Consider the following 57506-nt stretch of genomic DNA (forward strand, 5'->3'; position numbering starts at 1 on the left):
CATAGGAAGAATTTGACTTTCATTCATTCCTTTTTTGACGACCATATTGACTTTGATCGGCAGCCCGGCATCTCTGGCAGCTTCAATTCCCTTTAAAACCGGCTTTATTTTGACGCCTCTTCCATTGGTTTCTTGAAAGACTTCATCTTCAATGGCATCGAGACTGATATTGACACGGTCCAAACCTGCTTCTTTTAATTTCTTTGCTTGTTTGACTAAGAAAACAGCATTCGTGGTTACTGCAATATCTTGGATGCCGTCCACTTCCCGGATGCGGCGGATTAAATCATCCAGTTTTTTTCTCATCAAAGGTTCGCCGCCAGTCAATCTGATTTTCTCTACGCCAAACTTTGCAAAGATCTTAACAAGACGGATAATTTCGTCGAAACTTAACAATTGGTCTTCTGGTAAAAAAGCATAGTCAGGTCCAAAGATTTCTGCAGGCATGCAATACGTACAACGAAAATTGCATTGGTCGATGACGGAAATACGCAAATCCTTGATTGGTCGGCCTAATTGATCCGCAACATATGGTTCTATACGATCACTCCTTTTCAAATTGATCCTGGCCCTGGAAGCCGTCTAATAAAATCGCTTCTACCTGATCTCCTTTTTGGTATCCGCGTGTGCCACCTTTAAGGACGATCAATACATTAGTGTGAGCCAGCGAACTAACCACCGCAGATTTATCAATGCCTGCTGGATAGACGAACACTCGCCCTTTGTTAAAGTCGAGATATCCCCTGACGAACCTCGTGAACGGATTCGGCTTTTTGAAATCTTCGCCGAGTGTCGCCTCTATCCGGCGGTGATGTGGTTCAGGGTTCCCCATAAAGTTCTGAAGGATCGGATGGACAAATAATTCAAACCCGACATAACAGGCTGAAGGATTACCACTTAATCCGTAAAGAAGCTGTCCGTCTTTTTCAGCGACTGTTGTTACACTCCCCGGCCTCATTCCTACCTTATTAAATAAAACTTCCGCTCCAAGCTTTTCATATATATCCGGCATTAAATCATAATCACCGACAGATACGCCACCTGTCGTAATCAAAAAATCATAATCCGTAAGGGAGCGGGAAACAGCATCAAAGCAAGTATCAAAATCGTCATCCAGTTTACCTAAGTAAAACCCTTGCCCTCCTGCCCGTTCGATTTGGGACAAAATCATATAGGCGTTCGAGTTGCGAATTTTCCCTGGCTCTAGCGGTTCATCCACTTCTAAAAGCTCGGTGCCTGTAGCAAACACACCGATTGCAGGTCGCTGATAAACCTGAATTTCAGCATAACCGAACGTCGCAAGGAGTGCTTTGACTCCTGGATTAATACGAGTGCCAGCCCCAACCAGGGAATCCCCTTCTTTAGTTTCTGATCCTTCTTTAATGATGTTCTGATCTTCTTCGAGCGTACGCTTCAAAGTTATGTACGCTTGGTCATTCTCTTCAAAGGACTGGGTGATTTCAAACATAGCCACACAGTCAGCCTTTTCTGGAATCTCAGCTCCTGTCATAATGCGGACAGCTTCGCCTGCTTGTAAAGGCCCACTCGCCTGCTCACCAGCACCAATCGTTTCAATAACGCGAAATGTACCCACATTTTCTTTTGATAGCCCGTTTGTATCTTCCGACCTTAAAGCAAATCCATCATAAGGTGATTTGTCGAAAGGAGGGACTGGATGAGTGGCTCGTAAATCTTCTGCTAAAATCCTACCATCTGCTTCGCTCAACTTTACCGTTTCCGTTCGTCCATTTTTCCGATGTGCTATCACTTTGTGGACGGCTTCAGAAACGAGGAGTGGTTTCCTATGGAGACTCATCGGGACCTTCCTTTCTACTTACCTATTAATTCATCTTCCTTGAACATACCTGAATCTTCATATTTTTTCAAAGGTGGTCATAATGTGATTGTGATTCATTTCCTTCATATAAGGCTATTATTCTGATAGTTCCCGGAGGTTTAATAAATGAATCAAATTTTATATTACTATGAGTAAGAGTGCAGCCTGCCCTCTATTAAACACCAGATAGCAAAATGCTTCTACATGAAGAGGAATGAATCATATGCCGTATGTCGAAGCGTTTATTTACTCTAAAAAATATTCAAGAAAGGTTACTGGATAATAGATGAAAAATACATACAGGGCAACAAGGATTATAAGTGCTGTATTAATTAAGAGAATACTTTTATAATTGCTTAACTTAAATTGAATCCAGTAACTTACCCCCCATAGAATATAAATGACACTCAAAGCAACATGTTCAGCTGTATAAGGATCGGGTTGATGCACAAAATGAAGTCCGAATATCATAAGTGCGCCTACAAATAATAATAGAAGGAGTACTGTTATATTAATTGCATGAATTATAGTTTGTCTGATAAAGAGTCTCCCTCCTGTTTAAAATAAATTTGCTGGTTCACGCTCACAAATTTCCTATGAATAACTCTTGAGAAGCTATCAACCGGCATATAGAGTTTCCCCGAACACCCAGGATCGATAGCTGCTATAGAATGTTCAAACGATAAACTTAGTGAACCAGGCAATGTATTCAGCACCTGGTATAAACAGGAGTTGAGCCATTAAAGTTCCAAAAAATCTGGAAGTTACCATCATAAGTGAGACATACTTGAGTTTACGGTAGTCCCCCCGTTTATTGATCACATCATCAGCCATTACTGAGATTTTAGGATCTACAAACACTACCAGTAATATAGTGGCAATACCATTAATCAACCCTGAAGCCATAATAGCTGTGGAAGCGCGATCCGGTGTTAACAGCGCTGCATACAAAGCCGATAAAACCCCGATGGTGTAAATAGAAGTGACCACCATATTTATTAAAAATAACCTCTTCGGTATGTAAGCTAATGAAAACCCGGTTAGATAGGCTTTACTCGGAAAATGCATTTGATTCAAACCTCGTTTGATATATTCGAGGGAAAATACCATTTTAAATAAGGAAGGTATGGAGCCACCTTGTTTAGAGAGGTGAATGATGGACCGTGAAAATAACGCTACAAAAGTCGGCAAAAGGATCATACCTATTAATGTGCCTACTGTAGACGCCCCTATTATGACTCTGTATTGATCCTCGACAAAACTCAAAGTATTCGTGGTCGGTGCAGTATCTACCAAGCTTCCTGTAAAGGGCTGCTGCATCATATTGGCCATTCTTGAAACAATAACCATCAAATTAAACAAGGATAAGGCAGAGGCTATTAAACCTACTCTCGCCCCGGAGAGTCGCACAGCATAGGCGAGCGTTTCTATTGTATGTATTACTAAAATGAATAAAGAAATATAAATGACTTTTTCCGTAAGAAATTCCAAGTTATAACCTCTTTTCTATTTCTAGTGACAAGAGGATTTTAACATAATCTGGATTTTGTTTGTGATGGTAAATACTATATACGGTTGATTGATTTTTGCTCCCCATATCGAATATACCAATAAAAGAAGCGATTATCTTTGGATGGATAATCGCCAGCTGAAGTAAACATATCTATAACCTTTCCTTTTCTATTGTTTTTCTAAATGTATAATCTGCTGCCTGCACAGGGTTAACAGGAGATTGATGAACATAAAATCGTTGAGTACCGTTTACTTTTGCGCAATCTGCAACAGGTTGCCGCAAGTATCATCGAAAACAGCCATGGTGATTTCTCCCATTTTTGTCGGCTCCATAGTAAACTCCACGCCTTTTTCTGATAAACGTTCGTACTCCTGCTTAATATCCTCGACACCAAACATGGTTGCAGGGATACCCTCAGCATATATCTTCTGTTGATACTCTTTCGCAGCCGGGTGGTCATTCGGTTCAAGTAAAAGCTCGGTGCCCTCCTGATCTTCAGGTGAAACTAGTGTTATCCATCTGAATTTTCCGACGGGAATATCATCCTTTTTTATAAAACCCAGCTTGTCTGTATAAAACTCCAGTGCCTTATCCTGATCTTCTACGAAAATACTGGTAACAACGATTTTCATAATGTTTTGCCTCCTTTTATTTTTTGCTGCCCGGTGGGCACTTACCATCTGCATGCACGCAACACACATTCGATACTATTATTCTATCCATCCTTTCAATAAGTTTTTAAGTGGCTCGTTGGTAAATATCAGCACTCTATATTTTCCCTTTCGCTTTGATTTAAGGAGACCGGCACCTTCCAATGCGGCCAAATGTTTTGCGATCGCCTGACGGGAAATAGAGAGGTCGTGCTTCATAATGAGACGTGCCGTAAGTTCATACAACGTCAGCTCATTACGTTCAGTTAGTTCGTCTAGAATGAGCCTTCTTGTTGAGTCGCTAAGAGCTTTGAATATTTTGTCTTTGTCCCAATTCATATTTTAACTATAAGCAACTTTTAGGTTGCTGTCAATAACATGTAACTTTTAAATTGCACATTGAACAAAAACCAACTTATATATTTTCTCATTGCAGAACAACAAGGAGGAAGCCTTTCAAGTCAGCTATTGTGAAGGAAACCTTTTAAATAGAGAAAAAGCCACCGAAGAGATAAAAAAATCGGTGACTTATGTCTGAAGATTATCCAAAATAATCGACCAAAGCTTCTTTTAAATTTGCAGCATGATTAAACGAAGTGTGGACTAGAGAATAGGCATCTGGCCGAATAATCATGACATCCCCCTTAGATAAACCTATTCGATCTTTTACTTCCCCTTTAATATCGAAGTAAATCGCTTCATCATTATCAATCTTTCCTTGTACATCATTTTGAATAATAAAAACAGGTGTCAAGAAATATCCTACCTTTTGATAAAAGGTTTGAAGTGCTTTCATGACCTTCTTCTTCACTTTTGGCAAACCACTTTCATCGGTATAAACGAGTAATAAACATTCACCGGATCTTAGTAAGTCATACAAGTCACTTTCCTCTTTTCGGAACGTGTGAAGACATATATTCGGAATCCTTTCTCCGGTTGTACTTTTTTTAGCTTCGGTCCTTTTCCTCATTTGTTTCGAGAACGAAGTAAATGTATAATCCACTTCTATTTGTGATAAGCGGGAAGCGATTTTTTTCTGAATCGTATGATTGTTTAAGAACACCTGCAATGCTTTATTTCTTCCCTTTATAGCATATTTATTTTGGATACTCATCACCTGGATTAAACGGTCTGTAGCTTTAATGACATCTTGTGCTACCGGTTTTCTTTCTTCCTGATAAGTATCGAGCAGATTTGGAGATAGATGATATTTTAAAACATAAGCTAGTTTCCAGGATAGATTTACAGCATCCTGGATCCCTACATTCATTCCTTGTCCGCCTAACGGATTATGAATGTGAGCAGCATCACCTGCAAAGAATACCCGCTTATCCTTATAAGAAGGAACCTGCCGATGGGAAGCTGTAAAACTGGACAGCCAAAAAGGATTCTCCAACTGTAAGGACTCCGGATACAACTTTGTAACCGACGCTTGAATCGCGTCGAGAGTAACCTCTTCAGGGAAATTGCTGCCCTGTTTGTCAAAATCAATGGCAATGACTCTTGTGTAATTATTCTGGAAAGGAGCAAAGAAAAGCAAGCCATGTTGTGTAGAAATGAGTGATAATTTATTCTTTAACGAAGGCTCATTGATTTCCACGTCCCCAAGCATCACATTAATGTTCTCTGATTCTCCCTCGAATGGCATCTGAGCTAACTTCCTTGTCGTACTATGAGCCCCATCGCACCCAATTACATATCTAGCGCAAATATCGTACTCTTCCCCTCCTTTCATCACAGTAGCACGGGCGGAATCTTCATGATGTTGTATATCAATCAGTTTAGTACTCCACTGTACAGTCTCAGCAGGAAGATTATTTTCTAAGAGCTTTTCCGTCTCACTTTGAGGCAGGATACTCAAAAAAGGAAAATCCGTTTTCTTTCTCAAGATTGAAAAATCGATAGTAAACAAGGATTCATTGTTATAATAAAAGTTCAATTGTTTACTAATAAAGCTTTCATTGATCCATTTATCCTCAACCCCTAATAAATCCAGCATTTCGATCGTACGCGCATGAACAACTAAAGCTTTAGAATATATGGATCGCCGGTCTTTCTGATCAATGATTCGGTACCGTATACCATACTTATTCAATTGATTCGCCATCATTAGTCCCGTAGGTCCAGCACCGACAATTAGCACATCAGTATCTAGTTCATGCATAAACATCCTCCTAAAAAGCATGGGTGAGTGGGGTCAGTCACGAATTGTAAGAAATCTGCCAAGCAAAGCCTCTTCAAGGAGAGTGGCCACTTGCGGGAGTATTAGAAAATGATAGATAGCTATTCACCTAAACCCTTATCACAATTCGCTTTCTTCTTTACTTGAAAAGGCTGTGTAAAGAATATAACCTATGACTGCCACTACACCTATTAACTTATAAGTGCGATAGGTTACATCACCGGCTATGAATTCGTATATTACATACCCTATAAAACCTAATCCGATGATTGTCATTAGAATCACTTTCGCTTTGTGACTCATGGGCTCCCTCCTAGGCTTTTTGAACGAATACCCTGGAAAGGAACAAATAAACATATATTGACAATCAGGAAAAGAGGGAGAGCAATCAATAATCTTCATTAGTCAATAAGCTTATAATGATATTGAATTACAAATTTTGCATATATAAACCGAATGTCCATATCAAATCATATACTAACCACAAAACATAAGGTAATAGAATTCTAAAAGAAAATACATCCATTTTTTTGAGGGTGAATGCTAATAAACCAACAATCATGATAAAAGGGATTAAACTGATAAAACCTAAAAAAGTACTTTTCAGACCAAAAAATAAGTAGTTCCATAATTCATTCCCCACCAGCATACTCAGCGTAAGAATCAGCGCAATCTTTCGTAACATTGATCCAGCAATATTGCTGATTTGCCTGTATAAAATGACTAATACCATCATGTAATAAAGAATTCCTACAATAATAAAAAACCATAGTGGTACTAAATACCAAGGCTTGTCCAGTTCTGCATACCAAACAGTTAAACCGTCCCCTACAAAAGCATTTCCCAGAATAGCAAGAGTGACCACAATAGATATACTTAACAGGAATGACTTAATAGAACTCCCTCCCTCTTTCAATTCGTTTAATCAAGCATTCTTCCTTTATTCCGATACTTTGTCCAACAAAGATTAACCTCCCCATAAGTAATAAGCAAAAGATTAATTGTTCTCTCAAGGTCTGCTTAACCAAAATATATCGAAGAAAAGTTTGTCTCCTTATGATATTTCTGAAGTTAGAATAGATTCTATCATGGCTGAATAAAACCTTCATATGTAATTCTCCAAGGTTATACAAAAGGGAACTGTCCAATTACGGAAGTTCCCACTATTACACTAAAGCCCACTATAAAATAACAATGAACTGATTTACTCAATGTCATGGATGAGTTATTTTAATAAACACCAAAAAGATTCCTCGTTTATGAGGACCCTTTTTAACACTTATCGTATCTACATTTATATCTTATCCTATCCTGACTTCGCTCTCTATGCGAGTCGTGTGATAACAAGGTGTGCTGAAACAGGCTCTGTTCCTCCAGCAAGAGGAGTAATGGTTAGTGCAGTGGCGTTGTCAGCAGGATTTCGGACAGTGAGTATTGAATTGACACTGGTCGTAGTAACAAGAGCCATTCCAACTATCTGAGAAGTACCAGTTGCTCGCCCGACTACTGTATAAGCTTGTTCGTCGCCATTGATAGTCAAGACCAATTGCCCCGGTTCGGTGACACTTACTTGAAATAACACCTGATAAGTGCCAATTTCAGCCAAGTTAAAGGTATCAGCACTCGTACGGGCGATTAATCCCCCGGCACTGATTGGCCCATCTTGCGGAAAATCTACATCTCCACCGGCAGCTACCGTCGCAGCATTATCTCCCGGCATCAAAGCAAAAAAGTCTGCAAAAGCTAATACTCCTCCCGTCGGTCCAGCCGGCCCTTCGGGTCCTGTTGCTCCCGTTTCTCCTTGAGGGCCAGCAGGTCCTGTTGCTCCCGTCTCTCCTTGAGGGCCAGCAGGTCCTGTTGCTCCCGTCTCTCCTTGGGGGCCAGCAGGTCCTGTTGCTCCTGTCTCTCCTTGGGGGCCAGCAGGTCCCTGGGGTCCTGTGTCTCCTTCTGGTCCAGGGAGACCTCTAGGACCTCGTGGACCAGGGGGGCAGTCGCAGTCTGGATTCACACTTCTAGGTAGAGGAGGACAGCATCGATTGAGTGAATTTCTATTTCCCAATTTTTTCAACTCCTTTTCTTATATTTAAAGTATGATATTAATCAAGTTGTTGCATAGGCAGATAAGCAAAAGATAATGATTGATGAATTCCCCTAGACCTTAATACTTCAGAGCACCCTTAATATATTGATTTAAGCAGATTTGAATAAATTAATGGCCATAGTCTATAAGTAATCGAAGGATTGAACCGATTGAGACTCCAGAAAGAAGACGGGTTTCTCCATTTAACATACTTCCAAAACCTTAACTGTCTAAAAGTAAATTACAAATAAAAAATCCTGCAACTAATTCATTCAAAATACTCTTTAACAAAGCGGGAGAAATTAAAGTCGAGACTGCCATAATGGCAGCCTCTCTTTACGCTGATCCTGATTGAATTGCGGTTGGACCTCACAGGATTGCCACCTGCTTTCACTTAATTTTCGAATCCTTCTTTTCATGCTTTTTCTCATTTAGTTTGGTGATTGTTTTATTTCCTTGCGCCATCACTTTCACACCTTTCATCCATAGGGCGTCAAATGAGGGGATATTTATTGCCTGAAATGGAAAGAAAACCTCCCCACTTTTTGCAGGAAGGTTTTCTGGAATTAAATATACATATGTTTAGATTTCATTTCGTTAATCTTATTTTCAATTGAACGTTTTCGCATAATGGATCGATCAATCAATAATGCGTCCAAACGTTGAATCGAAATCACAAATATAAGGAAATTGATTCTCATTTTCCAATCCTCCTCTGTCCTGAGGCTAAGCCGTATCCTTCTCGTCATTCAACCAGTTCATAAAAGCAATTCTCAACATACCTACCATAATAATCTCCTCCTTAGTTTAGATATAACGGTTAAATGCAGACTTACGGTCAAGCCATTGATCTTGTGCTGTGAGTCGATAACCCGGCAACTCTTGAAACTTTTGACGTTTTTTTCTTATGACTGTAATCTTAAAAATTAAAAATTGAATTGTCATTATAAACCTCCCCTTTAGTATAATTTTATATCAAAAGGGTAATTTTACCCTAAGATAGCACAACAAAAAACCGCAGGTGATCTGCAGCTTTTTTTAGAGAAATTCCTCCCATAAAAAAAGCCACAGGAATACAATATGCATCACCTGCGGCTGTTATGATTACTTTTTTTGAAAATAGTCGTAGTTCTCAGATTTGTTTCTGACCGCAGGCCGATCTTATTGAGTTGATTGGATTTTGTACCATGTAGTTTTCCATTGGATTCGACCTCGCTTTCATAGAAATTTACTTACACTGGAAATTATATAGAATCTTTTTCCAAAAGTAAAGCCTTTATTCAAAAAAAGCTTGACAAACTTGTAAAACCCCTGAATATCAGTTACCCAGACAGCTTTTCTTTTTGTTCCAACACTTGTTCAATTCGCTGATCCAGAGCATGGAGAAGCTGGACCGCTTCACTTTTGTCCATTTTTTTATAATGGTGCATTCCCAAGGGCTGTTCATCTTTTTCATCCGCTCTTGTGACGACATCTTGTAAGGTAGTGCGTTTGTCATCAAGTCCAAATGGCAGGTAACTGTCGGTATGAAGCAGCACCGCTAGCGATACTTCTTTCGCGGCGAGGCGGTCTTCTCCCAAACGGACCAGGAGTTTATGGGCACGTTCTGCCCCTTTGATAGCATGAATATCATGTTTCCTGTATTCCTCATAATCCCATTTCCCATCACGATACCATTCATAATGTCCCATATCATGAAGGAGAGCCGATTTAGTTGCCAAATCAGGATCGACCCCTTCTTCCAACGCCATTTCAAAAGCATAGCCTGTCACGGTGACCGCGTGATTGATGCCGGATCGTTGTAAATATTTTTGGGTGACACGATGTTTGAATACATCGACAAGTGTCACTCTTTTCATACGATCACCTCCGATTTTTTAAGATAATACCACGTTCTCCCCGAGGGGACAAGGTTACCAAAAGTTTACCCTTATTCCTTTGAAAGGAAACGCTCCTCCCAGGGAAGGTTCTATGCATTTCATTGCAAACAAAGGAACTGCGCGTGGAATATCTCTATTCTATGAATATCAAGGTGATATAGTGATATATCGCGAGCAGCCATATAAAGGAAGTGGACAACGATTGAGGATTTCACATAAAAGAGACTTCTATTACCATCCATTCAAGAAAGTGATGAAGATAAACTGAAGAAGACCAGATGTTTAGTGGTTGTTGACCGGGGGTAGAGATATATTAACAAAACATTACGGAGGTGACGACAGTGAAGGAGCTGTCTTCTTACCAAGTACAATTACAAAAACCACTAAAAACAAATCAGATTATGAAATTGTATAAATCAGTAACGAAAAACAATTGCGACCTATACTTAAACCAAAAGCACTTGATTGCTGATGCCGGTCATCTTCCTAAACTGCTATCGTTCTTTCTTTTTATGGATATAGACACCCCATTCGTCATCATCATTGACGGGGAGCATGTCGATGAGGTCTATGATGAAATTGAAGCAGAATGGATGGACAGCATTGTAGAAAGCAGCTGCCGAAGAAAGTATTGTGATTCCATGGTCAACAGCGACACTTCTATATCCGTATAATTTCATTCGGAAATTACAGATTTGTTGGGTTCATACTTTTCGAAAAATAAGGATTCCTGCTATTATTGATAATCATTAGGAAACCCGCTCCTTTTATAAGGAAGCGGGTTTCTTTTGACTGTAAGTTTGATTATTTTTTTCATAGTTCATGCGGAACTGGACAAAACCGATAATGATGATCAGCGAAAAAGCAAGAAAGACATTACTGTAAACAGCTGTCGTTCCTTCAAAGCCGAACCAGTTGAATGGCTGACCAGGGTTGAAAATATCAAGCGATTTTCCGATAATCGCCCCGCTCAATGCACCCGAAACAAAATTCAAGAGATTGAACACGCCCATACCAACGCCCGTTTCATTCTTATGAAGAATGTTTGCCAAAATATCAGCTGAAGATGCCTGGACAAGCGGAAAGCTCATATATGCGACGATAATTGCGGCACTCACCACATATGGGTGGGCACCGACAAGGGTTGATAAAAGCAGAAATCCTACGGCAAGCAATGTAAGCGCAAGATAAAGAACGAAAGTGTTGCCTTTCGTATCCACTAATTTCCCACCTTTTTGTCCCATTAACGCTGCACTCAAAGCTCCAGGGAACAGTACGAGGCCAATCGTCATCGTACCCATTTCATAGGCATCACGGAACATGATCGGCAGCATGAACATCATTCCGAAAAGACAAACGATGCTGAGAAAGCTCGTAATGATTGTCGTACGGTACTTGATATTCTTGAATAGGTGCGCCGGTATGAATGGTTCCTCAATCGTCTTCATCCGCCAAATATTCAAAAGGAAAAATGCAACGGACACGATAAACAACCAGGAAACCCCAAGTGTAATCCCCAATAATAAAGAAGAAATGAATCCGGCAATCAAAGCGGCTCCGACAAAATCAATATACCCTTTCTTCACAGCTTCCTGTGGTAAATTCCTTCTTAGGAATGGCAATGTGACAATGATCAAAGCCGAAGTCAAAAATAAATAACGCCAATCTAAAAAACCAGCGATGAACCCGCCGGCAATCGGGCCGATACCTGAAGCGAAAGCCATAACCGATGAGACAATTCCGAGGACTCTCCCCCGTTCATTAGGGAAATATTTTATTGGTGCTAAAAATACGAGGGCAGGAATCATCGCCCCACCGACAGCCTGAATGACTCTCGCAAGTAATACCATTCCATAATTTTGCGCAAAAAATCCGAACAGTGAACCCAAGCAAAAAATAGTCAATCCAAATGTAATCAATGTCCTGTATGGATAATAATCAGCTAATTTCCCATAAGTAAGCGCCCCGACAGCATAAACCATGATGTACCCTGTCATGACCCAGCTCACCTCAGAGGGAAGCAGCTGATACGTTTTTGCTATATCTGGCACAGCGATATTGAACATCGTTCCATTCATTACGGACATCATCATGACCGCACAAAGAGAGATCAATAACCCTTTAGGATTCTTAACCGCTTGTTCTTTGTTCATGATCTCCCTCCTTTTATTTCGTTACACGAAATGAATCTTACAGTACTTCTCTCAATAAAGCAATGAAATGAAAGCATAAAGGAAAAATTTAAATACACCGAGAATTCAGATATAATGAAAGGAGAAACTTTATAAGGAGTGAGTGTTCATGTATGATGTAGCTATTATCGGAGCTGGGCCAGCGGGTGCAAGCGCAGGTCTATTCACAGCCAAAGCCGGAAAGAAAACGATTCTATTTGATAGCGGCAAAAGCATCACCGCTAAAGCATGGGTCGAAAACCATTACGGAGTAGACGCAATCGAAGGACCGAAACTTCTTGAAAATGGTCAAAAACAAGCAGAAAAGTTCGGGGCATCCATAGTTAAAGAAGAGGTTGCAACAATCAAAGAAAACGGTGCCCTTTATACGATTGAAACTCAGGAAGGCAGTTATGAAGCGGACCATATCATATTTGCTACAGGCATGTCCGTCAAAACAGCTGAGTCACTCGGCTTAGAAATCATCGAAGGCACCGAACCCCGTGTTGCCAAAACCATCAAAGTCGATGCTCACGGCCATGCGTCCTTACCAAAAGTCTGGGCAGCAGGGACAGTCGCTGGCGTCAGTGTACACACGATCATCACATCTGGAGATGGTGCCAATGTAGCCATCAATGTGATCAGTGAGCTGAACGGCTCAAGATATGTCGATCATGATGTCTTAGGAAAATGACGAAGATACTGTAAATCTTCCTCTGCGACTATCAGGATCCACAAAAATCCCCGCTCCATTAAGGAGAACGGGGATTTTCTCTGCCTTCCAGCCAATGATTAACTATTCGATTGTGGGTAATCTCCAACTTCTGCGCCTAGCCCCTCGAGGTCATAAGCAACTTTTTGCTGTGGCAAATAGCGCCACCTCAAAGATTCGCTTATGCTTGTCGGGACTGACCAAGGCGCATACGCTTTTGTTTTCACGATTTTTTATTTGGAGGATGGAAGCGCCCTACACCTAATTCTCTTCCCTCTTTGTAGATGGCTTTTATGAAGCTTATGACCATTAACAACATGATGATTGAAAAAGGCAACGCTGCGATAATCATCGTATTTTGCAATGCTTGCAGTCCACCTGTATAAAGAAGAGCTAAAGCAGTGGCGGAAAGCAGGACGCCCCACGTCAGTTTAATGGAGGTCCCAGGAGTTTCTGAACCTCCTGTCGTCATCATTCCTAACACGAATGTACCAGAGTCAGCTGAAGTGATGAAAAAAGTTGCAATCAACATCATTGCGACTATAGAAGCAATCCAGCCAAGCGGGATGTTTGAAAAGACGCCGAAAAGCGATTCTTCTGTCGCTAAAGATGAAATTGTATCCACTGCATGGTGTTCGAGGGAAATGGCTGTCCCGCCGAACGTTGAAAACCACAGAAAACCGATGACAGAAGGGACGATCAATACGGTAAAAACGAATTCACGAATGCTCCTCCCTCTTGAGACTCTGGCAATAAATACTCCCACGAACGGGGACCACGCGATCCACCAAGCCCAATAGAAAATGGTCCAATCATTGATCCATGCTCGTGTCTCCTGGTCTAAAGGTGCAATCCGAAAGCTCATGATCGGAAGGTTTTGCACATAGGAGCCAATTGAGTTTGTGAACAAATTCAGGATGAACATCGTCGGCCCCATGATGAATACGAGTAAAAATAACAAGCCGGCTAATACCATATTGGCATTACTGAGGATTTTAATCCCTTTACCTAACCCTGTCCACGCCGAAATCATAAAGAGTACCGTTACAACTGCTACGATAATGAACTGAACCAGGATTCCCGTCGGAATATCGAATAAATAAGACAAGCCCCCATTAATTTGTACAGCTCCGAAGCCAAGTGTCGTTGCCACCCCGATAACAGTAGCAATAACTGCCAATATGTCGATTACTTTCCCCACAGTTCCCTCCGCCGCTTTAGCCCCTATAATCGGTCGCAATGTCGCGCTGATCAAACCTGCGTGGCCGTGCCGAAAATTAAAATAAGCTAAAACCAATGCCACAATTCCATAAATCGCCCAGGCATGGATTCCCCAGTGAAAATAGGTGAAGCGCATCGCGTCTTTAATCGCCTGGTCTGTCCCGATTTCTCCCGTAGGTGAACTGATCGCGTAGTGGCTGATGGGTTCAGCCGTTCCCCAAAAAACAATCCCTATCCCCATCCCAGCACTGAAAAGCATCGCAATCCACGTCGGACGGGAAAATTCGGGCTCTTCCCCTTTTTTCCCAAGCTTAATTCTACCTAAAGGTGTTATCAAGAAGGTTAAACAAACTATCGTGAATAATGTAACGACTATCAAATAATACCAACCTAATTTTTGTGCAATGAAATCCTTCACATTCGTGGTCACACTTTCTAAGCCATCTGGCCAAACCACTCCAATAACGACGAGAACAAGCATGATTCCGGCAGAGATTTTAAAAACCATTGTGAAATTTTTCAACAGGGCGTTCCCCTTCCTATTCGAAGACTCACCTTTATTATCTTAGTAACCGCATTTCTTATTCTTTTGAAGGGAAACCCGTTTTGCTCCTTGGGATGTTGAAAAAGTTGCTTTCCTCCGTCATACCTGTCACACTTGTTAAGTTAACAATGCTAGAAAGTGCAGGTGAATAGATTATGATTGAAGTACGCACGTCTACACTTGAAAATGAAGAATTGAATAGAGGCATGTTCGCTACACGCGATATCGCCAAAAATGAACTTATTCATCAAGCGCCCGTGATACCTTATCCAAACAGCGAACATGTTCACATTGAAAAGACACGTTTAGCAGATTACGCGTTCGAATATGGAGAAAACCATACCGCGTTCGTATTAGGCTATGGCATGATGTTCAACCATTCTTACGAGCCAAATGCTAATTATGTCATCAACTTTGAACACCATACGTTTGATTTTTACGCTTTTACCGATATAAAAGCAGGCGAGGAAGTTTTCATCAACTATAACGGTTTCGTTGATGAACAGGAACTCCTTTGGTTCGACCAAGAAGATGAAAAAGAATGATCGAATTAAAAAACGCCCGGAGAATAATTCTCCGGGCGTTTTTGCTTGGTCATTCAAATGGCGGTCTTTCTAATCAGGACCTTTCTGTTGAATAAGGATCCATTGGATAGATTATCACGAGAAGATCCGACTTTATTCCTGCCCTGATTTTTCCAAACGAAGCTCCCAGGCACCAGCCTTCTTCAAATCTACCCAAATGACCGCTCCCTGCGGATGTTGATAAGGAACAGGTTCATCAAATATTATTGGATTTTCCATCACCCACGCATGCGTATTCTTATAAGGAAGTTCCAGGCAAAATGATGCTTTTGGCTCTGTTGGTAATCAAACAGACTTAACTTTTTACAGTCTACAATGTCGATCGTGCCAAACACCATGCCTGAACCACTTTTGATCAAGCCGACGCGTCCTCGTTTTTTCGTGTTCACCCCTCTGATTTCCCATCTCTTTTTCCCGGTTAATAACAAATCGATCCATGGTGATTTCACAAGCAAACCATTCATTCAAATGAGCTCCCTTTTATGTAAGTTGAACTACTACTTTAACATAGGGAGGAAATAAGAAGAATCCCTCACAGCATAAAACCGGGCATAAGAAATCATCCCGGTTTTAATCCTCACTTTAATTTCCATTCATCTCTTTAAAACAAGTATTCCTGCATCTTAAGAGACATTCTCCGGCATTTATAGTGACTTCATAAACTGTCCTGACCGTTCATTTTTTTGAATAATGCGTTTTACAAAAGGCTGGTTCAGGCGTTATCGTGGGCGGCGTTCCGCAACTTCAATAGAAATTTCAAAGATGTTCATTTCTGTTCATCTCCTTTGTTTTCTTGTTACTTAAAGTATAGTCCGCCACACGATTTTTCTTAACGGCCGGTGGAGTGATTTTCCATCCTTCTTCGGACCGAAAAAAGACGGAGGAGGAATCACCATCCCTTCTCCGTCTTCAGCCTCAAAATCACTCGAACCAGCCTTTACTCCTGAACCAGACGAACATACCGACAGCTACTGCAAGCATGATTCCCCAAACGACGAAATAACCATATTGGGTCTCGAGCTCCGGCATGTTGACAAAATTCATTCCATAAACACCAACGATGAATGTGAGCGGCATGAATATGACAGAAATGACAGTTAGAATCTGCATCGTCCGGTTCGTCTGATGGGAGTTGAGTGATAGGTAACTGTCCCTGATATCCTGAGTCATCTCTCTGTTCGATGCAATCATATCAGCGACTTTGATCAAGTGATCATGGATATCTGCGAAATATTCCCTTCGTTCAAACACACCATCTAAATGGTGGGTGTTCAGGATTCTGTATAGCAAATCCCTCATAGGATGAACCGTTTGCCTCAATGTCAGTAACTCACTCCTCCGGTCGAACAGTGCCTCCAGCAGGTTTTCCATCGAGAGTTTCTTCGTATTGTCTTCGATTTCATTAATATGGTCTTCAATGTTATATATGATCGGAAAATAGTTGTCGACCACTTTATCAAGGATTTGATGAAAGACGTAGTATTCATCAACGGTGGAAAAGTCTTTCGTCCGCTTCACGATGCCCTTCGCTTGCTCTAGAGCTTCGTTTTTTTCCTTATGATAAGTAACGATCGCACATTTCCCGAGAAAAATATCGACCTCTTCCCTTTCGAGATTTTTACGGTTGACCGAATGAATGACAAAAAAGGTGTGATCATCATAATAGTCGAGCTTCGGTCTCTGCAGGCCGTGCAAACAGTCCTCCACTGCCAGCGGGTGAAAATTGAAATGGGATTCGAGTAATTCGACTTCTCCCTCTGTCGGTGCCTCGAAATCCACCCAGTACCAGTCCCACTCCTCTTCAGAGAGTTGTTTCATGGAAAGAGCTTCTTGGAACCCTTTATCTTTTGAAAAAGCCATAATTTCTATCATCCAGTTCACCTGCCATTTATGTAGGTTCTTTCTTTTTTATTCCCAAATCATTGTTTTTCAAACAACCCCTCCTCGTTGTGATACGATAGAAGAAATTGCTGAACGGAGGAAAGCACTGATGCAGAAAACGACTAAACCCCTGCGCCTGAAGGGAAACCTTATTCTTCTCAGAAGCATTGAAGAGGAGGACATTCCGAGTTTATACCAATTGATTTATGGTGATGGTGACCCAGAATGGAAAAAATGGGACGCCCCTTATTATCCTCTCGAACCACATACGTTAGACAGTTACAGAAGTCATGAACGAGCAAGAAAAGATCGCCTCAGAGACAGCGAACCTGATTCGCGCTTGATAATCGAAGTCGACGGGAAGATCATCGGGACGGTTACTTATTATTGGGAGCACAAACCTTCTCTCTGGCTTGAAGTCGGCATCGGCATTTATGATCCGGATTATTGGAACGGGGGATATGGATCAGAAGCACTGACCCTTTGGATCGACCACCTTTTTCTAGTTCTCCCCCTTGCCCGTGTAGGGTTAACCACATGGTCAAGAAATGAACGGATGATGAGAGTGGGAGAAAAACTCGGCATGAAAATCGAAGGACGTATGAGGAAATGCCGCATTTATGAAGGTGAATACTATGATGCTATCCGGATGGGAGTTCTTCGTGAGGAATGGAGCAAGCGTTCATGAATCTCTACAAGATCTCCACTTCCTTCTTCATTCTGACAACCATTCTTTTTGCGTACCTATGGTATGATTCCGAAGGCCCCCAGCCTTTGGATGAATTTGCTGTTGCAGCAGTCACCTCATCGATCAAGGAATTACCCTACACCATGGAAGGTGTCCAACTCTCGTTTCAAAATTATCATGAAGAAGAGTCGACAGAAAAAGAACAATTTTACACAAGAACTTTATTAGCCAGAAGCTTACAAAATCTGAATGACAATCAAAGGTTGATTTCAGCAGCGGAACAATCGAAAGTTTTGGAGAAAGGCTGGTTCAGAGAGTACTCCGATGCCCTTTTCACAATGCGCTCGATCCTTACCACCCACTCGTTTGAAAATAAAAATTCTAAAGAAGTAAAAAGGATCAATCAAGAGCTTGAAACACTGCAATCTTCTATAGAAGAGACCGTAACCGAAGAGTCATTTTCCACTAAGAATAGAAAAGACTTACAGTCCATAACAGAAATGATTGAAAAATTTAATCAGACCTTCTCTTAAAAATTCCAAAAAGAGGCTGGATAAAAGAATTTTCCCACTAGAGGACCCGAACGAATCGTTCGGGTTCTCTTTTATGAAGCAACAAATGCCTACGCTCCATTTGATCCATTCTACTCTATTGTTCTTTTTTCCAGGGGGCCGTTACGTTTTGTCCCAACCTTTTCTTGATGGATGGATATATTACCGTTTCTCAGCTCAGCGTTGCAGGGAGTTTTGGCGCCGAAAAGTTTAATACGGGATTCTGAAACAAGTTTTGGAGTATGGAAATCCCCTGCGATGTATCTTCCTCTATGTCTATCGAAATAAGGTCGTTCTGCATAGGCTAGCATGTACTATTTACGTGTTTAGTACATCCTCATTTCCATCCGTGTCGTAATAGCCTAATACTGCATCCACATAGTATATATCCCCATAACACGCCTCAAACTCCTCCGCTTCTGGCCGGATACAACTATAATCACCTGTATGCTTCAGCTCTTCATACTTTTTTGCCGAAAACTCAATCGCTAACTCCTGGGTGTATTCTCCTCCATTGGCCATCACGTAATCGATGAAACCCGCGCCAAAGTTATACGATTGGAGAGCTAATTTCACATCCTGATCGGCCTTTTCCAATGTATGCGCAAAATAACCCACCCCTTGTTCAATTGAACGAGAAGGGTCATTGATGCATCCGACAAAACCACATAATGATTCAGATGCCTGCATAGGATCGTCACCTCTCCCACCGGATTCCTGCATCATTAAGGCCAGCAGAATACCAGTGTAGTCACCGATGCCTTCTTCTTCCGCATACTTTTCCACTTCATCCTCATATTGCAGTACTTGCTGCGAAAGGTTTCGCTCACGATCATTTGTAATGCTACTCGTCATCCCCTCTCCCAAATTGCTATCGGAAAGTAAATGGAGAACGCCGACGATAAGTAGAATAGGAAGAACGATCTTGATAAGGGCCTTGGTCCCAGCTTTTTTTAATTTAGTTTTGGTCTTTTTTCCAGACATGGGTCTTCCCCTTTACTATGAATAAAAAAATGCATTTCAATTATGGATATCACTAGTTTAATAGATTCTGTCGAAATGGCGCGAGATAACTTAATAGTAACTGAAATGAGGGGAAGAACAAAATGATTTGCTGAAATTCCAACCGAAAAAGGGAACCTCCCCGGCTTACTATTCGGGGGATGGATTGGATTTGGAATAGTTGTGTTCAAAAGCCGTCAACATTAAATAAGCGGGTAGCGGGGTAGTTGGGAAGGACTGAAACAGCTGTGAACCGTAAGCAACTTGAGACATTAATAGTAATCATTCCTGCTTCTATTCTTTAAGCTTACCAGGAAAAAATAGAACGGGGCTGGGACAAAACACTAACTGCCACAGGAAAAGACGAACAATAGGGTGGAATGGATCAAATGGAGCGAAGTATGTTGCCGGAGCGGCGTATGCATTTATGGCTTCATAAAGAAAACCCGAACGAATTAGATTCGTTCGGGTTTTCTAGCGGTAAAATTCTTTTGTCCCAGCCTCGTTCTATTTTCCCCACCATTTCAGTTTTAAGTAGTAATGAGGTTTTTTACGCAAAGTGACTGTTCAACGGAGGAACAATTTGTTTCTTACGCGAAACTACTCCGGCAAGAACCGCCTGGTTATCGTCTAAATCAATATTAAATGCTTCTGCAACAGCTGCAGACTGTTCACCGACAGCTACCACTGTGGAGTCGCTTTCCAATATATCTGTAACAACAAGCAAGAAGAGATCCAATTCTTTCTCTCCGACGACTTTGTTCATCGCTTGTTCCAGCTCACCTTTACGGGAAAGGACATCATTCGTGTCCACTGTATTGACCTGGGCGATTTCAACTTTCTGATCACCCATCGAAAATTCTTTTGCATCAAGAGAAATCAGTTGCTCTGCTGTTTTATCACTGATGTCTGCCCCAGCTTTCAACATTTGCAAGCCATAATCTTGAGCATCTACCCCGGCGATGGATGCCAGTTCTTCAGCTGCTTTACGATCCTCATCCGTGCATGTCGGCGATTTGAACAATAAAGAGTCGGAAATAATGGCAGAAAGCATCAAACCAGCCATCGGCTTGGATATTTCCTGTCCTTTTTCCTTATAAAGCTTACACAAGATTGTCGCTGTACAACCCACTGGCTCTGCACGATAATAAAGGGGACTTTTAGTTTCGAAATTCGCAATACGGTGGTGATCGATTACCTCAAGCACTTGTACTTCATCGATATCATCCACACTTTGTTGCCGCTCATTGTGATCGACTAATATGACCTGTTCCACTTCTGTTGCTACGCGCTCGACTAAACGAGGAGCATCAACATTGAACTGATCCAGTGCAAATTGTGTTTCCCCACTTACTTCACCAAGGCGTACGGGCTCTACATCTTCACCGATCGCTTTCTTCAAATCTGCATAAACAAGGGCAGAACAAATCGTATCTGTATCCGGGTTTTTATGACCGAAAATCAATGTTTTACTCACGAAAATCTTCCTTTCTTATAGAGGGTATGTATTAAAGCGTGTCCGTTTTGATTATAAAATAGAATAGCTCTTGAGTCCATCGCAAGACAATAAAACCCTCTAAAATACTAGGAATTATTTTTTGTAAAAACTTATGATCAGTCCATAGCCGAGCACCACCTGCAAAACCGGAGCGACCGCTATGTTTGTAACCAGAAACATAGGGAGAAATGTATTAATAGGTAGAAAGAATGGAACCAATAACAGATACAGGGCTGGAAGAATCATTAGTATCCAGACGCTTTTTCTCAATCGGACTTTCCCTTCCCCTCTCAAGAAATGGAAAAATTGTTGCAGCGCCAGCACCATTCCTACAGGGACATAAGCCAGTTGCCCAAAAACAAAATAAGGATAAGGGCTGAAAGTTGCAACCGCATGCTCTTGAAACTTCACATTAACATAAGAGATGACCAGCAAATAAAGAAAAATACTTACTGACTGTATGAAAACCAAACGTTGCCTAAACATTTCCCTCTCCTTTCCTGTACATACCATATCCTATGTAAGCAGGAACTTTTTTTGCGACGTTCCACAAATCCCTAGAATCTTATCGTTAATTTTGGTGAGACGTTACATACCACAAACCACATAGGCAGCATCATTTATGGAATTGCATACTACGACAGGATTTTACATAGTTCCTGTGAAAAATAGGTTTATCCGAAAAAAATAAGGGAATCTAATAAAAAGGTATTTGAGATTTCGCTACATTATGTGTTAGAATTCCTAACATAAGAAAAAGTGAGCTCCATATCCTGAATCCATTCGGATACAAAACTCACAAATAATATTTAAAGAGAGGGTAATGTATGACTTACACAAAAGAACAGATCAAGCAGGAAGTAAAAGAGAACAACGTAGAATTCCTTTTATTGGAGTTCACAGATATGCTAGGGGATACAAAAAATGTCGAATTGCCGGTTGAAGAATTGGAAATGGTTTTGAATGAAGAAGCGATGTTCGACAGTTCTTCTATTTCCGGTTTCTCCGATATCCAAGAAAGTGATATGTATCTGGTACCAGATTTGGATACATTCTTGCTTCTTCCTTCATTGGTCGATGAAGATCGCAGCGCGCGCTTCATTTGTGATATCTACAAGCCAGATGGCACTCCATTCGAAGGAGACCCTCGTTACATCCTGAAACGTGCTATGAAAGAAGCGGAAGATATGGGCTATACAGTAAATGTCGGTCCAGAACCAGAATTCTTCCTATTCAAATTGGACAAAGACGGCTACCCGATCCGCCAAATGAATGACCGCGGTGGTTACTTCGATGCTTCACCGAAAGATAAAGGGGATAAAGTCCGTCGTGACATCGTCCGTACACTGAAGAAATTCGGTTTTGAAATGGAAGCTTCCCACCACGAAGTTGCTATGGGGCAGCACGAAATCAACTTCCGCTTTGATAACATGTTGAAAACAGCTGACAATATTCAAACATTCAAAAATGTTGTTAAAGATATCGCGACGAATCATGAATATCACGCTACTTTCATGCCGAAACCGATTTCCGGCGAGAACGGTTCAGGCATGCACTGCCACCTTTCTTTATTCCAGAATGGCGATAGCGCCTTCTACGATGAAGATGCAGAAGATGGCGTATCTAAGACAATGAAACAATTTATTGCAGGAATTCTGCATCACGCACGTGGTATCGCTGCTATTACGAACCCGAACGTAAACTCTTATAAGCGTCTTGTACCTGGGTATGAAGCACCTGTCAGCATCGCCTGGTCCCACTCTAACCGTAGTTGCATGATGCGTGTACCGACAACCCGCGGGAAAGGGACTCGTTTCGAAGTCCGTAATCCGGATCCTACTGCAAACCCTTATTTGACACTTTCAGTATTGATCCAGGCTGGTCTTGAAGGAATCCGTAAAGAAATGGATGCTGGTGAAGCAGAAGCACGTAACCTTTACGAAGTGGATGACGATAGTGTACCGACACTGCCGACAAACTTAAAAGAAGCACTATCATCTCTGAAGAAAGACGAACTGCTCCTTAATGCACTTGGTGATCACACATCCCAAGCGTACATCCAGGACAAAGAAGCTGAATGGACAGAGTATTCCCTACAAGTCAGCAAATGGGAAATCGACAAGTATATGAACAAGTAAGGTGAAAGACCTTACTCCATAAAAAAGCAGCGTTTTCCTATATGGAAAACGCTGCTTTTTACGTGAGATATTTTATGGTGATATCCTAAATCACTATTCCCGTCCTGTTTCTAAAGGAGCGCTCGCAACTCATTAGTCATTTCATGAACCAGTTCAGGTCTGCCATGAAATTGTGCAGGTGTGTTTTGAAATAGTTCAATCTTCCATTCATCATCCTGTTCAACCATAACGAGAGTATGATGTGTGTTCATTTCAGATTTGATATCCTCTTCCTCCGGCGGAATCATCCCAGCGATCGCCCTTAAGATAACTGTCTCTTCAGTAAGAAAGCGGATATCTTTCACTTTACTTATGAACGGAGCCGTTGGGTGGTCCTTGAAAATGGGATGTAAATGAGAAAAAATTTCCTCCCGGCCGATAGACTGACTTCCGTCAAATCCGATACTTTCCCCATTTTCCGTAAAAAGTTCGGCCATTTTTTCAGCATCGCGGTTGTTCCAAGCTGCTATCAGATCATTATATACCTCTTCTACAGCTTTTTCTTTTTTAGTCTGCATATGATTCACTCCTACACATTAATTTTATTCTCGCCTATCAATTTACCATTGAAACTCTTTCACAAACTGACTCGGTGTTGCGCCATACATCTTCTTAAAGGAACGGTTGAATGTACTGATCGATTGAAAACCTACCTTGAATGCCACTTCCGTAATTTCCATGTCTTTACCCTTCAGAAGACAAGCCGCCTTTCTTAAGCGGACATGATGCAGGAACTCCCTAGGGGTCATCCCCACCGCATTAGTAAAAGAGCGATGAAGATGATATTTACTTATGTTTAGATGGGCAGCTAAATGATCTAAAGTCACATCATCTTGATACCTTTCCAGAATATAGTCCTTGATTGCTTTTATAGATGATTCCGAACTAAATGGCCGCTTTTTTCCACTTTTCTCCCAATGCTCTGAATGCGAACCTCTCATTTGATCTAATAAGACAGAAGCCAGCTCTCCCTCTCTAGCTAAGGCCGCTTCCATTCCTTCATCCGAAGCGATTTGAAACAGGGATATCGCTTTATTTAAAAGCAGCTGTGAATTGGACTGGACAGGTGAAAAATCAATAGAATCGAGCTCAAATCCTGTATAGGTCCTATAGGCTTCTGAAATGATTTCTTCATTGAAGCTGATCAACATGACCTTCTTCCGGGCATGCGCAGCTTCATGCTGGTGGCTGTCACCAGGTGGGACTAGCAAAGACTCCTCAAACTCCAGTTTCCGCTTTTTTGAATTATGATAGGTCATTAAATCACCAGATAAGGGGACGCTGATCTGAAAGTAATCATGCGTATGTGATTCATCAGCTTCCCCTTCTTGCAGATCGAACATTAAAACCCCGGCCCCTTCCATTTCCAGACGCATTTCCATGAGGTTTCCCCCTTTCGCAAGATTCGCCTTCAATTGAGCAAGATTTGAAAAGTATTTAACCCCAGACCTCAGCTAAACTGTTTCTATCCCTTTACAGATTCGGAGATGAAGAAACCTATGAAATCATACCTGCGCCAAATCCCACAGCCCGTTTGGATCCAGACGATCGGTCATGCGTTGACTTCGTTTATTTCCATCATTCTTTTACCTTTTTTAACGCTTTATATGTATAATCATTTTGGCGAAAACATCATGCTTACAACATTAGTGATTGGTGTACAACCTTTCACAGAAATCATCTTCACATTTTTATTTGGCGGATGGATCGATCGTTTCGGGCGAAGACCAGTGATGCTTAGCTCTTTATTATTTCAATTCATCGCTCTCACAGGCCTTGCATTTGCTGATCACCTATGGTTGTTTGTCTTTTTTATTTTTTTGAATGGTGTCGGGCGTTTCGTTTATACACCTGCAGCACGAGCGCAAATATCAGATATTGTCCCCGAAAAGAATCAGGCCGAGACATTCGCTCTATTGAACACTGCCTCAAGCATCGGTGCACTTGGTGGCCCGGTCACAGGGGCTTTACTTTTTCAATACGATCAAAAAATCCTTTTTTTGTCGATGGGGCTCCTGGTTTTGATGTACTTCCTTATAGGACTGAAGTACATTCCTGAAACGTACCCAAGCACCCCCGTGTCCTCTACTTGCTATAAACTGGATCGGCGGGACTATAAAATGATCGGATGGCTTGTCATTGGAATGCTGCCGCTCAGCTTCTTCCACGCACAAATGGAAACAAACTGGCCCGTGTTTCTGAAAGAAAATCTAGTCCACTATTTATTCATATTTTCGCTGCTTGAAACTATAGGTACCGTTGTTTTCATTCTGTTTGAAGTCGTTTTAGTCCAACGCACCCGTCACTTTTCACAAATACGGGTCATCCAAACCGGTTACCTTTTGTATGGGGCAGCATCACTTGGGTTTGGATTTTCTGACCATTTGTCTGGGTTTATTGTATCACAGCTCATCTTTTGTATGGGGGCTATTCTTACACTCAACCATATGCAGACGATCATCAGCACCCTTGCCCCTTCTGCCCACAAAGGAAGATACTTCGCGCTTTTCGGGTTGCACTGGGATATCTCTCGCACAGGAGGACCATTTTTAGGCAGTATCGTATTATCTGCATTCGGCGGCGAGACTTTATTTTTTATCACTTTCGCCCTAATCATATCTGGGGGACTGATGCAAAAGCGATTGCTCAAGAGTTTGCTACAAACAGAATCGCATCCTTTCAAATCTGTATTATGATACGGGTTGAGCAAAAATAAAATCGACCCCGACCTACTTAAATCGAGGCTGCTGAAAAAACCTCTTCAATCTAGAGGAGCAGTTAACGTTTGTTGTTGCTTCTCACGAATCGCTTGTCAGTGGATGCTTGCCGCGGGCACGCTCATCGTGGAATCAACGAGGTCCATCTAAAAAGAGTGATTTTCTTTGATTTATAAAAGAACATCACCCTGAGTGTAGAAGGGCCGGCGGTGATCTTCACCGTCAATACCAAACGAATACTAAAGCTCGTGGAAAATGTCTCGTCATAATAAAGAAGCCGAGTTGAACGGTAAAACCGTCCTACTCGGCTTATTTCTTTGATGGATAACTCAGAAAGTTGCAGTTCTTCAGTAGCCTCCTTAAATCTCGTGAGGCCATTTGTTCAATATCCACCTATTTTCCACCTGCTCACTAACTCACCATCCTCTCCCCTCATACCGAGCTGACCACAAGGACTGTGCCCAATAGAATGATCAAACCAAAAACGTAGCGTTCAAACTTATGGCTAGGGATGCGACGATGGATAAAAAAACCGAGCAGAGTTGCTATGATGATAGCAGGCAGTGAAAGGCCGAATAATAGAAATAAATCCTTTGTCCATAGACCTCCAATGGCCTGGCCGCTCACAACAAGAAGACCGGAAATCAAGAAATGGGCTTGAAGCATGCCACGGAAGCGAGCAGGCTCCCATCGACGCATGGTTCCATATACTACCACTGGCACTCCATTGAAGTTATAAGCGCTCCCCAGCATTCCGGCAGCGAAGCCAAAGGGGATCGCCCAAAAAGGTTCATTCAACAACTGACGCTGGTTTTTTTCAGTAAGCATCGGCTTGGCTATGGAATAACAGCCATAGACGATAAGAAACAGCCCAAGTCCTATAGAGATGAACAGCCCGGAGGCGAACTTAACTAAGAGAAGCCCTGCAGGGATGCCAATAAGTGTCATAATAGCTAATCGGATAAGGATAGCTCGATCGACGTACTGCCAGCTTGTTGAAATAGTAAAAACAGCTACCGTTAATCCTGCCAAACCGATTAGCGAAATAGCCGTATGTAGTTCAATCGGAAGTAAAGCGAGTAATGGCATGCTGATGACAGCTTCCCCAAACCCGAACGTAGCCCGCATCAGTGCTCCGACAAACACTGCAGCAATTACTAGGATAATAAGTGTTGTAGTCATATAATCTGAACAGCTCCAAATAATCAGTATCGTTCTCGTTCTAAAAAATCCATACCGAAGTCTGAGACCCACATAGGGTTGGTTGTTCTTTCAAATTCTCTGACCACTTCTAACTTCGAATGATTTCTATAAATTTTTATAGACCTTCCTTTTTCATTGTACCCCAAAAAAATGACACTTCCGTTCCAAACGCTTGTATCTTCTTATGTTTTTAAAATCCTGGATTATTGGTATTTCGTATACCCCTCACTAGTTTTCACTCAAAAACTATGCCACTTTCAAACACTGAAGACAGTTTTCACCTGCAAAGAAAGTCGTTTAACTTCAACCTCAAGTGGAATGGTCAAAAAAAGCAGGAAAGAAAGGTGGCAGGACTTATGTTTGACACTGAAAAATATTTTAATAGAAGCTACGTGCACTCCAGAAATGAATTCCGCAAACATTTATCTACCATCAAAGAAAAGTGGCCGTCTGCAGAATTATACACTCAATCGATCGGCAAAGAAGAAGACACTACCATTGATGTCATTTATTCTGAGGCGAACTCTTCTAATAAGCAAGTCCTCTTTTTCACCACAGGGGAACATGGAATTGAAGGATATGCCGGAGCAGCGGTAGTTCATTTATTTGTTGAAGAATATCTGAATCAAGTCGATCCACAATCGACAGGCATTTGTTTCGTCCATGCGATCAACCCGTGGGGGATGAAGAATTTTCGCCGTGTCACTGAAAATAATGTGGATTTGAACCGCAATTATTTTTTAGAACAAGGCACCGTACCTGAAACCGTAAACCAGTACTACGCAAAAGAGAGCGAAATTTTCCAGCCTAATGGGGTAGTGAAAGATATAAAAAAAGAAAAAACAGCTTTATATGAACAGCTAAGCAAAGGGATGATGAATGAAGGACACAGCGGTATCAAAACAGCGAAAGGCATGGGGCAATTCGAATTTGAACGGGGCGTTTATTACGGTGGTACTGATGAAGAAGAATCCACAAAGTACATGAAGGAATGGCAGCTTAAATTACTGACCACCTATTCCCGTGTCATTCATATGGACTGGCATACCGCACTTGGACCGACAAATGAAGTCACCATGGTCATGTCAGAACATGACGAACGGGAAGAGGAAGAACTGAAAGCACAATACGGAATGAAGAACATCAAAAAATTCACCCCGAAAAATGTAAAAGGAGATTCTACTAATTATTTTCATAAATTAAAGAAGGAAGTAAGCCCGGATACAAAACTCTTCTCCGCCCTGTTCGAATTCGGCACTTTTGGGGCGGATAAAAAAGCAGAGCTGCGTGAACTCACTACCATCATTCTAGAAAACCAACTGTACTGGGAAGGAGCTGTGCATGAGGAAGATCGACAATGGATTCTCGAGGAATTCAATAACATGTTTTATCCTGAGGAGGAAGCATGGAGAGAAGCGGTATTAAAAGAAGCGCGTCTGGCCATTGCTTCTGTCCTTAAAGAAGAGGGCCTCCTCTTACCAGCTTAGTCAGTGAATCAATGGAAATAATCTAAGATCAAATGTAAACAGGTGAAATCCGACCAAACAAGAAAACGCTCAGATGATCTGAGCGTTTTCTTGTATATGGAATTTTCCGCTAAAACATGCAAGGGATCTTCCACACACTTAAAATGTGGTTATCTGTGTTGGTCTACAAGAATAGGGTTCCCATCTGGATCCTCAATTGTAAAATGGGCTGGTCCTTCCCCCTATTAACTTTTGAGAGTCTCCCCTCCAGGTTACTGTGCAGAATTCATCCACCCCTCCTATTGAAAGCTAGGCAATTTCCAATCAAACCATCTTCCATGCCCTTCTGTATCTCCAATCGTTCTTTCTTCTTTTATCCCATTGATAAATGAAACCATATGCAATTTCCGATCGCTTATATTATTGTAAATATGGAAAACATCTCTTTTACTGCCGATCCTGCTCACTTTTTGCAGCAACTCTGTTTTTACTGCTTCCGGCATCTGGTTGGCCACATGGGTATGGAAGATACATAGCACATCATCTTCAGAGGGATTGCCGGCTAAATCTGAAAGCATTGCCACCCCGTCCCCCTCAATCAAACTTGGAGGATCGAGTCTCAACTGTTCCACCGCTTTGTCGAAGGTGAGCAGCCTTTCTGTATGTTCCGGCCAAATAAGTGCTTTCAACCAAAGAGACTCCTCCTCATCGGTTAAGTCGCAAATCTGTAAATCCACCCCTATCCGGTCTTTAACCAAAGGCGGAGCCGGAAGGAAATCAGGCACACTTCCTTCCCGAACCTTTGAGGTCAAATGAACAACTGAGTTTTCATTCCCATAATTTTTTCCGGTTCCATATGAGTAAGAGTATTGATCCCACAACAATTGCAACCCTGCGCTTGAACCAATTTCGATTAAAGAAAGCGGCTTTTCAGTCTTTTGATGGATATGACAAAAGACTGGATAGAGATATGCACACCTCCCCACTTCATTTGTTTGCACAAGCTTGGTCCGTAACAATGCAATTATTTCTTCTCTATATACCTCACAGAAATCCTGAAAGAATGGGTAAGGGGCTCCCTCCTGCACCGTTTCAGCCGCAATACTTGGATAAAACGCCTGCAAGTGATGCTGCTTCCCTTGCAATAAAAGGTAATGAACGGATCCGAATAATAGATTAGGGATCGGCTGGCCTTCTTGAGCGTGAGAACATAAATTTAATAGCTCTTCATCCTCAGCGATTTCTAATGCTAATGTTTTGTATAATAGACTCGAGCCTTCGCACTCGATTGCTGCAAAATCCTCAAATATTTTTTTCAGCTGATTGGTATCCAATACCTTTCCCCCTATCATTTAAATGCTTGTCAACGTTAAAGGTCAGTTCCATTTTTTCAGAGCCGCCCATAACCCTTTCAATTTCCGTTCGATAGGATTGCTCGCATTTGTTTGCTGTTTTTGCCATTCATTGTAACTGGCGATCCCGATCAGGATAATGCCTGCCAATAGCAGGTAGACCCACCACGGCATATTGCCCCAATAAGGCCTCGTTTGATAAAGCACATTGAATATCAGGACGCCCATTCCTACAAAAAAGTAAGATTTGATTCGCCACTGCATACCGGCAATCATTGAAAGCAGCGACAGTCCACCGATGATCCATGCGTCCCAGATGGTGTGACTTCGGATAGCATCAATAACCAAATAGGCAGCAATGAGCAATAGCACTGCAAATTGAACGTGATTCATTATCGGTGCATATTCTTTCCATGTCCTTTTTTTCAAGAAGAAAAGAACGACGAGAACAGGTAAAACCAGCAGCTCTGCTTCTATCAAATCCGGTATCATATGGCGATGATCAACCAGTCCGACAATATAGCTAGCATATAAACATCCGGCACCAGCTGTATGGAAGATCTTCTGCAGTATAGCCTCCGACCATTTGCCGGCATTGATGAAGAGCCACAAGCTGAGAAGGAGAAGCGGAGTAATCTGAATCCAAACATTCTCATCCATCATAGTTGTGAGGTTCGTGTAAGCAATGTACACAAGCGCCGTCCATGAATAGGCATCCACTTCATATTTCGGGCTGATCAAATATTTATGAAAGTAACGCCCGGCTGTGACAAGGACGCCGACACAAATCACCATGATGGTAAGGAAAGTGAGCCTCTCCCAATCCATGCTTACCTTTTCCCATAAACCGATCGTCAGGATTAATGGAATGAAACGGGCAAGTGTCCACCCTCTCCGGTGTAAAAAGAAAAGGATCAGCACTGCATAGCCAAGGACAACCAGCCAGTCAAGGGAGAACCATCGGCCTGGCTGGTTTATGATCACCATTAGCCCGATTATTGAAAATGGAATCAAGTACCATTCAATCCTGCGACTCCATTCTAATGGTACTGCTCCCCACAATACTGCAAAACAAAGACTAGTTAAGATATAGACATATTCGGACGGTGTCGATAGGCCCCATCCGTAAAAGTCTTTACTTGTCAGTATCATGACAAAGAATGTTGTCATACCCGCGTACAACATCAGCCTGGTTACCCTTTCATGCTTGGTATCCAGTGAGCTGAATACATATAAAGCTAACGGGATAACCAACACCCATGGCTGAACATTGCCAATACCCATTTGATCTAAGTAATAAACAGCAATCAGCAATGGCAGTAATCCATGTCCAAGCCAATAAAAGTACGGCCTGATCCCCGGCCATTTCTTCTCTCCTAACTCTCCGATGCCAACAAGAAGCACCGGTGCAAAGACAAGATAGATGAAATGGGCGGAGAATGAATTCAACGCTAATGTATCCATCAGGGAAGCATAAAATGCCAGGGTGACCAGGGATACGAGCATCCATAAGAATGATTGTTTTGCAAATTGGACCAGACTGTACAGCATGGCAATTCCAACCAGCAGGATCAACGGTCTGACCACATCCCCTTCAACTTTAGTGTGGTTCAATAGTAAGACCATACCAAGACTGTAGGATACCTGGCTGACGTAAAAAGTCGCTGTGGAAAGCTCCTTTTCACTAACCTTCTTCCAGCCTAAATGAACAATCAAAAGCAAGACACCAATGACCGCATAATGAAAAGGCATGGAAAGACTTTCTTCATAGCCTGGAAACCTGTCACTCATAGGTTCATAGATTATAGCACCTGCCAGGAGCAAAGTGATAGGCTGGCCCCAAACAGCAGTTACTTTGATATCGTGGCTGCCGTGCTTCTTTTTCACCAGATAGCATTGGATGCTGACGAGCAGTAACATGAGTGCACTGTAACCATAAATCATCTCATACAACGCATAAACGACTGATCCAGCCATCACCATCAGACATAAATGAAATGTACTTTCCTGAATCACCTTCAACCAGGTATTTTCTGTCCATAAGCCGACATACACAAGCACCAGTGAAGCACCTGCAAATAAGAAAAAGAACAGTGGACCTGTTTCGGTCAACTCCCATAGCTGCCAAAGGGTAATAAAGAAAAACACTGGTGTCATGTAAAGGAATACCACGTATCCAGTTAAATTAGCAAGGAGCAAATAATTGGCGGTGATGATGACATAGGCTGCCAACAATACCCAGGAACCTTCTTCTCCTCTTAATAAAATGCTCTCATAACTGATATAGACAAAAGCGAAAAATGAGACGACACCACTCGTGTATCTAAAGACTTTTTCCACAAACTTGTGGTTTCTGAAGGCATAGGCAAAACCTATATAAATCAATCCCACCAGTGCATACACCGTCAAGTCCAGCGACTGGAGAGGAGAATGTTCCACCAATTGATAAATGGCGTAAACAACCATCACCGAAAAGACAAATTGGTATTCTTTCGTTTTATAGACGAAGACCATCGCCATGTATATACCAGCCGTCAATAAGAGATTGAAACTGTAGAACACTTCACTCTCAAAGAAAAACAAGAGAAGCAGGGTTGATAATACAAGGTTCATCTGAGCATACAGGGGAAATTCTTTCATGAATAACTGCCATTTCTCTGAATCTTTGAAACGCACATGAAAAACGAGCAGCCCTGCATTAAAGACCATCAGCAATAAATAAAAAACATCTGTAGCTAATGGAAGAGCCCCAAGTGCAAAACCTACTGATAACGATAGAAACAGAAGGGAAATCCACACATATAAACGCGACTGATGGACAAAAGCAATCCGAACATACAAGGACAGTGGGAGAAATGCACCTAAGAAACCGAGCAGATACCTGCCCTCTCCGAATAGAGATAAATAGCTTCCCAACAACTCAAAGTAACCGATCGCCACAATGGCAATAGGAATTAACAAACTTCCAAGAGTTAAGAAAGCAAACGCCGTTTGTGTAATCTTCAGGAATCTTCCAGTCACATAACTAAGCCCGAAGAAAAATAACGACACAAACGCCAGCGAGAACACTTTCATTCCCGCTCCCATCTGATTCCACTGACTCGTAGCGACAATCAGCCCTGTAATCAGCAACAGTGATACACCTAAAATCAATGACCAGGTGATGTTCCGTTCACGGATTTCTTCTGCTGATTTTACTTTTTTCACTTTCTCAGGTTTTGCTGGTTCCGGCTTAGTCTCCTCCACCGGTTCAGCTTTATCTGCTTTCATAGCCTTTTTCTGTTCTTGCAGAGATTGTTGCTCATTGATAAATGAATGGTGCGCCTCTAGGACTCTCCCATATTCATCATCGGACAAATAACCTTCGTTCCATAAGTGGACAAGTCTTTCCTTGAAAACCGCCTGTCTTTTTTCTTCTGATAAATAAGACACATTGCTCCCCCTTTCGCCCAATTGTTAAGTGTAATATTACACCTTAGCAACACTTAAATCAACCTTTATTTTCCATATTCATATGTAACACCAATGAAACTATGAGCCAAGATCCTTTTCTAGAAGTGTCTGTTAAATGGAGAAAATAAGAACTAATAATAGAGATGCAGCAGCAATAAATGAAAAGCCCGCCATCGGTTTACTTTCAGTTCTGCTGCACCTGTCACGAGCATCAAAGTACCAGGAAATAAAAGCATATAAGGAAGTGTACTATCATTTCCAGGGATCAACACATAGGTGGAAATTCCGATACATATGACTGCCAAAACGATTCTGGTGATTGCTAACATTTTCCCATCTCCTGAAGTTCATTTTTCCTTCCTTTTATCTTTTAGTCAGATACGAGAAGGATAAAATGAGTCCAGATCCGTATAAACCTAATGCAATATAGGCAGGGAGCAAATGGGTGAACGTTGTATATCCAATCATGATATGGACGAATATTCCTGCAGCAAAAGCCGGGATGCCGCCAATAAGAAACATCCACCATAACCATCGTTTTCCTTCATGAAACCCCCAGAGTGCAGCCATTAGCACGAGCGATCCTACACTGATCAAGGCACTACCGAAACCTGCCCGGTCATGGGCAACGACGGGAATCAGCCGTTCATTGAAAGCCTGGATCATTTCTGGAGGCATGCACAGGTACTGGATATCCGTCGGGATAAACACACTGGATACCCCGATTACCGAAATAATGATTCCCCCCAGTACAAAAGCAAACCCTAAAACTACGAGACAAAATTGGCCATATACCCCCAGTTTCCATGCACGACTATTCTTCCGGTTCGGTGAGGAAGGGGTTTCTTTCAATCCACGTGATTGAATCGCCCCTGTCATATACATAGGAAGGAGAACGAGCCAAAACAATAGATGCAGCCAATCGAAATATCCATATCCTATGAAGAATAGAATGCCTGCAAAACCTGTAATAGCTGCAAAGTCAATGGCTTGCCTTGCCCACCTTAGACCATGACGGACGCCGAATCCAGCCAACATCATATAAATAAAACCCCCGGAAATCATTGTTCCCGCCAAGGTCATGCGATCGTGTTTCATGAACCAGATCATTCGCTCATTAAATAGCAGCAGCTCTTCTCTTGTCATTCCTAAAAAATGTTCATCATATGGAAGAATGACCGAGGTCAAACTGAACATCAAGGCAAGGAGGCCTCCGAGCAAGATCGACAGCCCAAAGATAAAATACCAGTTCCACCCTGTATCAGGAACCTCCCTCTCCCCTTTTTCATCTATAAGAGCTTCATAGATCCGCTTCGGCAAACCAGGTCCTGTATCGATGTATTCACCTGATAATAGGAGCAGGTCAGCACCCTCGTCCAACAATTCGATCGCATCCGCAGGTTCACGGATTCCACCGACCGTAATTTTATGTAAGCCCGGGTATTTCTTTAAGCTATGCTTATGATTTTCCTTATTGATCACGGTATCTTCGCCTGCTTGTTCTTCCAGTATAATTCCAGAAAGCCATTTAAGCTCATCCTCAAGTTGAACATCCTCCACCAGATGGCTTGGGACCCTTACATAAAGAGGTTTATATTCATTCAGGAGCATCAAGTCTGTCGGATGCAATTCCCTTTTCATTTGTTGATAAGAAATACTATAAAACCCCTCGTAAGGCTGTAATTGGCCAGCCAAGTGCATGATTTCCTCTTGCGAACCCTTCAAGTGAAAAAGAAGCGGCTGGCTGATATTATCCCGCACAAGATGATCCAGCGTCTTTTGCAGTCCTATCGATTCGCCCCTGGCAGGGAAAGCGATGGTTCGATTCGCGAGCCTTCTTTTCGGATATAATGGACGTCGTTCTTCCTCTAATGTGACGGGTCCGATTTCTATGAACCCAAAGCCTAACTGACTAAAAGCTTTCGTTCCGGATAACTGCGGATCCATCTTTCCGGCCAGTCCAACAGGTCCTGAAAAAGGAAGACCGTTAATGGAAGTGTGCAGCCGGTCCGAAATCTCTTCTCTTCCTAAAAAATGAATGAACCCGCTCCCCCCTGGTAAAGAAGCGATTCGGTTCATGTTTTTATGTATGAATTCTCTAGAAGCCTTTGTTGATAACTTCTTCAGCCAGGGTTTGAATAATACATGATAGGACCAATCCGGCATATAATCACCCTCTCCATAAAGAAAAAGAGATACCGGACACCGGCATCTCTTAAAGTTTATTTAATCGCGTTAGGACCATGAAGCATCCGGTTCGTCCGGTGTGTCCCGTAGCGATCTTTCAGTTCAAGCCGCTTTAGCTCACGCTTTAATTTGTTGTAGCTTTTCAGCCGATCAGCTTCCAGCTCTCCTTCATCAATGGCATGGAGTACTGCACAGCCGGGCTCCTGTTCATGTCTGCAATCTCTGAATTTACAAGCAGCGCTCAATGATTCAATGTCGGAAAACGTTTGATCAATCCCTTGCTCATCACCCCACAACTGAAGTTCACGCATACCCGGAGTGTCTACGATGTAAGTGCCGTTTGGAAGTTGAAACAGCTCCCGGTGGGTCGTTGTATGACGTCCCCGATCGTCTTCTTCTCTTACTGCTTGCGTCGATTGGATCTCTTCACCCAGCAAACCGTTGATCAGCGTGGATTTTCCGACACCTGAAGAGCCGACTAGTGAAATGGTTTCTCCAGACCGTAATTCCTGGCGCAGCTCTTTCATGCCATCTTTCGTTAAATTATCGATGGCATAGACAGGCACACCTGGGGCGACCCCTTCAACTTCAGCGATTTGTTCTGCAAAGTTTTCGCACAAGTCCTTTTTCGTGCAGACGACTACAGGTCGTGCTCCACTTTCATAGATTTGCTGCACATAGCGTTCAATTCTACGTAAATTGAATTCCTGAGTCAACGCGGTCACGATGAAAACGGCTTCGACATTCGCAGCAATCACTTGCTCACTATGGCTTCCGCCCGCTTTCTTCCGCGATAAAACCGTCTTACGTTCAAGCACGCGTTGGATTTTGGCTCGTTCTCCATTTTCATAAGGAGCGAATACGACCCAATCCCCAACAGCCGGGTAATCACGGTCCTGTTCCACTGTATAGTGAAAACGACCAGAGACCTCCCCATTCATTTCTTTATCATCTGTTACCACAGTGTACAGTCCATGGGTGAGGCGAGAAATACGTCCGACCTGTTCACCGCTTGCTACCTGTTCTTCAAAAAATACATCAAAATCATTCCGTTTCATTTCATTCCTCCTGAGATTTCGGAGGACGTTACGAGTGATGTCCTCCGTGATTGGTTGTTTGTTGGATGGGAAATTGCTTGTTTGAATTCGTCATAAAACATCACTCCTAACTTTTAGTTACATATAGTATATCAAAGAAACCTGACTATGTTTCATTTTTTCCGTAATTATCCACCTGCGGATATTTTTTCACTATGAATCCCTTTGATTCGATGGATCTGCCAGTCAGAACCATTTCGTTTTACAATCAAATAGATCGGGAATCTCTTAATTGGGCTAACGACAAGAAACCGCCAAAACTAGACGGTTTTCACTGTTGAAACCCCACTTCACGGCATGGTAGTATTTATAAAATAGAAAATATTCAGATAAAAGGGGGGTTAGCTCTTGGAGTTTATTGAACTTAATTCTTGGATAGCGCCAAGTCTACTGTTTATGACTCTTGTTGCAATGGCCGGGTCCTATTTCTGCTTCAAAGCAGAGAAGTATTTTATGCTGATGGGATTCGGTATGGTTCAAACCCTCATAAGTACGCTGTTTGCTGGCAGTATCGGACCCGTTCTCTTCGGGATAGGGTTGATTCAGTTTTATGTAGGGATCGTCAATATAAAAAAGGTGAAAGCTATGAGTCATGAGTAATCATGAGCTTATAGAGCTTTCACCTTTTTTTCTATATATGAACACAGGTGTCCTATGGTTGAGAGATGTTCAAACTCTTTCCCGTCAATAAAATCATCCTCTTCCGCTATGAGATCCCAGTGCTTCCCAAGTGCCTTAATCGTTTCCATGAACTTCCCTCGGTCAGCCTTATACAATCTTCTCAAATCCATATCCGTAGTCAGATATTCAGAAGGGTTTTCATAATTTTCATCAATATACATATGAACATAGAAGACCACACTGCGATATACAGCGACAACCAACCGATCATCATGGAGCTTCTTTTCACTGCTTTTCTTCAATTGATAATCGTTGAAGTTGAACACTTGCGCCACTTTTACCACCTCACACACCAATACTTTATTATATATTCTTCATTCATTTACAAAATCCTTCATGGTTCAATGTTTTTCTGAAAACTAAACCATTCTATTGTTGTGGTATCCTGTAGAAAAGAATAATTTCTAAGTGAGGGGAATCATGATGTACAAAACATGTCTCATCATAGTATCATTTTGCTTCATCCTCATCGGCTGCAATAATAATGCTGATGCAGAGGATGAAGATCCAGCGAAGGTCCACGCTGTAGAAGAAGGTGAAATAAAGGTTGAAAAAGAACCGGCGACAGAGAAGGCTGAACAAAAGCTACAACTGACGGTACAGGGCAATTCTTATCCATTCCAATTCAACGATTTTCCTATTCTGTCTCAATATGTTCAAAATTTCGACCGGCCTGAAGAAACGTTGCAAAACCTTCCCTTCGTCCAAATAAAAGAAGACCAATTCTTCGTCGAGTTCGCCTGTCATGAAGAAAGGTGTTCCCATTTACTGCTTGACTTCGGTGAAAAAAATTCCTTTCTTCTGAGTGACTTGAGTGCATGGAGGACTACAAAAATCTCTCCCGACAACCAATATGCAGCTTTTCTTTTTGAACGTGCCACTGCTGAGGGGGCAAAACATCAACTGACTGTTGTAGACTTATCTACTTTAGAGCCTGTCGAATTGGAAGCTGCCGACAATCAACTTTTATTGAAACCGAATCATTATCAATACACGATTCATGATGTTACTTTTATGGATGAAGAACAGTTGAAAATCATAAGTACTCCCATGGATGCTGGTGAAGACCCGGCCTACGTAACCTCCATGTGGAATTATCAGTAGGAGGATCAATGATGAACGAAACGATTGAAACTATACTTAAACACCGCTCCATTCGCAAATTCAAAGATACAGCGATAACAGAGGAACAATTAGACGCTATCCTTTCCTCTGCTCAACAAGCTTCCACTTCCAGTTATATGATGGCATACAGCATCATCGGCGTAACCGATGAAAAGAAGAAAGCCCAACTTGCTGAAATCACCGGCCAAAACTATGTGAAAGACAATGGCCATCTGCTAGTCTTTTGTGCTGACTTACACCGCCATACCTTGAATGCCACACCTGAACAATATGAACAAATGACACCGAACCTGGAAAACAGCGAGCATTTTCTAGTCTCTGCGATCGATGCTGCCCTTGCTGCTCAAAATGCAGCGATTGCAGCGGAATCCATGGGACTTGGAATGTGCTATATCGGAAGTGTCCGTAATCAATTGGACCGTGTGGATGAAATCCTCTCCTTACCGAAGCATGTGATTCCGCTCTTCGGCATGGTACTCGGCGTTCCTGACGCGCAGCCCGACCAGAAACCGCGTTTACCGAAGCAAGCCATTTATTTTGAAAATGAATACCGTGATCATAAAGAAACCTTGAACGAATTTGATGAATCGATTGCCGCTTATTATCAATCCCGTAAAACGAACACCCGCCATGACTCGTGGACAGACCAGATGCTCAGACGTTTCACTAATCCGATGCGGATGGACGTCACAGGTATCATCAAAAACAAAGGATTCAACAAACAATAATGGAATATAATTCAATCCACGAAACGATAGCTCTCCATCTGAAAAGCGCAGAAAATATTGCAGTCCTGACAGGAGCAGGGGTCTCGACTGCGAGCGGCATTCCTGATTTTCGCTCAAGTGAAGGGTTATGGGCGGAAGATCAATCGAGAGAATTTTACATGTCCACTGATTATTTTTTCCATGATCCTGAAGACTTCTGGAAAAAATATAAAGCCATTTTCCGAATGAAACTTTTGAAAAATTACCGACCGAATGTTGTACACGAGTTCATACAAAAGCTGGAAAATCACGAACGCGGCGTTTCTGTCATCACTCAAAACGTCGATGGGCTCCATACATTGGCTGGAAGCTCAAACGTACTTGAATACCATGGCACCCTCAATCGATCCAGTTGCCCGAATTGTGGCCGCTCCTTCTCACTGGAAGAAGTAATGAAAGTCCAAGTACCTAAATGCGACAGCTGCGGGCATGTACTGAAACCAGATGTGCTGTTGTTCGGTGACATGATCACAGCACACGACGAAGCAGAAGCGATGATCAATAAAGCGGACCTTTTACTCGTTATGGGCACATCCCTTCTTGTGACTCCATTCAATTTACTGCCATACTACGCATTGGATCAGCAACAGACAACATCTGTCATCATCAACAACGAACCAACAGATAAAGATCATTTATTCGACTATGTACTCCATGAAAATTTGACCGAAGCCATTGAACGAATCGACCAAATGATGTAACAAAAGCGCAAGCGCCTTGTTCAGCCTCGACAAGCTTAAGACGATCCTCGCCGTGACGGCCTTTGTCACAGAGAGGATTGACTTAAGACCTCGAGAGGCTAGGCGCTGGAGCTGGATGACTCAAAAGCGCAAGCGTCCTGAAAGACACGACAAGCATAAGACAAGCAACGAAGTGGAGTGATCTTTCTCCACGTAGTTGATTGACTTATGACCTCGAGTGTCTGGACGCTGGAGCTGGATGACTCAAAAGCGCAAGCGCCTTGGTCAGCCTCGACAAGCTTAAGAACCTAGGTAAAGTGAGCGATCTCCTTTCACTAAGCACAGCTACTATATTTGATAATTCCTGAATCAGCAAAAAGAAGCGCTCAGAGCTTTTCACAGCTCTGAGCGCTTCTTTAGGTTCACGTATGCGAACAAGATAGGAACCCGCCTGAAAACTCTGGGCACCTCTCCCGATGACTTAAGTTTGTTCTTCGACTGGCTCGTCAAACAAGTCGGTGAATTTCGCTACATTTTCATAACTGAATTCAAATGCCATTCTTACCTCACCGAAACCCGGCTGATAAAAATAACCTTGAACTTCATAACTGCTTTGATTCTCTCTGACCTTCGTAAGATGAAAATACCGTTGAAGATATTGTGCCATCTCTTCCAGTTTTTTGTTCCGCACTTTAATCCATTGTTCTTTTAGTTCTTCTGTGGGAAAGTCAGATTCTTTTAACATTCGCTCACTCCTCTAGGGAAATACAAATCTCTAAAACTGTGTTTATAGACATTATCATATAAGAGGTTCGACTTATTTTCAACTGCTAACCGAGATAAAAGTAGGAGTTTTGGTCACCGTATGTATGGATCCTGAAAGGGTTCAACCGGAAGAAAGCGCCTCTCATGCTGATTTTAAAAGGTACAGCTTAAAAATCAGACGACAGATGACGCACACGACTCTTAATAGAACCGTATGCGTTTTGACCAATACCTATTCGCTTTTTCATAAGTGCTTTTAATCTATTTCCAAATCGCCTTATATTTTTTTGCGTATTTCGTATCCTCTACATTTTCAATTAAATCCAGGGCTGTTTGCTTAATGTCCTCTTCTTCCAAATGGTCATAAAGCTGTCTCATATTCTGGAGGATATCTGATCGGATGAGGGTATAATTTTTTTCTTCTGTGCAATTTTGAAAACGGTGTTCCATGTATTCCATAACCATATCCCGCTGCTCTCTGCCAGCCAGCCCTACCTTCCAGATCGACTGTAAACTATGTCTAGCTGTAACGAACTTTTCGTCTTTCGTTACCTCCCATAGCTTAGGGAAATCATTCAGCATCCTTGCTTCCGGATCACTTTTCGCTAAATTCGCCAGATACTGGGCAGCTCTTGACCGTTGATGGTTATCCTTATGAGTCAGATCCTCCAGTAATTGATCCCACACTTCATAAGCCCAGTCAACTTCGTGTTCTGTCTCATTTAAAATGTTATGGTACGCTTCATAACGTTCTTGTTTATCTTTTGATTTGGATTTTTCGAATTCTTCCTCCATCTCACTATTCATTCTCATTCCTCCCAGCACTCTATGATTCCTCATTCATTGATCTACGAGCAGTTTACTGAATGAGGGATGTTCGTTTCGTTCCTTGTGATTATCCTTTGTAGCTGATTTTTCCTGTTTCCACCAGTTCCTTCAGCCCCATGAACATTAAATTCCATCCATGTTCAGTGCCATCATGGTACTCTCCAAGAGCTTTCTCAACATCAGTTTTTGTCCAGTCATCTTCATGAGCTACATGAATCAGTTGAGTGAATGTCATTTCACAGCCCTGCTGTATTTCTTTTAATTCCACTGTTATAATATCCTCCAATTCGCTGAACTGGGGCATTTTAAACGTAAATACTAGCTTTTTGGGAGGATCCACTTCAAGATACTTTCCAATCGCACGATAGTCCACGCCATCCCGATGGTCGATCACTTCCCATGTACCTCCCTCTTTAGGATGATTTTGTGTCAGCTTATTTGTTCCTTCCAATGTGAAAAACCATTTTCTCATCATGTCAGGATTCAACCATGCATCGAAAACCCTTTCCGGTGCTACACCGAACTCTCTTTTCATCTTTAAAGTTGTAGTAGATAAATTTTCCATAAAAAATCCCTTTCTCTTATTTAATGTTCGTTCTTTTTCGCTTTCCATAACTCCTCTTCAAGAATATCGAATCGCTTACTCCAGAACTGTTCGTACACTTGGAGCCATTGAGAAGCTAAGGATAAAGTTTCAGCATTGAGCCGGCAGATGTGGTTCCTCCCTTCTATCTTCCGGTGAATCAAATTCGCTTTTTCCAATACTTTAATATGTTTTGAGGCAGCGGCTAAGGACATGTCAAAAGGGGCAGCCATTTCTGAAACCGAACGTTCCTTCTCAGAAACGAGACTGACCATTTTTCTTCTGGTAGCGTCCGCAAGAGCATGAAAGATTGCATCTAAATTTTCGTTATTATGTTCAACCATATGGTTAATTATATCCTTTCCTATCAAAATAGTAAACCGATCGGTTGAATAAAAGCATTCATTCACCTCCTATTGGAAACTGGTCTAACAATGCATAAAAGAGATGCCTTCGACAAGGAATGTCGTTGGGCTTTCTCTATGGAAACGACTCCTAATGATAAGCTTGCTATTTCCTTCTATAAAAAAAGCTCTCAGCCTGCACGATCCAGGCTGAGAGCAAATCATTCATGATGTGAAACGTTCTGGTTTCTTCGTTAAGGTGAAAAACATCACGGCACCAATGGAAGCAGTGATAAATAACGTCGCCCCCATCGGGACAGCTGTCGACTCATCAAGGCCTACAAGTGGAGAAACGGTCGCTCCGAATAATAGTGGCAGCATCCCCAAGACCGCGCTTGCACTTCCTGCCCTGTGCGCCTGGTGTTCCATCGCCAGCGTGAAGGTACTCGTCAACACCATCCCCATTGCTGTCATATAAATGAAGATCGGAATGACCAGAGATGCCAGTGGCCCTTCAATAATTGTCATGACTAAAAGGAAGAGGGTGGCACTGACAGCGATGATGATCGCAGCACGCAACAAGCTTCTTTCATGGATGATTCCACCTAACCGGCCGATCAGAAAACTCCCTGTGATGATCGCTAGACCATTGATACCGAACAACACACTGAAAACTTGTGGCGATACCTCATAGATACCCTGGTACACAAACGGTGTTCCTGATACGTAGGCGAAGCTTCCTCCGTGCACAAAACCGATGGTCAGGGCATAACCAATGAACGATCGATCCTTAAACAAACGACCGATGGTGCGGAAAGACTCCTTGATTGAACTGGGAATCCGTTTCTCGACAGGCAGGGTTTCTTCAAGCTTTATCGTCACCGTCAAAACGATCAACAATCCAAGAAATGCCAAGAAATAAAAGATCGTTTCCCACGTCGCAAACGGCAGCAGCAGTATCGCTCCCCCTGTCATCGGTGCAATCATCGGAGCCGTTGCATTGATGACCATTAATAATGCGAAAAACTTCGTCAGTTCCCTCCCTGTAAATACGTCGCGCACAACGGCACGGGAAAGAACGACACCTGAAGAAGCAGTGAACCCTTGTAAGAAACGCGCAATGACTAGTATGGTGATATTCGGAGCCAACGCACAAAGGAGCGAGGCAAAAGCAAATAAAGAAATGAAAACAATCAACGGCTTTCTTCTTCCTTGTGCATCACTCATTGGCCCGACGACAAGTTGTCCGACTGCAAGTCCAATCAAACACGAAGTCAAACTTAGCTGGACGAGCGATGCGTTTGTTTCGAGGTCTGATGCAATACCGGGAAAGCTCGGTAAATACATATCAATATTCAATGGCCCAAGGATTCCCAGCATTCCGAGAAGAAAAGCCAGGGCCAAGCGTTCTTTTCCTATTGGGTTATGCAGCATAATACTCAAACACCTTCCTGATTGACTCTACAATTTTCCGTTCCTTGTAAGGTATCCCCACCTTCTCCTATCTTTTAAACTATGATTTTATCGCTTTTCATTCATAAAGTCTATGTTCTTCCCCTGATAGGGAATAAATATTCCTCGGCTTAAGACAAACATTAAAAATAGTAGTTCAATTAAGGAGCGCACACCTTCGTGTGGCCCCGATAACTGAACTACTGATTTCTTTCTGTTTTTCATTCAAATTTGCGAAAAATCCCCTACATCTTCGGAGGCAACTGAAAAAACCTTCTCAATCCAGAAGAGTTGTTAAAGTTTGTTGTTGCTTCTCACGAATCGCTTGTCGGTGGAGGCTTGCCGCGGGCACGGCCTCAGCTAACTTGGTCAAGAAGACCACTTGACCAAGTGGATCTTCGGCTCGCGCTGTTCCCGCAGGCGTCACCACCGAACGCTCCTCGTGGAAGCAACGAGGCCTATCTGAAAAGAGTGATTTTCTTTGATTTATATATGTCTTATCGAAATAAAGAAGCCGAGTTGAACGATTAAATCGTCCTGCCCGGCCTTTCTTTGATGCATAACTCAGAAAGTTGCAGTTCTTCAGTGGCCTCCATCTTCGCGGGTTTTGTAAGCCAACAGTTAATGTCGCTTTGCCCACTCTCCCAAGTCAGTCATTCACTTACCTCGGCAGGCTGATATTACACTCCTACGTAACGATTGTACAACTTCTTCGCTTTTGTCACATCGTGGACTCCATGAATCAAGGTTCTTCCCCCTTTGAAAACAACGAATCTCACTCCTTCTACCTCAAAGATAAGAAGTTCACCATTCTCTTTACGCTTTGTAGTCACAGCTGCCAGATTATTATTCAATTCCTGAAGCGATCGAGTTCCAGACTCCTCTGGTCTGACTTGAATGGTGTCTCGCCCGCAAAGAACCGCCGTCTGCATCCCTTTTTCTTTTTGTAAATAGGGATAATCTGCATTTTCAGAACATGAAAGACAGTGGGGGTCTAAAAGATTCGTAACGTTGATGGAAGAATGCTCCCCTTCCCACACATCAAAGTAAATGAATCGGGAAGAAAATGGAGAACCGGTAAGATACTTCAAACACTCGGTCGTTTGATAAGAAGCTGCAATTTGTACAGCCGGCCCAATGATACCAACCGTATCGCATGTCCCCCCGTTTTGAGGTACATGTTCAATCAGGCATTGCAAGCAAGGAGTTTCCCCCGGCATAATACCGAGGGAAACCCCATGACTTTGCAAGCAGCCGCCGTAAACCCATGGGACCTTATGTTTTGCTGTAACATCGTTGATGATAAACCGTGTATCAAAATTATCCGTGCCATCAAGGACGATGTCCACATTCTGTATCAAACGTTCAGCATTTTCTGCATGAAAATCTTCAGCAATGCCCTCTACTACTATTTCTGAATTGACAGCTTTTAACCTTTCCTCGGCAGCGTTTGCTTTCGGGCGTGTGTGGGCTGCATCTTCTTCTGTATAAAGCTGCTGTCGCCCCAGATTGCTCCACTCGATGTAATCCCGATCGATAAGTGTCAATTTGCCGACCCCTGCTCTTGCTAACATTTCTGCATTGGCACATCCCAAAGCCCCTGCGCCAACGATCAGCACATGTTTACGTGAGAGGAGTTCCTGGCCTTCATTTCCTATTGCTGAAAAAAGCTGCTGTCGTGAATAGCGGTCCCTCATCATTCCATCATCCCGTATTCCGGGCTGCTTTTTGTCGCATATGTTTTTTGCTTAATTCTGCCTGCTTCATAACCTAAACGCCCGGATCGGATGGCTAACTTCATTGCCTCGCTCATCTTGACAGGATCATCCGCTCCTGCAACGGCTGTATTCAACAATACGCCATCTGCCCCAAGCTCCATAGCCCATGCTGCATCTTTAGGGGACCCTATTCCTGCATCAACGATCACAGGGATTTCTGATTGTTCAATGATAAACTGAAGATTGACCGGGTTTATAATGCCCTGCCCAGAACCGATTGGTGAAGCCCCAGGCATGACAGCATGAACGCCCTCCTCTTCTAAACGCTTGACTAATACAACGTCATCAGAGGTGTATGTCAACACTGTGAATCCTTCACTTAAAAGTTGTACAGACGCTTTCATCGTTTCAAAAGGATCAGGAAGCAAAGTTTTATCACAACCGATCACTTCTACTTTAATCATGTCACACAACCCGGATGCATAAGCAAGACGAGCCATCCGCACGGCTTCTTCAGCATTTTTTGCTCCAGCTGTATTCGGAAGTAATGAGTACTTTTCTAGATCAAGTGCTTCCAGCAAGTTAGGCTCATCAGCATCAAAAATGTTCATCCTTCTTACTGTGAAGGTCAATATCTCAGTCTCTGAAGCTTCCACTGCTTCTTTCTGCATTTTGAAACTAGGGTATTTGCCAGTCCCTAACATCAATCGTGAATGGAAATGTTTAGCACCTATTTTTAACATGATTATCCTCCTCCTACAAAATGAACAATTTCAACAGCGTCTCCATTGGAGAGCTTTGTGGTTTCATAAACATTTTTACTGATGATTTCCCGATTAACTTCCACAACCGAAAACACTTTCTTCACTTTATATACATCGAGCAAATCAGCCACTGTCGTTTCCTGTTCTGATAACTGCAGGTCTTTCCCATTAACGCGAATATTCATAACGGCTGCCTCCTTCTCTTTGAAAGCGTTCCGGTGAGAACATTTCCTTAAGCACATTAGGAACTGTCTTTCCTGAAATCATGTCTTTGATGATTTGGCCGGTGGCAGGAGCTAGCAAGATTCCATTACGATAATGACCGGTGGCAAAATACAGCCCCTCCATTTCAGGATGCTCACCGATGATCGGCCTGCCATCGACAGAACCTGGCCTAATCCCTGACCAACATCCATGGAATGCTTCCTCTTGTAAATCAGGGAAAATGGAGAATACATCATTCATCAATTTTGATAACCCCCCAGCTGTTGTGGTCGTGCTTCGGTCCTCAGGAATGGTAGTCGCCCCGATCACAAGGCGTCCATCCAGCTTTGGCACGAGGTAAAAATTGCGGAAGAATAAGGTTTCATTTACAAAGTGCCTGTTAGGTTTGATGGAAAAACATTCGCCTTTTGTCGGAACCATAGGGTTTGAAAGACTAGTTCCAGTAAACCAACGACCGCTTTCAGCCCCTGAAGCCACTACAATCTTTTCAGCAGTGAGTGAACCATTTTCAAGGTGGACTTTAAAAGACCCTTTTGATTTTTCTATCCTTACTACCTCATTATTCTCAAGCAGATCTCCACCATGAGCTAACGCCCCTCGCTTAAAGGCTTCACAAGCTTGTGTGGGTTCAACATGTCCATCCTCTTTCATGAATAATGCTCCAGATGCTTTTTTTGTAACGGCAGGTATCCGCTCTCTTAGCTGGTGACCCGAAAGATACATTAAGTCAGGAAACAGGTCCCTTTTTGCGAGCAAATCATCGTGATGTCGTGGATCTATAGCAATTTCCAGCATCCCGAATTGTGAAAAGCTGATATCTATTCCTGTTTGTGCGTATAAGTCCGTACTTAATTTTTTATACAGATTTCTGCTATTCTCACAAAACTGGTGAAAAGCACCTGCTTCTTTATTTTCTGTATGCACCCCGAGCATGCCGGCAGCTGCCTTTGTCGCTCTATTGCCACTTGTATTCTTTTCCACCACTAACGAAGAATGGCCACTTTCACTCAAATAATAGGAAACCGAATGACCTATGATTCCCCCACCGATAACCAACGTATCTATGTGCTTATCCATCATAAAGCCCCTTCCTTTTGTAACGATCCGCCGCTTCCAGAGGATCTTCAGCACTGAATATCCCAGACATGACCGCGATCCCTTCCACCCCTATCGCAGTCAATTCTTTCACTTTTCCAGGATCAATTCCCCCGATTGTCACCACTGGAATACTGAGCACCCCAGTAAGGTTGGCGACGTTTCCGATTCCTCTAGGAGCCCTTCCTTTTTTACTGCTTGTGGAATAAACGTGGCCATACATGACATAATCCGCTCCTTCCTCTTCTGCTTGTATAGCTGCATCTATGGTATGTACAGATACACCTATAGTGAGATGCGGATAGATTTTCCTTACCTTGTTGACTGCTGCCCCATTTTCCGGAAGATGAAGATGATCAATCCCCGCCAAACCCGCAACATCCATATGTTTATGAACACAAAGCTTCTGTTTAGGAACTCCACTTTCCAGCAAGTTCCTTACAAAAGAAAGATACCCAGAAACCGTCTTTTGTTTTTCCCTCAGAATGATGAGGTCAACAACCTCTGCCAAATCAAGAATGGTTCTTACCAAATCTGTTTCTTCCATTTCTCCATTAGTAACGGCAACTAATTTCACAACCTCACCTCCTCAACAGGAATATAAAAGCCATCTCCCACACTCGCAGAGCTAAACAAAATTTTTAACCAAAAAAATGCCACCTTCCCGGAGGAAAGTGGCATGACCTATTTTATTACCAACATGAAAATGCATCCATTTCACGTGTGAAAATACAAAGGCTTTGTCACTTTCCTCCGCTGGTTTTAATGCCAGTTCAGGTTCAAAGAGTCTCGAAGTTCCACTTCAATCTCAGCCTTTAAGTAAAGGCACCCCTAGTGAGTAATTCATTAAATTTTATTGTTGTCACTTTAACCTTACAATATTTTGAAAGTTCCGTCTACCGTAAGTAAGTATCTTTTCGGTCAATTCTACTTCATTCATCTAATAAAGCCAACCGAAAAACTTAAAATCATATTACTGAACTTATCATCGATTACAGGAAATCTGATTGTGATTCTCATCAAAAATGCCCGCTTCAAAAAAGTGACCATTGAAAAAACCTTTTCAATCTGGAGGAGCTGTTAAAGTTTATTGTTGCTTCTCACGAATCGATTGTCGATGGAGGCTTGCTGCGAGCATCACCCACCGAACGCTCATGGACGTGTAAGAGCCCGTATGTCTCATCGAAATAAAAAAGCCGAGTTGAACGATAAAATCGTCCTACTCGGCTTTTTCTTTGATGCATAACTCAGAAAGTTGCAGTTCTCAGTAGACTATCAAAATAGGCGGTTTAGCATTTAGATCCTTTATTCAACGTTGCATTGGTTAAAGCTCAGGATTACTGCTGTTTAGATTGTTTGCGGAGGAAGACACCTGCCGCTGCGATTGCTGCAAGAATGGATGCATACAACCAGATGTTGCTATCTGACGCTGTGCCGCCCATGCCTGTATCCGGCATTTCCTCTGGCATTTCTTCACCCATGAACTTATCAGGGTATGCACCTACAATCCCAGTGGAAAGAGCTTTAGATGCACCGAACATATGAGCATAAGAATCTCTTAGAGTCATGTAGGTTTTCTCATAGTCTTCAGCTGCATATTGATCAAACGTATTGAACAAGTAATCGGCATGTTGCTGCAGACTTGGAGCCAGTTTATCTGCACTTATCTCGCCTTTAGTACCTTGCTCAAGGAACTTAGCGAATGTTTCACGATAATCTTCCAACGCTTTCATGGCTTCTTCTTTCTTCACTTCATCATCATTTCCTGTCGCTTTTACATAAGAAACGAAGTCATCGATGTGCTGTGTCCATATGTCATTGAACTGGGAACCAGCTTCTTCACCAAAGATGGACGTAATCGCTTTCGTCAAGTCTTCTGTATTATTTGAAAGAGCTTTAGCGGATGCTTCAAAATCTTCTGATCCATCAAGACCATTTTGCATCGCCATCGTAGCTAGTCCAACATGTTCACTCAAAAGGTGGTTCAGGTTAGAACGAAGGTCGGCAGCTGGAGTGACAGTTTTCGTATTGTTGAATTTATCCGGGAATTGATTAACGATGGCACTAGACATCCCTTTACTTACGCCATACATATGCTCAATGGCTTTACGCTCTTTCATATACGCTTCTTCATAATCACCTGCTACATATGCATCAAAAGCACCGATCAACTGGTTGACGTGCATTTGCAAGCCTTCAGCAAGACCATCTGCTTTTAAGCGGTTTCCGGTCGCTTCTGAAATAAATTCAGAGAAGTCCTCACGATACTGGTTCAATTCATCCAATGCCATTTGTTTTGCTTCTTCATCTTCATTTCCTGTCGCTTTCACATAATCGACGAAGTAACCAATGTGAGAAGACCACATCTCATTGAACTTCTCACCAGCCTCTTTGCCATATACAGATTCAATAGCAGCTGTGAGGTCATCAGTGTTGGATGATAAAGCAGCAGCAGATTGTTCAAAATCCGATGCACCCTCTGCTCCTTTTCTCATTGTTTCAACAGCCAGGTATGCATGCTCACTGAACAAGTTGTCCAGCTGGGATCGCAACTCTACTGCTTCCGTTTGAGTTTGTGGAATCTTATGTTCTTCAGCGTTCACGATATCCAAAGACGTAGGGAGTAACAGACTTGCACTCATTGGTACGACTAATAGAGCTTTTTTGAAATTCATGATTCATTCATCTCTCCTTCGTTTTTGTTTTTTCACATAGCTATCGGACAGGTATCATTTATGGATCACTTTTTTATGAAAAAAATTAACTTTTCTCTCGTTTGCTGTCTTTTTTCCTGTGTTGACAGGGTTTATGGAAATAAATGATAACCCTCGGAATTTTTCAGCAGATCAGAGGGAGAGAAAAAGTACGGAGATGTTTTATCAATAGCACAAAAAAACCAACCTGATGGAGGCTGGTTTTGGATAAATATATGATGTTTGAATTAATAAGCGTAAAAAGGATTTTATCGGCGTAACTGCAAAAAGGTTCAGCCTAAATAGGTTCTCGGGTCCCTTATGTTTTTCCTTGAGTGGGGCAATTTAATAGTGGGGTGCTCAAGTTGTGCAACTGTTTCTCTTGTACTCAAACAGGTACAATGATGATGACAAACAATACAAAAAGGGGAGGATCATATGAAAGCTGTACAAGTAACAGGTTACGGTGATGTAGACAAATTAGAGCTCGTGAAAAAAAAGGTGCCGGAACCGAAAAGTGGCGAAGTACTCATTAAAGTGAAGGCTTGCGGGATCAATAATACTGAAATTTGGATGCGAGAAGGTGCTTATGGATCAGGTGGTAAGTCAGGCTGGCGGCCGGAAGGTGTACAATTCCCTCGCATACCAGGATCAGACATCACTGGTTGTATTGAGAAAACAGGAAGTGAAGTGGATGAAAGCTTAATAGGAAAAGATGTCGTCCTATTTCCATTCACATCAAGCGGCAAAGAAGGACTTGAGCATATCTCAGAGGATATGTCCTTTATCGGTTCTGAATACGATGGAGGATATGCCGAATACGTAACTTGGCCTGCTGACCTATGCTATGAGATGCCTCTATCCGATCCTATTGAAAGTGCCGTCTTCTCTGTAAGCGGAATGACTGCCTGGCATATGGTGGAACAAATCCAAGCAAAGCCAGAGGAAACAATCATGGTGACCGGTGCCAATGGCGGTGTAGGTTCGCTGAACGTCCAAATTGTTGCCAACGTATTCGGGGCTAAGGTCATCGCGATTGTCGGAGATTTGAAGCTTGAGGAAAAAATGAAGGAATTAGGAGCCACCCACGTGTTATCGTATAAGTCTGATAACCTAGCTGAACAGATCATAGAAGTAAACGGCGGACCGGTCGATTCTGTCTTGGATGTAGTAGGCGATGCCTTATTCAGCACTTCCTTGCAAGTACTCAAAAAGGGAGGAAAATTTTGCACTTCTGGTTCAGCAGGTGGGCAAAAAACTGAGCTTGATTTTCGAACCCTCTACTTGAAACACATCACTCTGTACGGTTCTGTTCTAGGGACAAGAAACGAGTTCAAGCGCATGCTTGATGCTATAGAAGAGGGTAAAATCAAACCGGTCATTGACCGCACATTTCCACTAGAAGAAGCCCGGGAAGCTCAAGCCTATTTTAAAAATGCAGGCAAACTCGGGAAGATCGTCCTCATCCCATAAATCTTTTGAATGAAGGGGGGTAACGACAGCATACAAAGGCTTGCAGAGTCGCTTGTCCTCCCCCTTCACATTTTATATAGAGGAAGATCCATGTGCCCTCACCTTCACCAGCCTGATAAATACTAATTAAACCATCCCCTGCCTGCCATTCAAACCTTTCTCCCCCCTCCTGCATATCAAACCGTTCTTCTATTCTCATCAAGGAAACCTTCTTATTCAAACAGTCCTCCTGGCTATTTCGTCCCATTATTCTATTAAATTTTGCAAATATTTAAATTTGTTTATATACTATACAATATCCTTTTTCATTCCAAGTATGAATACAGAGTTCTTGGTCGTGAAAACTGAATAATTATTCACCGGGAGGTATAAGGACGACATGAGTTTACCATATCGAACTTTGAACACAGGGGTGGAAAAGAAACGAAAATGGGAAATGCCGGATACATATGTCATTCTTTTTGCGGTCTTATTGTTAGCGGTGATCTCAACCTATCTTGTTCCATCAGGAGCATTTGAGCGTGAAACTGTGGATGGCGTGGAGCGGGTTATTCCTGGTACATACAGTGAAGTAGATGGAAGCCCGGCAGGATTCATGGATATCTTTTTAGCCTTACAGGAAGGGATGATTCAGTCAGCGGGACTGATCTTCTTAGTGTTATTTGCTGGAGGAGCATTTGAAGTTGTCGAGCGCTCGGGTGCGATAAAAGGCGGAATTTTAAGAGCGGTCAATAAAACCAGGGGAAAGGAGTTCTGGCTGATATCAGTGGTTTCAATATTATTCGCCATAGGAGGAGCCGTCGGCGTCATCGCGAACGCTGTCATTCCTTTTGTAGCGATTGGCGTGATTATTGCCCGGGCGATGAAGCTGGATGCAATCGTTGCCGTATCGATTACGTTCGGAGCGACATTCGCCGGGTTTAACGTCGGTTTTTTAAATCCCTATACTGTCGGAATCGCTCAGTCAATTGCCGATATTCCATTATTTTCCGGGATGCTGCTCAGAATCATCGCTTTCGTAGTAATTGTAGGAATCACCATTTATTATACGTGGAGCTATGCGAAAAAGCTGTTGAATGACCCCACAAAAAGTCTTGTAGGTGTCCTAGATGAAAAGCAGGCGTCTGAAGATGAGTTGAAGGCGCCCTTTACGGTCCGTCATAAGTGGATCCTGGCCTTCGTAGGTGCTGCGCTATTATTCTTCATTTATGCGACGATTGAGTTTAAATGGACGATTAATCATATGGCTGCCTTTTTTATTGTGATCGGGATCGTATCAGGGATTATTGCTGGTATGAATTATAATAAAGTTGCTATGACATTCCTTGATGGCTGTCAAAAGCTCGTCTATGGTGCGTTGATTATCGGTGTTGCCCGTGCAGTTTTGATTGTCATGGAAAATGCAAAAATCCTGGATACAGCGGTAAATGCCTTGTCGATCCCACTTGAAGGACTGTCCCCTGTCTTCGCTGCACTTGGGATGTTTGTCGCAAATGGAGTTTTGAATTTCCTGGTTCCATCAGGAAGCGGGCAGGCAATGATCGCCATGCCGATTTTATCCCCATTAGCTGATATGGTCGGGATCACCCGTCAAGTTGCTGTTCAGGCTTATCAGTTCGGGGATGGATTCACAAACAGTATCTTTCCTACCTCAGGGCCATTGATGGCGAGCTTAGCCGTAGCGGGAGTGCCTTGGATAAAGTGGGCGAAGTGGATGCTGCCTCTCTTGTTGATCTGGATAGTGATTGCTGTGATCATGTTATCTGTAGGGGTGTTGATTGGCTGGGGACCGGTTTAATACTAAGTAATCTTTCTTGAGTTAGCAGGCGTGAAATAAGTAGATAGGTTCTTAGCTTTGACATGTTTTCAGAAGAAAAAGGAAAGCTCCTCCCCTGTCTCCCTGATTTTTCGGAGGATGATCTTCCTCCAGGTTTAATCTCTATTCACTCCCCGTTAGAAATAACTAACGGGGTTATTTGTGTATTCAATTCCATAAAACACATTATCCGGGTCCGAATCTCCCATAATTTCCACAAGTACCCCGCAGATTCCCTTTTTGATTATATTCCGGGTGGGATTCAGTTTGGGGAGCTTAAACAAATGGTCTTTAACGATGTTAAAACCATTCAACTCCCCCGTCTCTTCCTTACCCAAATCATCGCTATAAGCAGGGACACCCCAGCGGCCATCAAAGTGATTTTGATATACGGAGGATAATAGATGAATTCTACTCTTTCATCTCCTTCTTGTATCGAGGTGCCGAGCATAGCATAGTTGACCTGTTCCAAATCGCGGTTCTCTCCATCTACCTTCACCTGCCAACCTTTTTCATAAGGGACAGGAATGGCAAGATAGCCATCCGTATCCGCTGACAGGTTGTCGATGGTGATGCGGTTTCCATTGATTGCTATATCATGCTTCCGCTGGTTCTCCTGCTTATTTTTTGCTGCGTTTTCAAGTGCCTCGTAATCTTCCGTATAAACCTCCACATCTTTTAACGTATAATCTCCTTCCCGCATACGGATGGAAATTTGCTCCTCTTTAGGGATGCGGATAGTGATATCATTTACATTTGTTTTATAAATGGATTCCCTGGATTTCCTAGTGGTCCAGAAGTCGTTCACCCTTAGAGCAAATAGTGGCGCCTCTACTTCATTGTTCAATAGATAAAAGGAAACATAGATATCTTCAGCATCCGAATCCAGCACGGAATCTGGAACAGAGATGTCGATCCCCCCTTCTTCTTCCGTGATGACAAGCCTTTCATCGGAATAGCTGCCACCGACGCTTTCTATGTTTTTCTTGTCAACCAAGTTTCCTTTATGCGGAACGTCCTTCCCTTTCGTCTCTGCATTTTCTACCACAAGACCCTGCAGCATCGCTTGCTCACGGGTCAGTGGGTGGTGATTCTCCAGTGACTCCTCCCTGTAGATCTGATCGGAAACTCGGACGAATGGGAGGGGATTTGTATTTTCATAAATAATATAGTTTTCACTTTCCCTAAAAGGGACAAATCCGTATGGAATATTCGTTACTTCCCCTTTTTCATACATAACATAGTTGGCCTGCCATAAACTGTGCAGATTGGCACGATCCCCGAATCCAGAGTATCTGCTGACGCTTTCCCGTTTCATATCAATTTCCAGATCATGATAATAGTAATTCAGCAGATTCCCATTGAGGATACTGGAATAGACACTGGTTCCGGGAAAACCTTGGATGATCGGTGTATTATATCTACCATCTTCCATCCATGAGACCCGGGACAGAGGGGAGGAATCGGAATCCAGAACATCATCAATTAATGCCTGTTGTTCTTCTGCCGAATATTTCTCACCCATGATATACTCCTTCGTGCTTTCATGGACACTTCCATCTGCATACAACTTGTCGTATTGGTAGTAATTCATCACTGCAAGCTGCGATAGGACGATGATGGTAAACAGACCATACCTATACACCGCTTTTTTCCCATCCTTGATGAACAGAAATACGAGCAACAGTACTATTCCTGCAAAAATGGGGATAGCTGCTGACCATAGGCTGCTGAGTTCTAATGTTGGATCCGTCAACTGAAAAACCGTATACACAGCGACGAGTCCTACACTTGCAACCGTGAGCTGTTTTATCGTCACATCTTTCAATGCGGGCAGTCCAGAAGCAACGGCGCAGCCAATCGTGAACGCTGCCAGATATTCATAACGGTGCTGGGGAGCGGATAGGCCATTGAAAAAACTGGCTGCCCAGGGGATGAAATGCAGGACGATCAATCCCAGGCTCAATATGGCGAATAATCGGAATTGCGGCTTCCTATACAGCTTTCGAACGCCAAGCATTAGCACAAACACGGCTGGAACGATCATGTAGTAGCTGTCATAAAGAATGTTGCTCGGAAAAGCAGCAAGCGGGATTTCCTGATCATATGGCGGCCGTGTGTTTTGCAGAAAACTCCAGACTGCAGGCACAAGCCCGGCAGAGCCGATACCGAATCCAAGCAGGACGCAAAAACAATAATATTTGAGTTGGATACGTTTCGGCGTTTCTATTGTGCCCAAGGGAAATATCCATCTTGCTGCTATATAGAGGCCGGTGAAAATGCCGCTGATATAGGCAAAATAAAAATTGTCAAAGAAGGAAATAGCTGTCGCTGTAATAAGCCAGCCCGGCTTTTTCTCCCGGATGATTTTTTCCACCCCGAGAATCAAAAGCGGCAGCCACAGGAAAGCATCCCCGAAGAATTCCCAATAAGTGACATGCAAAAAATACATCGCGGAAGTTCCATAAAGGACAGCGCCAATGAAGGATGGGAGCAGCCTTCCGTCGTTCAGGTATCGGAATACATATGTAGTGATGATTAATATGAACATCATTCTTACGGTGCTGATAAAAACAGTAGCCTGGGCCCAGAACAAGACATCCGGTTCCCTGATGATCGACAGGGATTCCAGAATGAATACCACCATGACTGTCAGGAAGAAAAAGATATTGATACCGTAATAATAGGCAAGCTGGCTGAGAGTGCCTCCGCCGAGTCCAAATTCATAGGAATAGAAAAAATCCCCGCTGGTGAACTGGTCGTAGAGCATATCACGGAAAGGAACCATTTGAGAGAGCCCGTCATTCGGCCCTGTCATATACACTCCTTGTGACCATTGATATAGGAAGAAGGCATGCGCCAGGAGAGCAGTGAGAAGACTGCCGCAGATAAGCAGGATCCATTGTTTCTTTGTCATGATTATTCACGCCTTACCTCTTCAGAATTTTACTAGTAACAAGAAAAGTGATTGGAACAGTGAAAATGACTGCAGCTAATGGAGCGATATTGCCATTCCAATGCAACAGGTCAACAAACAGGTAGATTAAAAGGGAAGAAACCGACATGTTGACCACCTGAGTGAATGGGAACATAAGGAATTTGCCCAAAGTGGGCTTTACCTTATAGGTGAAATAGACATTTAAGAAAAAAGATATGACCATGCTGATGAAAAAAGCAAGGATGTGTGAAAGAAGGTAAAACCAGCCCAGAAAGTTATAAAAAAGAACATAGAATAGATAGTAATTCGCTGTATTCAGTCCGCCTACGACGACGAACCGGGTGAATTCATTGTTCCACTTACTCATAGGTATCCCTTTCTACATTACTCTCCTGCACGAGATAATGCGGCCGTTTCTTTGTTTCCATATAGATTCTTCCGACATATTCACCAATCACTCCGAGACTCACCAGCTGTACACCTCCGAGGAATAAGACGGAAGATATGATCGTGAAATAGCCAGGCTCTTCCACTCCTCTGATGAGAGTCATCACGAAGATGAAAGAGATATAAAGGAGGCTGAGCGCCATGATTAACAAACCTGTATACATCACGAAACGAAGCGGCCGCTGGTTGAAGGAGACGATTCCCTCGATTCCATACTCCAGCAGCTGCTTCATCGACCATTGTGAATTGCCATTTTGCCGCTCGACATTGTCAAAGTGGACGGTTTTCTGTTCGAACCCGATCCACGAAAACAATCCCTTGGAAAACCGGTTGCCCTCACTGAGTGTCAAGATAGCTTCCAACGCCTGTCTTCCCAACAGCCGGAAATCTCCTTCACCATCATGCACATCCACCTGGATAAGGCGATTGACAGTTTTATAGTAAAGCGAAGAGAGGAAAGAGCGGG

59 protein-coding genes and 1 riboswitch (2 of these 60 cut by a window edge) are annotated in these 57506 nt (G+C 42.6%); of the genes, 14 read left to right on the forward strand and 45 right to left on the reverse strand.

Translation table 11 applies throughout. The annotated features are described in order from the left end of the window. The 12 genes from moaA to ACTWPX_RS16315 all read right to left on the reverse strand — a co-directional run. On the reverse strand, positions 1-558 hold the 5' portion of the coding sequence (moaA, locus tag ACTWPX_RS16260; RefSeq protein WP_443120633.1) for a GTP 3',8-cyclase MoaA. 474 nt of this gene lie to the left of the window's left edge; only the first 558 of its 1032 coding nucleotides appear in the window; its start codon is at positions 556-558; its stop codon lies off the left edge, out of view. Beyond that, entirely contained in the window at positions 545-1816 is a 1272-nt protein-coding gene (locus ACTWPX_RS16265; RefSeq protein ID WP_443120634.1) for a molybdopterin molybdotransferase MoeA, read from the reverse strand. The genes moaA and ACTWPX_RS16265 overlap by 14 nt, the downstream gene beginning before the upstream one ends. Before the next feature lie 696 nt (positions 1817-2512). Continuing rightward, positions 2513-3328 carry a lipid II flippase Amj family protein gene (locus tag ACTWPX_RS16270; RefSeq protein WP_443120635.1) on the reverse strand — a complete coding sequence of 272 codons (816 nt, stop codon included), beginning with the start codon at positions 3326-3328 and terminating at the stop codon, positions 2513-2515. Between the two features lie 270 nt (positions 3329-3598). Beyond that, positions 3599-3982, reverse strand: a complete 384-nt coding sequence (locus ACTWPX_RS16275; RefSeq protein ID WP_443120636.1) for a VOC family protein — start codon at positions 3980-3982, stop codon at positions 3599-3601. A gap of 78 nt (positions 3983-4060) precedes the next feature. Beyond that, the gene (locus tag ACTWPX_RS16280) at positions 4061-4339 is read right to left on the reverse strand and encodes an ArsR/SmtB family transcription factor (protein ID WP_443120637.1); all 279 of its coding nucleotides are present in this window, start codon (positions 4337-4339) and stop codon (positions 4061-4063) included. Between the two features lie 202 nt (positions 4340-4541). Continuing rightward, on the reverse strand, positions 4542-6164 hold the full coding sequence (locus ACTWPX_RS16285) for an FAD-dependent monooxygenase (protein WP_443120638.1): 1623 nt from the start codon (positions 6162-6164) through the stop codon (positions 4542-4544). A 138-nt stretch (positions 6165-6302) separates the two neighbouring features. Further along, positions 6303-6485 carry a hypothetical protein gene (locus ACTWPX_RS16290; protein WP_443120639.1) on the reverse strand — a complete coding sequence of 61 codons (183 nt, stop codon included), beginning with the start codon at positions 6483-6485 and terminating at the stop codon, positions 6303-6305. 127 nt (positions 6486-6612) lie between these two features. Continuing rightward, the gene (locus tag ACTWPX_RS16295; RefSeq protein WP_443120640.1) at positions 6613-7098 is read right to left on the reverse strand and encodes a TspO/MBR family protein; all 486 of its coding nucleotides are present in this window, start codon (positions 7096-7098) and stop codon (positions 6613-6615) included. Between the two features lie 408 nt (positions 7099-7506). Then, entirely contained in the window at positions 7507-8241 is a 735-nt protein-coding gene (locus ACTWPX_RS16300) for a collagen-like protein (protein WP_443120641.1), read from the reverse strand. A gap of 587 nt (positions 8242-8828) precedes the next feature. Beyond that, positions 8829-8963: a hypothetical protein gene (locus ACTWPX_RS16305; protein WP_443120642.1), complete on the reverse strand. Its 135-nt coding sequence runs from the start codon at positions 8961-8963 to the stop codon at positions 8829-8831. A 106-nt stretch (positions 8964-9069) separates the two neighbouring features. Then, a complete protein-coding gene (locus tag ACTWPX_RS16310) occupies positions 9070-9207 on the reverse strand; it encodes a hypothetical protein (RefSeq protein ID WP_164908458.1) in 138 nt (45 codons plus the stop codon). Positions 9208-9584: 377 nt separating this feature from the next. After that, positions 9585-10121 (reverse strand): HD domain-containing protein, encoded by a 537-nt coding sequence (locus tag ACTWPX_RS16315; RefSeq protein ID WP_443120643.1) that lies wholly within the window; start codon positions 10119-10121, stop codon positions 9585-9587. 362 nt (positions 10122-10483) lie between these two features. Between ACTWPX_RS16315 and ACTWPX_RS16320 the strand changes: the two genes are divergently transcribed. After that, complete coding sequence (locus ACTWPX_RS16320) at positions 10484-10816, forward strand: hypothetical protein (protein WP_443120644.1); 333 nt, start codon at positions 10484-10486, stop codon at positions 10814-10816. A gap of 93 nt (positions 10817-10909) precedes the next feature. Here ACTWPX_RS16320 and ACTWPX_RS16325 read toward each other — a convergent pair whose 3' ends face one another. After that, positions 10910-12295, reverse strand: coding sequence for an MFS transporter (locus ACTWPX_RS16325; protein WP_281975140.1), 1386 nt, complete (start codon positions 12293-12295; stop codon positions 10910-10912). 148 nt (positions 12296-12443) lie between these two features. On the opposite strand from ACTWPX_RS16325, the gene ACTWPX_RS16330 reads away from it, so the two are divergent. Beyond that, positions 12444-13007, forward strand: coding sequence for an FAD-dependent oxidoreductase (locus ACTWPX_RS16330; protein WP_443120645.1), 564 nt, complete (start codon positions 12444-12446; stop codon positions 13005-13007). Between the two features lie 241 nt (positions 13008-13248). On the opposite strand, the gene ACTWPX_RS16335 is transcribed toward ACTWPX_RS16330, so the two are convergent. Next, the gene (locus ACTWPX_RS16335; RefSeq protein ID WP_443120646.1) at positions 13249-14769 is read right to left on the reverse strand and encodes a glycine betaine uptake BCCT transporter; all 1521 of its coding nucleotides are present in this window, start codon (positions 14767-14769) and stop codon (positions 13249-13251) included. Positions 14770-14945: 176 nt separating this feature from the next. Between ACTWPX_RS16335 and ACTWPX_RS16340 the strand changes: the two genes are divergently transcribed. Beyond that, positions 14946-15335, forward strand: a complete 390-nt coding sequence (locus tag ACTWPX_RS16340) for an SET domain-containing protein (protein WP_443120647.1) — start codon at positions 14946-14948, stop codon at positions 15333-15335. Positions 15336-15467: 132 nt separating this feature from the next. Here the strand turns inward: ACTWPX_RS16340 and ACTWPX_RS16345 are convergent, their stop codons facing one another. From ACTWPX_RS16345 to corA, 3 genes are all read right to left on the reverse strand, one after another. Beyond that, positions 15468-15593, reverse strand: a complete 126-nt coding sequence (locus tag ACTWPX_RS16345) for a hypothetical protein (protein ID WP_443120648.1) — start codon at positions 15591-15593, stop codon at positions 15468-15470. Next, positions 15593-15838 carry an ASCH domain-containing protein gene (locus tag ACTWPX_RS16350; protein ID WP_443120649.1) on the reverse strand — a complete coding sequence of 82 codons (246 nt, stop codon included), beginning with the start codon at positions 15836-15838 and terminating at the stop codon, positions 15593-15595. Before ACTWPX_RS16350 ends, ACTWPX_RS16345 begins: the two co-directional genes overlap by 1 nt. 457 nt (positions 15839-16295) lie before the next feature. Further along, positions 16296-17246 (reverse strand): magnesium/cobalt transporter CorA, encoded by a 951-nt coding sequence (corA, locus tag ACTWPX_RS16355; RefSeq protein WP_443120650.1) that lies wholly within the window; start codon positions 17244-17246, stop codon positions 16296-16298. A 118-nt stretch (positions 17247-17364) separates the two neighbouring features. Between corA and ACTWPX_RS16360 the strand changes: the two genes are divergently transcribed. After that, positions 17365-17943: a GNAT family N-acetyltransferase gene (locus ACTWPX_RS16360; protein ID WP_443120651.1), complete on the forward strand. Its 579-nt coding sequence runs from the start codon at positions 17365-17367 to the stop codon at positions 17941-17943. Then, a complete protein-coding gene (locus tag ACTWPX_RS16365) occupies positions 17940-18476 on the forward strand; it encodes a hypothetical protein (protein ID WP_443120652.1) in 537 nt (178 codons plus the stop codon). Before ACTWPX_RS16360 ends, ACTWPX_RS16365 begins: the two co-directional genes overlap by 4 nt. Positions 18477-18812: 336 nt before the next feature. Here the strand turns inward: ACTWPX_RS16365 and ACTWPX_RS16370 are convergent, their stop codons facing one another. The 3 genes from ACTWPX_RS16370 to ACTWPX_RS16380 all read right to left on the reverse strand — a co-directional run bounded on the left by ACTWPX_RS16370 (position 18813) and on the right by ACTWPX_RS16380 (position 21480). Beyond that, positions 18813-19478, reverse strand: coding sequence for a lysozyme family protein (locus ACTWPX_RS16370; protein ID WP_443120653.1), 666 nt, complete (start codon positions 19476-19478; stop codon positions 18813-18815). Between the two features lie 568 nt (positions 19479-20046). Beyond that, on the reverse strand, positions 20047-20973 hold the full coding sequence (locus ACTWPX_RS16375; protein WP_443120654.1) for a manganese-dependent inorganic pyrophosphatase: 927 nt from the start codon (positions 20971-20973) through the stop codon (positions 20047-20049). Positions 20974-21087: 114 nt separating this feature from the next. Beyond that, positions 21088-21480 carry a hypothetical protein gene (locus ACTWPX_RS16380; protein WP_443120655.1) on the reverse strand — a complete coding sequence of 131 codons (393 nt, stop codon included), beginning with the start codon at positions 21478-21480 and terminating at the stop codon, positions 21088-21090. 341 nt (positions 21481-21821) lie between these two features. Between ACTWPX_RS16380 and ACTWPX_RS16385 the strand changes: the two genes are divergently transcribed. After that, positions 21822-23132, forward strand: coding sequence for a glutamine synthetase family protein (locus tag ACTWPX_RS16385; RefSeq protein ID WP_443120656.1), 1311 nt, complete (start codon positions 21822-21824; stop codon positions 23130-23132). A 110-nt stretch (positions 23133-23242) separates the two neighbouring features. On the opposite strand, the gene ACTWPX_RS16390 is transcribed toward ACTWPX_RS16385, so the two are convergent. Then, complete coding sequence (locus ACTWPX_RS16390) at positions 23243-23689, reverse strand: SgcJ/EcaC family oxidoreductase (RefSeq protein ID WP_443120657.1); 447 nt, start codon at positions 23687-23689, stop codon at positions 23243-23245. A 42-nt stretch (positions 23690-23731) separates the two neighbouring features. After that, positions 23732-24553 (reverse strand): helix-turn-helix domain-containing protein, encoded by an 822-nt coding sequence (locus ACTWPX_RS16395; protein ID WP_443120658.1) that lies wholly within the window; start codon positions 24551-24553, stop codon positions 23732-23734. Between the two features lie 117 nt (positions 24554-24670). On the opposite strand from ACTWPX_RS16395, the gene ACTWPX_RS16400 reads away from it, so the two are divergent. After that, positions 24671-25867, forward strand: coding sequence for an MFS transporter (locus ACTWPX_RS16400; protein ID WP_443120659.1), 1197 nt, complete (start codon positions 24671-24673; stop codon positions 25865-25867). A 453-nt stretch (positions 25868-26320) separates the two neighbouring features. Here ACTWPX_RS16400 and ACTWPX_RS16405 read toward each other — a convergent pair whose 3' ends face one another. After that, positions 26321-27070, reverse strand: coding sequence for a sulfite exporter TauE/SafE family protein (locus ACTWPX_RS16405; RefSeq protein ID WP_443120660.1), 750 nt, complete (start codon positions 27068-27070; stop codon positions 26321-26323). A 377-nt stretch (positions 27071-27447) separates the two neighbouring features. On the opposite strand from ACTWPX_RS16405, the gene ACTWPX_RS16410 reads away from it, so the two are divergent. Then, a complete protein-coding gene (locus ACTWPX_RS16410; RefSeq protein ID WP_443120661.1) occupies positions 27448-28578 on the forward strand; it encodes a M14 family metallopeptidase in 1131 nt (376 codons plus the stop codon). A 278-nt stretch (positions 28579-28856) separates the two neighbouring features. On the opposite strand, the gene ACTWPX_RS16415 is transcribed toward ACTWPX_RS16410, so the two are convergent. The 5 genes from ACTWPX_RS16415 to rsgA all read right to left on the reverse strand — a co-directional run bounded on the left by ACTWPX_RS16415 (position 28857) and on the right by rsgA (position 36607). After that, positions 28857-29909: a DUF2332 domain-containing protein gene (locus ACTWPX_RS16415; RefSeq protein ID WP_443120662.1), complete on the reverse strand. Its 1053-nt coding sequence runs from the start codon at positions 29907-29909 to the stop codon at positions 28857-28859. A 24-nt stretch (positions 29910-29933) separates the two neighbouring features. Beyond that, a complete protein-coding gene (locus ACTWPX_RS16420; RefSeq protein WP_443120663.1) occupies positions 29934-33341 on the reverse strand; it encodes a hypothetical protein in 3408 nt (1135 codons plus the stop codon). Positions 33342-33493: 152 nt separating this feature from the next. Further along, complete coding sequence (locus ACTWPX_RS16425; protein WP_443120664.1) at positions 33494-33691, reverse strand: hypothetical protein; 198 nt, start codon at positions 33689-33691, stop codon at positions 33494-33496. A gap of 34 nt (positions 33692-33725) precedes the next feature. Continuing rightward, complete coding sequence (locus tag ACTWPX_RS16430) at positions 33726-35528, reverse strand: dihydroorotate dehydrogenase (protein WP_443120665.1); 1803 nt, start codon at positions 35526-35528, stop codon at positions 33726-33728. A gap of 56 nt (positions 35529-35584) precedes the next feature. Then, positions 35585-36607: a ribosome small subunit-dependent GTPase A gene (gene rsgA / locus ACTWPX_RS16435; protein ID WP_443120666.1), complete on the reverse strand. Its 1023-nt coding sequence runs from the start codon at positions 36605-36607 to the stop codon at positions 35585-35587. Positions 36608-36994: 387 nt separating this feature from the next. On the opposite strand from rsgA, the gene ACTWPX_RS16440 reads away from it, so the two are divergent. Then, positions 36995-37246, forward strand: a complete 252-nt coding sequence (locus ACTWPX_RS16440) for a hypothetical protein (protein WP_443120667.1) — start codon at positions 36995-36997, stop codon at positions 37244-37246. An 8-nt stretch (positions 37247-37254) separates the two neighbouring features. Here the strand turns inward: ACTWPX_RS16440 and ACTWPX_RS16445 are convergent, their stop codons facing one another. Further along, the gene (locus ACTWPX_RS16445) at positions 37255-37602 is read right to left on the reverse strand and encodes a hypothetical protein (protein ID WP_443120668.1); all 348 of its coding nucleotides are present in this window, start codon (positions 37600-37602) and stop codon (positions 37255-37257) included. Between the two features lie 148 nt (positions 37603-37750). Between ACTWPX_RS16445 and ACTWPX_RS16450 the strand changes: the two genes are divergently transcribed. Genes ACTWPX_RS16450 through ACTWPX_RS16460 form a run of 3 tightly spaced genes read left to right on the forward strand, consistent with a single transcriptional unit; the run spans position 37751 to position 39920 of the window. Continuing rightward, the gene (locus ACTWPX_RS16450; RefSeq protein ID WP_443120669.1) at positions 37751-38431 is read left to right on the forward strand and encodes a hypothetical protein; all 681 of its coding nucleotides are present in this window, start codon (positions 37751-37753) and stop codon (positions 38429-38431) included. Between the two features lie 11 nt (positions 38432-38442). Then, positions 38443-39180, forward strand: a complete 738-nt coding sequence (gene nfsA / locus ACTWPX_RS16455) for an oxygen-insensitive NADPH nitroreductase (protein WP_281975164.1) — start codon at positions 38443-38445, stop codon at positions 39178-39180. Further along, positions 39180-39920: an NAD-dependent protein deacylase gene (locus ACTWPX_RS16460; protein ID WP_443120670.1), complete on the forward strand. Its 741-nt coding sequence runs from the start codon at positions 39180-39182 to the stop codon at positions 39918-39920. The genes nfsA and ACTWPX_RS16460 overlap by 1 nt, the downstream gene beginning before the upstream one ends. Positions 39921-40380: 460 nt before the next feature. On the opposite strand, the gene ACTWPX_RS16465 is transcribed toward ACTWPX_RS16460, so the two are convergent. From ACTWPX_RS16465 to ACTWPX_RS16520, 12 genes are all read right to left on the reverse strand, one after another. Beyond that, complete coding sequence (locus tag ACTWPX_RS16465; protein ID WP_128523022.1) at positions 40381-40644, reverse strand: hypothetical protein; 264 nt, start codon at positions 40642-40644, stop codon at positions 40381-40383. A gap of 281 nt (positions 40645-40925) precedes the next feature. After that, a complete protein-coding gene (locus ACTWPX_RS16470; protein WP_443120671.1) occupies positions 40926-41471 on the reverse strand; it encodes a hypothetical protein in 546 nt (181 codons plus the stop codon). Positions 41472-41559: 88 nt separating this feature from the next. Next, a complete protein-coding gene (locus ACTWPX_RS16475; protein WP_443120672.1) occupies positions 41560-42057 on the reverse strand; it encodes an SRPBCC family protein in 498 nt (165 codons plus the stop codon). A 20-nt stretch (positions 42058-42077) separates the two neighbouring features. Beyond that, on the reverse strand, positions 42078-42419 hold the full coding sequence (locus ACTWPX_RS16480; protein WP_443120673.1) for an ArsR/SmtB family transcription factor: 342 nt from the start codon (positions 42417-42419) through the stop codon (positions 42078-42080). A gap of 225 nt (positions 42420-42644) precedes the next feature. Continuing rightward, positions 42645-43853 carry a Bcr/CflA family efflux MFS transporter gene (locus tag ACTWPX_RS16485; RefSeq protein ID WP_443120674.1) on the reverse strand — a complete coding sequence of 403 codons (1209 nt, stop codon included), beginning with the start codon at positions 43851-43853 and terminating at the stop codon, positions 42645-42647. A gap of 295 nt (positions 43854-44148) precedes the next feature. Further along, positions 44149-44301 carry a hypothetical protein gene (locus ACTWPX_RS16490; RefSeq protein ID WP_443120675.1) on the reverse strand — a complete coding sequence of 51 codons (153 nt, stop codon included), beginning with the start codon at positions 44299-44301 and terminating at the stop codon, positions 44149-44151. Positions 44302-44551: 250 nt separating this feature from the next. Beyond that, positions 44552-45568 carry a ThiF family adenylyltransferase gene (locus ACTWPX_RS16495; protein ID WP_443120676.1) on the reverse strand — a complete coding sequence of 339 codons (1017 nt, stop codon included), beginning with the start codon at positions 45566-45568 and terminating at the stop codon, positions 44552-44554. Further along, on the reverse strand, positions 45568-46332 hold the full coding sequence (locus ACTWPX_RS16500) for a thiazole synthase (RefSeq protein ID WP_443120677.1): 765 nt from the start codon (positions 46330-46332) through the stop codon (positions 45568-45570). Before ACTWPX_RS16500 ends, ACTWPX_RS16495 begins: the two co-directional genes overlap by 1 nt. A 2-nt stretch (positions 46333-46334) precedes the next feature. After that, a complete protein-coding gene (gene thiS, locus ACTWPX_RS16505; RefSeq protein ID WP_443120678.1) occupies positions 46335-46538 on the reverse strand; it encodes a sulfur carrier protein ThiS in 204 nt (67 codons plus the stop codon). Then, entirely contained in the window at positions 46522-47655 is a 1134-nt protein-coding gene (gene thiO, locus ACTWPX_RS16510; protein ID WP_443120679.1) for a glycine oxidase ThiO, read from the reverse strand. Before thiO ends, thiS begins: the two co-directional genes overlap by 17 nt. Next, positions 47648-48250, reverse strand: coding sequence for a thiamine phosphate synthase (locus ACTWPX_RS16515; RefSeq protein WP_443120680.1), 603 nt, complete (start codon positions 48248-48250; stop codon positions 47648-47650). Before ACTWPX_RS16515 ends, thiO begins: the two co-directional genes overlap by 8 nt. Positions 48251-48404: 154 nt before the next feature. Continuing rightward, positions 48405-48516: riboswitch (TPP riboswitch) on the reverse strand. A gap of 494 nt (positions 48517-49010) precedes the next feature. Next, entirely contained in the window at positions 49011-50348 is a 1338-nt protein-coding gene (locus ACTWPX_RS16520) for a copper amine oxidase (protein WP_443120681.1), read from the reverse strand. 456 nt (positions 50349-50804) lie between these two features. Here ACTWPX_RS16520 and ACTWPX_RS16525 point away from each other — a divergent pair, with 456 nt between their 5' ends. Next, positions 50805-51839, forward strand: coding sequence for a zinc-binding dehydrogenase (locus tag ACTWPX_RS16525; RefSeq protein WP_443120682.1), 1035 nt, complete (start codon positions 50805-50807; stop codon positions 51837-51839). Here ACTWPX_RS16525 and ACTWPX_RS16530 read toward each other — a convergent pair. Beyond that, complete coding sequence (locus tag ACTWPX_RS16530; protein WP_443120683.1) at positions 51829-52059, reverse strand: hypothetical protein; 231 nt, start codon at positions 52057-52059, stop codon at positions 51829-51831. The genes ACTWPX_RS16525 and ACTWPX_RS16530 overlap by 11 nt on opposite strands. A gap of 159 nt (positions 52060-52218) precedes the next feature. Between ACTWPX_RS16530 and ACTWPX_RS16535 the strand changes: the two genes are divergently transcribed. Further along, a complete protein-coding gene (locus ACTWPX_RS16535) occupies positions 52219-53637 on the forward strand; it encodes a YfcC family protein (RefSeq protein ID WP_443120684.1) in 1419 nt (472 codons plus the stop codon). A 328-nt stretch (positions 53638-53965) separates the two neighbouring features. Here ACTWPX_RS16535 and ACTWPX_RS16540 read toward each other — a convergent pair whose 3' ends face one another. The 3 genes in view from ACTWPX_RS16540 to ACTWPX_RS16550 are tightly spaced (at most 13 nt apart) and all read right to left on the reverse strand, a layout consistent with a single transcriptional unit that may run on beyond the window. Then, a complete protein-coding gene (locus tag ACTWPX_RS16540; protein WP_443120685.1) occupies positions 53966-56572 on the reverse strand; it encodes a YfhO family protein in 2607 nt (868 codons plus the stop codon). Positions 56573-56585: 13 nt separating this feature from the next. Next, positions 56586-56960 (reverse strand): GtrA family protein, encoded by a 375-nt coding sequence (locus tag ACTWPX_RS16545; protein WP_128523038.1) that lies wholly within the window; start codon positions 56958-56960, stop codon positions 56586-56588. Next, positions 56953-57506, reverse strand: the 3' portion of a protein-coding gene (locus ACTWPX_RS16550; protein ID WP_443120686.1) for a glycosyltransferase family 2 protein. The gene runs 391 nt beyond the window's last position; 554 of the gene's 945 nt are visible here — the last part of the coding sequence; its start codon lies off the right edge, out of view — the gene reads right to left on this strand; its stop codon occupies positions 56953-56955. The genes ACTWPX_RS16545 and ACTWPX_RS16550 overlap by 8 nt, the downstream gene beginning before the upstream one ends.

It is taken from the genome of Halobacillus sp. H74 (genome assembly GCF_052246715.1).
Taxonomy (GTDB): domain Bacteria; phylum Bacillota; class Bacilli; order Bacillales; family Halobacillaceae; genus Halobacillus; species Halobacillus litoralis_A.

What these genes read in the sequence shown, in the direction of transcription:
- ACTWPX_RS16265 (WP_443120634.1), bottom strand. Translation starts at nt 1,816, where the DNA reads ATGAGTCTCCATAGGAAACCACTCCTCGTTTCTGAAGCCGTCCACAAA.
- ACTWPX_RS16275 (WP_443120636.1), bottom strand. Translation starts at nt 3,982, where the DNA reads ATGAAAATCGTTGTTACCAGTATTTTCGTAGAAGATCAGGATAAGGCA.
- ACTWPX_RS16280 (WP_443120637.1), bottom strand. Translation starts at nt 4,339, where the DNA reads ATGAATTGGGACAAAGACAAAATATTCAAAGCTCTTAGCGACTCAACA.
- ACTWPX_RS16285 (WP_443120638.1), bottom strand. Translation starts at nt 6,164, where the DNA reads ATGCATGAACTAGATACTGATGTGCTAATTGTCGGTGCTGGACCTACG.
- ACTWPX_RS16290 (WP_443120639.1), bottom strand. Translation starts at nt 6,485, where the DNA reads ATGAGTCACAAAGCGAAAGTGATTCTAATGACAATCATCGGATTAGGT.
- ACTWPX_RS16305 (WP_443120642.1), bottom strand. Translation starts at nt 8,963, where the DNA reads ATGAGAATCAATTTCCTTATATTTGTGATTTCGATTCAACGTTTGGAC.
- ACTWPX_RS16310 (WP_164908458.1), bottom strand. Translation starts at nt 9,207, where the DNA reads ATGACAATTCAATTTTTAATTTTTAAGATTACAGTCATAAGAAAAAAA.
- ACTWPX_RS16315 (WP_443120643.1), bottom strand. Translation starts at nt 10,121, where the DNA reads ATGAAAAGAGTGACACTTGTCGATGTATTCAAACATCGTGTCACCCAA.
- ACTWPX_RS16325 (WP_281975140.1), bottom strand. Translation starts at nt 12,295, where the DNA reads ATGAACAAAGAACAAGCGGTTAAGAATCCTAAAGGGTTATTGATCTCT.
- ACTWPX_RS16330 (WP_443120645.1), top strand. Translation starts at nt 12,444, where the DNA reads ATGTATGATGTAGCTATTATCGGAGCTGGGCCAGCGGGTGCAAGCGCA.
- ACTWPX_RS16340 (WP_443120647.1), top strand. Translation starts at nt 14,946, where the DNA reads ATGATTGAAGTACGCACGTCTACACTTGAAAATGAAGAATTGAATAGA.
- ACTWPX_RS16345 (WP_443120648.1), bottom strand. Translation starts at nt 15,593, where the DNA reads ATGGAAAATCCAATAATATTTGATGAACCTGTTCCTTATCAACATCCG.
- ACTWPX_RS16350 (WP_443120649.1), bottom strand. Translation starts at nt 15,838, where the DNA reads ATGAATGGTTTGCTTGTGAAATCACCATGGATCGATTTGTTATTAACC.
- corA (WP_443120650.1), bottom strand. Translation starts at nt 17,246, where the DNA reads ATGATAGAAATTATGGCTTTTTCAAAAGATAAAGGGTTCCAAGAAGCT.
- ACTWPX_RS16360 (WP_443120651.1), top strand. Translation starts at nt 17,365, where the DNA reads ATGCAGAAAACGACTAAACCCCTGCGCCTGAAGGGAAACCTTATTCTT.
- ACTWPX_RS16365 (WP_443120652.1), top strand. Translation starts at nt 17,940, where the DNA reads ATGAATCTCTACAAGATCTCCACTTCCTTCTTCATTCTGACAACCATT.
- ACTWPX_RS16370 (WP_443120653.1), bottom strand. Translation starts at nt 19,478, where the DNA reads ATGTCTGGAAAAAAGACCAAAACTAAATTAAAAAAAGCTGGGACCAAG.
- ACTWPX_RS16380 (WP_443120655.1), bottom strand. Translation starts at nt 21,480, where the DNA reads ATGTTTAGGCAACGTTTGGTTTTCATACAGTCAGTAAGTATTTTTCTT.
- ACTWPX_RS16385 (WP_443120656.1), top strand. Translation starts at nt 21,822, where the DNA reads ATGACTTACACAAAAGAACAGATCAAGCAGGAAGTAAAAGAGAACAAC.
- ACTWPX_RS16390 (WP_443120657.1), bottom strand. Translation starts at nt 23,689, where the DNA reads ATGCAGACTAAAAAAGAAAAAGCTGTAGAAGAGGTATATAATGATCTG.
- ACTWPX_RS16395 (WP_443120658.1), bottom strand. Translation starts at nt 24,553, where the DNA reads ATGGAAATGCGTCTGGAAATGGAAGGGGCCGGGGTTTTAATGTTCGAT.
- ACTWPX_RS16400 (WP_443120659.1), top strand. Translation starts at nt 24,671, where the DNA reads ATGAAATCATACCTGCGCCAAATCCCACAGCCCGTTTGGATCCAGACG.
- ACTWPX_RS16405 (WP_443120660.1), bottom strand. Translation starts at nt 27,070, where the DNA reads ATGACTACAACACTTATTATCCTAGTAATTGCTGCAGTGTTTGTCGGA.
- ACTWPX_RS16410 (WP_443120661.1), top strand. Translation starts at nt 27,448, where the DNA reads ATGTTTGACACTGAAAAATATTTTAATAGAAGCTACGTGCACTCCAGA.
- ACTWPX_RS16415 (WP_443120662.1), bottom strand. Translation starts at nt 29,909, where the DNA reads ATGATAGGGGGAAAGGTATTGGATACCAATCAGCTGAAAAAAATATTT.
- ACTWPX_RS16425 (WP_443120664.1), bottom strand. Translation starts at nt 33,691, where the DNA reads ATGTTAGCAATCACCAGAATCGTTTTGGCAGTCATATGTATCGGAATT.
- ACTWPX_RS16430 (WP_443120665.1), bottom strand. Translation starts at nt 35,528, where the DNA reads ATGCCGGATTGGTCCTATCATGTATTATTCAAACCCTGGCTGAAGAAG.
- rsgA (WP_443120666.1), bottom strand. Translation starts at nt 36,607, where the DNA reads ATGAAACGGAATGATTTTGATGTATTTTTTGAAGAACAGGTAGCAAGC.
- ACTWPX_RS16450 (WP_443120669.1), top strand. Translation starts at nt 37,751, where the DNA reads ATGTACAAAACATGTCTCATCATAGTATCATTTTGCTTCATCCTCATC.
- nfsA (WP_281975164.1), top strand. Translation starts at nt 38,443, where the DNA reads ATGAACGAAACGATTGAAACTATACTTAAACACCGCTCCATTCGCAAA.
- ACTWPX_RS16460 (WP_443120670.1), top strand. Translation starts at nt 39,180, where the DNA reads ATGGAATATAATTCAATCCACGAAACGATAGCTCTCCATCTGAAAAGC.
- ACTWPX_RS16465 (WP_128523022.1), bottom strand. Translation starts at nt 40,644, where the DNA reads ATGTTAAAAGAATCTGACTTTCCCACAGAAGAACTAAAAGAACAATGG.
- ACTWPX_RS16470 (WP_443120671.1), bottom strand. Translation starts at nt 41,471, where the DNA reads ATGAATAGTGAGATGGAGGAAGAATTCGAAAAATCCAAATCAAAAGAT.
- ACTWPX_RS16475 (WP_443120672.1), bottom strand. Translation starts at nt 42,057, where the DNA reads ATGGAAAATTTATCTACTACAACTTTAAAGATGAAAAGAGAGTTCGGT.
- ACTWPX_RS16480 (WP_443120673.1), bottom strand. Translation starts at nt 42,419, where the DNA reads ATGGTTGAACATAATAACGAAAATTTAGATGCAATCTTTCATGCTCTT.
- ACTWPX_RS16485 (WP_443120674.1), bottom strand. Translation starts at nt 43,853, where the DNA reads ATGCTGCATAACCCAATAGGAAAAGAACGCTTGGCCCTGGCTTTTCTT.
- ACTWPX_RS16495 (WP_443120676.1), bottom strand. Translation starts at nt 45,568, where the DNA reads ATGAGGGACCGCTATTCACGACAGCAGCTTTTTTCAGCAATAGGAAAT.
- ACTWPX_RS16500 (WP_443120677.1), bottom strand. Translation starts at nt 46,332, where the DNA reads ATGTTAAAAATAGGTGCTAAACATTTCCATTCACGATTGATGTTAGGG.
- thiS (WP_443120678.1), bottom strand. Translation starts at nt 46,538, where the DNA reads ATGAATATTCGCGTTAATGGGAAAGACCTGCAGTTATCAGAACAGGAA.
- thiO (WP_443120679.1), bottom strand. Translation starts at nt 47,655, where the DNA reads ATGGATAAGCACATAGATACGTTGGTTATCGGTGGGGGAATCATAGGT.
- ACTWPX_RS16520 (WP_443120681.1), bottom strand. Translation starts at nt 50,348, where the DNA reads ATGAATTTCAAAAAAGCTCTATTAGTCGTACCAATGAGTGCAAGTCTG.
- ACTWPX_RS16525 (WP_443120682.1), top strand. Translation starts at nt 50,805, where the DNA reads ATGAAAGCTGTACAAGTAACAGGTTACGGTGATGTAGACAAATTAGAG.
- ACTWPX_RS16535 (WP_443120684.1), top strand. Translation starts at nt 52,219, where the DNA reads ATGAGTTTACCATATCGAACTTTGAACACAGGGGTGGAAAAGAAACGA.
- ACTWPX_RS16540 (WP_443120685.1), bottom strand. Translation starts at nt 56,572, where the DNA reads ATGACAAAGAAACAATGGATCCTGCTTATCTGCGGCAGTCTTCTCACT.
- ACTWPX_RS16545 (WP_128523038.1), bottom strand. Translation starts at nt 56,960, where the DNA reads ATGAGTAAGTGGAACAATGAATTCACCCGGTTCGTCGTCGTAGGCGGA.